We start from the raw sequence: 57671 nt of genomic DNA on the forward strand, positions 1-57671 counted from the left end.
TGCAAAAAACACCTCCAAGTTATATCCATATCTTACGACATGGTTTCATTTTCTTGAAGGTGTTTTAATTTGTCTCACGTTACGGGGTCAGTCCCGTTTCCGCCTAAAGCCCGTTGGGGCTTTTTTGTTTGCAAAAATGAGGAAAGTAGTAGGTTGTGATATGTAGCTGAAAACTACGCACTGAAATGGAATGAGACTTGTCGTTCGTGATGATGTTATCGACTGAGTAAGTATATTTCAAACCACGCACTCACATAGAGTGCGACTGGAGTTATCGGCTATACATGGATGGTACAAAAAAATTTCAATCCACGCACTCACATAGAGTGCGACCTACTAGGATAGTACATTACACCATGTTTGCCATATTTCAATCCACGCACTCACATAGAGTGCGACTGGTAAGTTTGAGAGAGAGTTTACACGATTGGAGATTTCAATCCACGCACTCACATAGAGTGCGACGTTACTACAATTGCCGTTGTGATTGTGGTACAGAATTTCAATCCACGCACTCACATAGAGTGCGACAGTACCACTTTTCAGCCCTTATAGGACAAGGGTTTTCAGGCCCAAAAGTGCGAAGGAGCTTTTAAAGCGTTTTAATTATGTTGAAAAATACTCAAAAAACCTGCAATCCCTTGTGGGACGCGAGGTGCGGAGGACCTGGGGTTTTCATGTGAGCTTGGGGTTCGCACCAAATGCTTTTTAAACATACGAATCTTTAATTTATTTTTCGCTCTTTTTTTATAATGATAGCAATAATTTATAATACTGTGAAGCTACTTTGTTAATATTCTAGGTTGACCCTGACGTTACGTCATACTATATAGTGAGAAAAGTAAGATAGTTTTTGACATAGGGGGTTATGAAATGAATATTAAATGTGTTCGATCAGATAAAATTTACAGTAAAATGATGCAAGCTCCAGCAGACCAAAAGGAAGATATTTATCGATATGAATTAATGGCGCCATTTGAGGAAAAATGGTCTTATTACAACATTCCTTTGAAGGCGAAGCAACCTAATGGTTATGATGTAATTATGGCTAGCAGGATGTTAGGTTTATTAGCACCAGAGCAATTGAATGACGATCAGCAGCAAAATATTGATTTACTTTCAGATGAGCAGCTTTGGCAACAATGCCAGCAAGCAATCCAGCGTTCGATTCAATGCTTTATCGATGCAGGGATTGATTTGCCCGTGCAAAATTATTTATACACGCTTGTGTTAGCTAACCCAGAAAGTCCGTATACGATCATGAATGAGGGGTACAGCGGGGATGGCGGGATACCGGGATATATTTTTGGTTCTCTTTTACCTAACAAATATACACTAGAAAGAATACCTGTAGCGTTAGCGCACGAGTGTAATCATAATATTCGTTTTCAGTTCGAAAAGTGGAGAAATGACATTTCATTAGCTGAAATGATGGTGAACGAAGGATTGGCAGAAAATTTCGCAGTTTCACTTTTTGGTGAAAAGATGGTGGGGCCATGGGTAAGTAAAACAGAGGTGGATGTGCTTCATAAAAAGATTAAGCCTGTCATCAAGCAGGGGCTACATGTAACGGGTTTAGATGGCATAACCTCGTATTTGTATGGAGATGAGATGGCGAAGCTACAAGGGTATGAACCAGTTGGCCTACCTTATTGTGCAGGATATGCTTGTGGTTATCATATGATAAAACACTATTTGAACAAGACAGGAAAAAATATTGTCAAAGCCACTTTAATTCCAGCAGATCAAATTTTAAAAGAGATCGAGGATTTTTGGGATGAATAAACAAAATTTAATGAGCGTCAATGAGGTGGCAAAAGAAACAGGCATCACGATACGTACTTTGCATTATTATGACAAAATCGGCTTGTTATGTCCGTCAATATTATCTGAAGCCAATTATCGCTATTATTCCAAACAGGATTTAGACAAGCTCCAACAGATTTTATTTTATAAAGAAGTTGGTTTTGAGTTAAAAGATATAAAAAGCATGATGGATGCACCTGCATATAGCAAGGAACAGGCATTAAAAAGGCACAAAAATTTATTGCTTCTAAAACGTAAACGATTAGACAATTTAATTGCATTAGTTGAACAAACGTTGAAGGGGGAAGACGTTATGAGCTTTCAGGCATTTAGTGAAGAAGAAATTATGAAGCTACAACAGGAATATTACAAGGAGGCAAAAGAACGCTGGCAACATACACCCGCATTTAAAGAGTATCATGAGAAACATCCTAATGGTGGTAATACTACTGGGTGGAAAACCTTTGATCTAGCGGCTCGAAAAATATTCGGTAATATTTTTACTTATATTGATGAAGCTCCAAGTCATCCTGATGTGCAAGCTGCTATTGATGAGTGGAGAAGTTTTATTACTGAAAATTACTATGATTGCAAAATTGAAATTTTCCGTGGTTTAGGGTTACTTTATGTGGAGGATGAACGCTTTGAAGCAACAATTAATAGCTATGGTGATGATAGACTAGCTCACTTTATTAGTGAGGCAATTGCAATTTATTGTGATGAAAAAGAGAAAATGAAGTAGACTTACAACATTATTTTAGTCCCATTGCTAGTTCGAAAAGTGCTCTTAAAGTCTTGCTGTATAGGACTTTTAAGAGTACTTTTTGGTATGGAATAAAATAGAAAATATGTTAGGTGAAAAGGCTTAGTGATGTGCTACTTACTACGTATTTTTCACTTTGTAAAAAAAATCACAATGTTTTCGATATGAAGTGTGATAAAGTATACCCTAGTTGTATAAAAAATCACAAAGGGGTAGAAAAAGTGAAAAAGTACATCATGGGCACTCTTTTAATTGGTCTAATTATGATTCTTGCAGTTGGATGCAGTAAAGGAGAAACTAGTAAAAAAGAGACAGAGACAGCAGGTAAATTTACAGCCGGTACTTATGAGGGAGTCTCTAAAGGACATGGCGGGGAAATCGTTGCTAAAGTAACGGTAAGCACTGATAAGATCGAGTCGATTGAAATTTCAGCTACTGGTGAAACTGGAACAATCGGGGATGGCGCAATAAACCAGTTGACAGAACAAATCATCGGCACACAAAGCTTGGCGGTTGACGCTGTAGCAGGTGCAAGTGAATCTAGTAATGGTATTCTTGAAGCAGTAACGAAAGCGTTAGAAAAAGCAGGCGCTGATATTACAGCATTAAAGGATCCTGCAAACAAATTAGTAGTTGAGCAAAAGAAACAAGAAGATATGAATGTAGATATCGTAGTTGTAGGTTCAGGCGGAGCAGGTTTATCTGCTGCGATTGAAGCTAAAGAAGCTGGAAAATCAGTTGTGATTTTAGAACAAATGCCGATTATTGGCGGAAATACGAATCGTGCAACAGGTGGACTTAATGCAGCTGAAACTACGATTCAAGCAGATAATGGGATTAAAGATTCAAAGAAAGTATTTTATGAAGATACGTTAAAGGGTGGTAAAGGGAAAAATGATCCAGCCTTGCTACAGACTTTAGTTGATAATGCACCTGATGCAATTTATTGGTTAAATGACATGGGAGCAGGCATTGCTCGTGTATCCTTGTCTGGTGGTGCAACTAATCCGAGAATTCACACACCAGCAGACGGTTCACCGATTGGACCGGTTGTTGTCGAAACTTTATCTAAAAAATTAAAAGAGCTTAAAGTTGATATTATGCTTCAAACTAAAGCAGTGAAGCTCATTACAGAAAATGGGGCTGTAACAGGTGTTGAGGCAGTAGATAAGAACAACAATTCATTTAAGGTAAATGCAAAAGCGGTTATTATGGCTACAGGTGGCTTTGGAGCTAACAGTGAAATGGTAGTAAAATACCGTCCTGAATTAAAGGGCTTCTCTACTACAAACCATTCGGGCGCTACTGGAACAGGTATTGCAATGGCAGAAGAAGCTGGAGCAGATTTGATGCAAATCGGAGAAATCCAAATTCACCCAACTACGGATCCTAAATCAGGTTATTTATTTACAGAAGGTCTACGTGGAGATGGCGCAATTTTAATTAATAAAGAAGCTAAACGTTTTACTAACGAATTGCTTACACGTGACGTTGTATCTCAAAATATTTTGAAACAAAGGGATAAAGTTGCTTATTTGATCACTAACCAAGCAATTGCAGATGATAATGCATCTCTAGCTGGCTACATTAAAGATGGTTACGCTAAAAAAGGTGATGATATTGCTAGTCTAGCAAAAGAATTGGGACTAGATGCAACTACTTTAGAAGCAACAATGAAGACATATAACCAATTTATTAAAGATGGCAAAGATACTGAATTTGAAAGAGTACATTTAACTCATTCTCTTGAACAAGGACCTTTTTATGCAATTGAAGTTACACCTGGTGTTCACCACACGATGGGTGGACTTAAGATTGATACAAAAACTCATGTTCTAAACAAAGAAGGAAAAGTTTTATCAGGACTTTATGCAGCTGGTGAAGTTGTTGGCGGCGTGCATGGAGGAAACCGCATTGGTGGTAATGCAGTAGCTGATATTATCGTTTTCGGACGTATTGCTGGACAAACTGCAGCAGCAGAATTGAAATAAGTTGTAGTAGATAGTAAAAAGGGTAATGCAATGAAAAAAGCTGGAGCAAGGGATTCCTTAGCTCCAGCTTTTTTGTGTTTAGATTTTCTGTTAGAAAGTGATGATTTAATCCAGGCATTCACACAGAGTGCGACAAGATTGGAGGATTAGACTATGCAATGGGCATTAATTTCAATCCACGCACTCACACAGAGTGCGACAGCGCCTCTTATCAGCCCTTACAGGACAAGGGTTTTCAGGCTCAAAAGTGCGAAGGAACTTTTAAAGCGCTTTAATTATAGCAAAAAAATGCTCAAAAAGCCACAAACCCTTGTGGGACAAGAGGTGCGGAGGACCCGGGGTTTTTATGTGAGCTTGGGGTTCGCACCAATTCAATTTATTGGATAACTATTTCACTAATAATCCTATTTTTAATTACAGTATTTATCGTATCAATTTGAGTGGAAAATATAAAACTTCTTTGTGTTTTTGTAGCACCTACTAATAATCAAACTTATGTTCCAAAATTTTCATGATAACGCTCTCTCAACATGCCATCACAATACCGATATATATCTCATACCTATTTCATAGGTCTAAGTAATCACGGGGGGATAATATGAGAAAAAAGAGAGGCTTTCAGAGGGTTGCTATTATTTTATCTGTTTTTGCTTTAATACTTAGTGGATGCATGAATTCAAAGGGGAGTGAGCAAGCAGAAAATAAAAAGAAAGAGAATGAGCAGATTGTGCTTAAAGTCGCTTGGTGGGGCAATGATGGCCGTAAGGAAAGAACACTTAAAGTAATTGATTTGTTCGAAAGCAAGTATCCTAACATAAAAATTGAACCAATCGAAGCTTCTAACAGTGACTACTGGATTTTACTTGCTTCCAAAGCAGCAGATCAGGATTTTCCTGATGTAATCCAAATGGACTACAAATATATTGATGGATACATAAAACGTAAGTTGATTATGCCACTGGATGATTTAGTGAAAGCAGGCAAGCTAAATATTTCAGATATGATTGACAGTTCTGTAGCATCTGCAACTTTTTACGATCACCTATATGGAATTTCTACGGGTGTCAATGCGCAATCGATGATGTACAACCCAGAAATTTTTGACCAGACAGGTGTAGCTGTGCCTCAGCCTAGCTATACGTATGAAGATTTGACTGCAACTGCAAAAGAACTCAAAGATAAAGTGGATAAAGATGATTTTTATCCCATCGGATCAGCGGGTTTAGATTTTGCTTATTACCTGAGACAAAATGGAGCCAACTTATATAATAAGGACGGAAATGCGCTTGGTTATGAGCAAGATGAGCTATTGTCTAAATTTTTCGAAATGGAAAAAATGCTAGTGGATGAAGGGCTGATGGTACCTCCTGATATTATCAACAAAATTTCCTCCGATAAAGATTCACTTATTGCGAATAAGCTTGCAGCTTTTCATAGTATTACAAGTAACAATGTCATTTCCTACAACAAATTTTCAGGCGTAGACATGCAGCTGTTGCCACTACCATCAATGCAAGGTGGTAAGGAGGCAAACTATGTGAAGCCGTCAATGTTTTTCTCAATATCAGCGTATACCGAACACGCAGAAGCGTCTGCCCAATTTATTGATTTCTTCTTTAATAATTTAGATGCCAATGACATTTTGTTAGGAGAACGTGGAGTTCCAGCTTCAGATAAAGTAAGCAAGCATATCCAGCAAAAGTTAGAGGATCGCGATAAAGTGCAATATGAGTATATGGAGTATGTTGAAAAGCACTCTAGTCCAATTGACCCGCCTGCCCCATTAATTTCAACTAATATTAATATTTTGTTCAATACGGTGAGAAACCAAATGTTAGATGGGCAAATTACACCAACGGAAGCAGCACAGAAATTTAGAGACGGTGCAAAAGAAATTTTTGCACAAAACAATGAATAGGGGAGGGAAATAAACAATGAAACTGAAACTAAAATTAACGATCGCAAAAAAACTATATGCAGGTTTCTTGTCTATTCTTCTCCTGCTGATTGTTATTGCTGGGCTTAATTATATTGAACTCAACTCAGCAAATGATATGTATCAGAAGTTATTGAAGGAACGCGCTCAAGTCGTGAGTCAAGTTAAAGATTTGAGTATCGCAATCAAAGAGGAAAACCTAACAATTACAAATTATTTATTAATGAACAAAGAAGAGGATTTAAAGGCATATCGAGAGGCAGTAAAAAAATATAATCAAGTGAGCAAAGAAATTCAGAGCAAAACGACAGATCGTAACGACTGGTTACTATTACAAGGACTCGATCTACTACAAGGAAATTATGTCAGTAATGCCGAAGCGATGATAGAGTTTAAGAAGCAAAATAAAGTGGAAGATTACATGCGTACAGCTCAAAACAATGATCCAATCATTGATAAATTTCTAGAAACAGCAGATCGTTATATAAAGCAGCAGGAAGAGTTACTAGTTAAAGAAACGCAGACGATCTCTAATAATATGGAAACAACTAAGCGGACGAGTATGTTTATATCTATTGGTGCTGTTTTGTTAGGTCTTGTTATTTCATTTTGGATTGCTAGATTGATTTCAAAACCAACGATCCAGATCACAAAAGCTGCGCAGCTTATTGCAAGTGGGGATCTTAGTAGTGAACCTATCCAAATTAAAAATAGGGATGAGCTTGGTGTGTTAGCCACTTCGTTTAATGCCATGTTAGTGACTTTACGCAGTCTTATTGAACAAGTGTCACAAAATGCCATGCAGGTTGCCGCTTCCTCCGAGCAGCTAACCGCTGGCGCAGAGCAAACCACCAAAGCAACGGAGCAGGTTGTCGAAATTATTGAACAGGTATCTGTTGGCGCTGAGAAGCAAATTACAGCAGTACAAGAAAGTGTTACATTTGTAGGAAATTTATCTGTGGAGGCTAATAATATTGCGGATACCGCTTCGCAAGTCGCTGAAAAATCTCTTTTAGCCGCCCAAAATGCAGCAGAGGGTCGTGTTTCAATACAGACAGTAGTAGAGCAAATGGGAAATATTCAAAGCACAGTTGGACAAATTTCTGAAGAAGTGGGTGGCTTAGGGGCTCGATCCGAAGAAATTGGGAAAATCGTAGATGTTATTGCAGGCATTTCAAAGCAAACGAATCTACTAGCGCTAAATGCTGCGATTGAAGCAGCGCGGGCAGGAGAAGCAGGGCGTGGTTTTGCAGTCGTATCCAATGAAGTACGTAGATTAGCGGAGCAGTCTGCGGAATCAAGCAGCCAAATTTATGAGCTCATTCGTTCCATTCAGACAGATACCGAACGTACCATTGAATCGGTACAGACAGGTACAGAAGTCGTGAAGGCAGGAATTGTAGCTGTCACTGAAGCAGGACAAGCCTTTACAGGGATTCAGGATGCAGTAGATGCTGTAAATTATCAAATTCAAACGGTATCTGAAGCTTCTCAGCACATGTCAAATGCTACACAATTGTTAGCAGAATCCCTGCAAGGGGTTGCCGCTGTTGCACAAGAGACATCAACAGGTGCAATTAGTGTCTCCGCCGCGACACAGGAGCAGCTTGCGACGATGGAAGAGATCAATTCTTCTTCACAGGCGCTTGCCGTAATGGCAGAGGATTTGCTTGGATCTGTGAGGGACATTAAGCTTTAGTTAAATAGAATTTACTTCTTTATAACTTATAGCCGAGCCTAAGCTATTATTCGAAATTCTAATCAGTTTTTCGGATGAATAGTTTAGGCTACTTTTTGACTTTAATTCCTACTTGACTAAGTGGAATAATTGGAATATAGTATAAAAAAGTTTGAACGGCTAGATAAGATTTTAGATTAATTACAGAAAAATATATATCAAAAAAAGGGAGGGCTCAACCTATGAGTAAATTAAATAATGACGTTTATCAAGCATTAGCTAATCAATTAATAGAGGTTCGCAGAAATCTACATAGAGAGCCGGAATTAGCAAATGAAGAGTTTAAAACGACGCAAAAAATTAGGGAATGGCTAACCAATGCCAATATTCACATTCTTGATTTACCTTTAAAAACGGGACTTATCGCAGAAATAGGGCAAGGTACTGGGCCAATTGTAGCGATTCGTTGTGATATCGACGCGCTTCCAATAGAGGAGCAGACGGGATTACCTTTTGCCTCAGAAATCGCTGGAAAAATGCATGCGTGTGGACATGATTTTCATACGGCAACGATTTTAGGTGCGGCTTTATTGTTAAAAGAGCGTGAAAGTGAATTAATTGGAAAAGTCAGAGTGTTGTTCCAACCCGCCGAAGAGACAGGACATGGCGCACGAAGTGTTCTAGACTCAGGTGGACTTGCAGATGTAAATGCCATCTTTGGTATTCATAATTCACCATTTTTAAATACTGGTGTTTTTGGAACAAGATCAGGCGCTTTAACTGCGAGTGTAGATCGATTTGAAATTACGGTTACAGGAGTTGGCGCACATGCGGCGACACCAGAGCATGGGGTGGATGCGATTGTTACAGCGGCGCAGATCGTTACTGCACTACAAACCATTGTGAGCCGTCAAAATACTACAACAGAACCTTTGGTGCTAAGCGTAACTCGTATTAATGGTGGTTTTACATGGAATGTGTTACCCGAAAAGGTTGAATTAGAGGGAACGGTGCGAACTTATAATGAGGAGCTTCGTGCGCAAATTCCGATACAAATGACACGCATTATTGAAGGAATTGCAGCAGCAGCAGGAGCGCAGGCACAGCTACATTGGTATCCAGGTCCAGCAGCAACGATAAATGATGGCGAGTGGGCGGATTTTACGAAGGAGATTGCCACACAGTTTGGATATGAGGTGCTTGATATCCCACCACAAATGGGCGGGGAGGACTTCTCGTTTTATTTACAGCATATCCCAGGTGCTTTTGTTAATATTGGAGCTGGTCCAGCGCATGCATTACATCATCCTCGCTTTGATGTGGATGAAGCTGCGATTTTACCAGCCGCTAAATATTTTGCGCTATTAGCAGAGCAGGCGTTAGTGAAACTAAATAAAAATAACAACGGATTTTAAATGGGGGGGAATAGACATGATCGAATTAAAAAATGTGCATAAATCGTTCACTCGACAAGGGAAAACGATTGAGGCTTTGAAGGGAATTAGTTTAAAGGTTGAAAAGGGCGATATATTTGGAGTTATTGGTTATAGCGGGGCTGGCAAAAGCACATTAATTCGATTAGTCAACTATTTAGAAAGACCAACAAAAGGAGAGGTTTGGGTTGACGGTCATAATTTAGGTAATTATAGCGACAAGCAGCTACGCACAGCAAAAAAAAATATTGGTATGATTTTTCAGCATTTTAATTTGCTAGAGTCTAAAAAAGTGTTTGATAATGTAGCGATCCCCCTCGTTCTCCTTAAAAAAAATAAACAAGAAATTTCTAAGCGTGTGACAGAATTACTAGAATTCGTTGGATTAAGCGATAAAGCGGGCAGTTACCCAAGTGAACTATCGGGTGGACAAAAGCAACGTGTTGGTATTGCTAGAGCGCTTGCCTCAAACCCCTCTATTTTATTATGTGATGAAGCAACTTCAGCTTTAGATCCACAAACTACGCATTCTATTTTACAGCTATTAAAAAAAATTAATGCAGAATACAACATTACGGTGATGATCATTACACATGAAATGTCCGTGATCCAAGAGGTTTGCAATAAAGTTGCTGTGATGGAGGAAGGGCGAATTATTGAGCAAGGTAGTGTGTTAGAGGTATTTGGAAGCCCACAACATCAGACTACACAAAACTTTGTAAAAACAGTCATTCAGAACAGCATGACCCCTTCAGTACAAAAATTGATCCATGTCGGGCCTCAAAGCGTACTTTATAAGCTTAGTTTTGTAGGTGGGTCTGCATCACAGCCTATTTTATATGAAATGATTTCAGCATTTAGAATTAGATTTAATCTTCTATTTGCCAATATGACTGAAATCCAAGAGACGATTTTGGGTACAGCGATTATTCAATTTGATGGCGAGCCCGTAGAGATTAATAAGGCTGTGTCTTTCTTAATAAGTCATGGCGTTACAGTAGAGGAGGTGGAATCTGATGTTCTCAACCACAATCACCAGTCAGCAGTTTTTGCAGGCGTTTATTGAAACGGTTCAGATGGTTGGTATCTCGCTGTTTTTTGGCTCCTTGTTAGGGATTCCATTTGGCGTATTGCTTGTCATTACTCGTCCTGGTGGAGTTATAGAAAATAAGGTGATTTACAGCATACTTAATCCGATTATTAATATTGTTCGTTCCTTGCCATTTATTATTTTACTCGTGGCGATCGTTCCGTTTACTAGATTTGTCGTTCACACCTCTATCGGAACAAGCGCAGCGATTATACCGCTAATTATATACATTGCACCTTATATTGGACGCTTAGTTGAAAATTCATTATTAGAGGTCAGCCCAGGAATTGTAGAAGCGGCAGAATCGATGGGCGCGACTCCTTTCCAAGTCATTTGGTACTTTTTATTGCCAGAGGCAGTAGGATCATTAATTTTATCGTTAACGACAGCGACCATTGGACTTATCGGGGCAACCGCAATGGCAGGTACAGTAGGTGGTGGTGGTGTAGGAGACTTGGCGATTGTGTACGGTTACCAACGTTTTGACACGGTTGTAGTTATCGCTACTGTTATTATTTTAATTGTTTTAGTACAAGGCATTCAGTCGTTAGGGAATAAGTTAGCTAGAAAAATTCGTCGTTACTAAAGGCGACAAACACTATATAGACGCTGGATAGATGCTAAACATTATATTAACTAAGTTAACTAAGCTGATCGATGAAACTTGACTGATTTGTATTTTTGAGAGGAGCAGGGGGAAATGGGTGAGTGGAGTAAGCAAGAACGCTTTAAAGCCATATTGTCGGGAGAAAAGGCAGATCGTCCTATTGTCAGTGGTTGGCGCCATTTTATCGATCAAGAGCAGACTGCGGATGATTTAGCTAAAGCTACGATTTCTTTTACGAACCGATATGATTGGGACTTTGTAAAAATAAATCCAAGAGCCACTTACTTGGCAGAGGCTTGGGGAAATCAATACGATTTTGATCATTATGAGACAGTTTTCCCTAGACAAGTAACGACGGTGATTCCAACAGCAGCAAATCTCTGGGAGCTAGAAGTTAAAAAGGCAGAAGAAGCCCCTTCCTTAAAAGAGCATTTAGATGCAGTTAAGCAAATTCGGCAAGGACTTCCAGACACACCACTTATTCAAACGATATTTTCACCGTTGACGGTCTTGCTTTTTATTGTTGGTCGTTCTGCTTATGTGACAAAAACAGTGTTTGGCATTGAGCAGCCGATAACATTAGACTCCTTGTTTAAAGAGCATCGTGCTGCGGCACATCACGCATTGCATGTCATTTCGTTAACGTTAGCAGATTATGTGCAAAAATTACAGCAAGCAGGTTCTGATGGTTTATTTTACGCGGTGACGGGAACGGCTCACCCCAATTTGTTTGATAAAGCAAGCTTTGATGAGTTATCTAGGCCTTATGATTGTATCGTTTTAGAGGCTGCACGTTATGGAAAAAACATCCTTCATACGTGCGGTTCTTATGCACAACCTGAGAAATTTAATGATTATGTCATTGACGGAATCAGTTGGGATACGGTAGCAGAGGGGAACGCAGGGTTAGAAGCAAAGGTGAACGCGACGAAAGTTGGGGGCGTGGATCACGGGTTATTTGCAGTTAATGATATTAATCAGATTAAGCAGCAGGCAAGAGCAGCCTTAGGGATTATGAAGGACAAGCCGTTTATTCTTACTCCTAATTGTGCAATTCCAATAAATGTAACGGATGAAGCGCTGGAGCAATTTAAAAATACTATATTTGAATAGAGACAGAAAGTAGGATGGAAAAGATGGAGAAGACGAATAAAAGAAGCAACTTAAAAAAACTATTAGGCATATTATTGATTGGGATTTTAGCGTTGCTAACCGCTTGTGGGAATGGCGATGGTAGCGGTAAAGAAGCAGGTAACGGGGATAAAAAGAAAATCACAGTTGGTTTTGGTGTAGGTACGTATGAAGAGCAATTCCGCCAATCTATATTGCCAATCCTAGAGAAAAAGGGATACACGGTTGAGATTAAAACCTTTTCGCAAAATATGCAGGTAAACCCAGCGATGAAGGAAGGGGCGATTGATGCAAGCATATTCCAAAGTACTGCCTATATGGAGGCCATTAACAAGGAAATCAATGCAGATATGGTCGGGATTGCTTATGTACCTGGAGCGCCACAAGGTATTTATTCTGAAAATCATACTACGTTAGATGATGTCAAAGATGGGACTACCGTCGCTGTACCTAACGATCCAGTAAATCAAGAGCGCGCGCTTCGTATTTTGGAGGAATTAGGTTGGATCAAAATTAAGGACGGTGCTGGTGTCGCTGATTTTAACATTAACTCCATGGAGCCAGCCAAATATAAAATTGATATCAAAATATTGGACCCAGCTCAAATTTTAGTGTCACTTCAGGACGTAGATTATGGAATTATTAATGGTAATTTTATCGCTAGCTCAGGCAGAAAGATTACAGATGCTTTAAAAATTGAAAACACACCGATGCAGCACAGAATTATCGTATCCGTAAATAAAAAAGATGAAAATACCCAGTGGGCTAAAGATTTAAAAGCGGCTTATGAATCTAAGGAATTTGAGGAATACATTTTAGGCTTAGATAAATATAAAGGCTTCATTATGCCAGAAGCGTGGAAAAATAATTAATTAGGTACAAGCTTATTATGGCTCAATCTTGAAATTGGTTTTTGACGGCTAACCTAAACTAGCGAAGAGACAGAGCGATTCTGAAGATTGTCTCTTAAAATCAGATTCCATCCATAAATAGACTTAAATAAAAAGGAATATGATTTTAACAACAATTGCAAGAACGCTCTGGAGCGTAGCTACCAGACTCCTATCTTGTAAAGTACTAATTTCTAAATCGAGCCCTTATTATAAAGCTATTAAATCAGGGGAGTGGTTATTGTGAGCAAGCAAAGAATTCATTTTATAGGTGGCGGACAGATGGCGGAAGCGATCATTCGCGCAAGCATTGCCAATGGGACGTTAGCTGTGGAGCAAATTAGTGTCGCGGATATTAATGAGGCACGACTTCAATTATTGAACAGTAAATATGGAATTAAAACGGATGGGACGCAACAACAACATTTATCTAACGCAGATTTAATTGTCATTGCGGTACGACCCCAAGATGATTTAATTGCACTTGGACAACTTGTTCAGCAATTTGCCCCATCTAATGCGTCCATCTTATCCATTGTGGCGGGGGTAACACTTGAACAATTAGCTCAATACTTTGGGGCTAATCGTCCGATTATTCGGGTTATTCCAAATACACTCACAGATACAGGATACGGATATAGTGGTGTTACTTTAAATGCACATGCTACACGTGAACAGGTGGAATCCTTTTTACTCGGATTTGGTAAGGTGCAATATATAGATGAAGCGTTGCTAGATACTTTTACAGGGTTTGGTGTAGCAGGGCCGAACTATATTTATTATTTTCTTGAATCCTTTGTTGATGCAGGGGTGCTTGCAGGCTTACCTCGTGAACAAGCTTGGAAGCTAGCACTAGAAAACATGCTTGGTTCAGTAGCAATGCTACAGCAGACAGGACTACATCCAAGACAGTTGCTTGATATTAATAATTCTCCTGGAGGCGTTGGAATGCATGGCTTATACGAATTAAATCATAGTGATTTTGCGGCAGGACTACAAAGAAGTGTACTTGCTGCTGTGAAACGTACTACGGAATTAGGAGTGAAATAACGATGGCAACGATAAAATGGGATCATTTGGTGCATTACGTTAACGATTTGTCTAAATCGATTGAAGTGTTTGGGGAACATGGTCTGGCGGCCTTTAAGGGAGGTTCTCATAAGGATTGGGGAACCTATAACGCTTTGAGTTACTTTGGCTTAACCTATCTCGAATTTTTATGCATTGAAAATGAGGAGTTAGCTAAGGCGAGTGAACATAATATCGTTGTGAGAGATGCGGTAAAGACTTTACCCGAGCATGAGGAGTTAAGCAGAGTTGTGCTTCGTACAGATGATATCGACCAAGTAGCGGCTTCTCTTCATGCGGCAGGGTTATCAATATCTCCAATTCTCGATGGTAAGCGATTAGACAACGAAGGTAGATTAATAGAGTGGCGGATGATGACCATAGATGGCGACTTTGAGGGGTTAGTGTATCCGTTTATTATTCAGTGGAGTGGGACGGATGAAGAAAGATTGGAGAGACTCACTTCATCTGGCGTCATCAAGCCACATCCTGCGGGACAGGTAGAAATTAAACGCGCTGTGTTCCATGTCTCCAATCCTGCTGTTGTGGCTAACCATTGGGCTTCATTGTTTGGACTAGTCGCTACAGAGCTAGACAATAATACCTTTAGTTTGCAAATTGGTGATAAATCCTTTGTGTTTAAGCAAGGAGATGAAAATCAGTTCAAACAGGTTGTATTTGAAAGTGATGCGCCAACACTAAAAGGGAAAAGTATTGTGCTTGGTGAAGGGGAGTATGTTTTTAATTGAGGAAATGAACTAAGAACCCTAAATTGAATATGATAGTGTCGATGTCACTTGACTTGCTTAAAGGATTGAGTCCCTTGAGCAAGTTTTTTTATATTGTTGTTGGCACCCTTTGCTGATCCTATGGATATCCAGAAATAGAAAAATGATTTTTCTTTCGAGAAGACCATACAATGATTTTGGATGTTATAAAACTTACATTTTGGATTATAGTTATAAGATATGAACCATAATCATTAGCTTAAAGTCGCTATAATAAAAAACCAGTGAATTTTCACAATGAGTAAAAATCAAGTGAAATTCACTGGCTTTTCTTCTTCATGTGCCATTTTTTATGATCCGGAATAGTATTCCAAGTCAGTATTTAAGTCTGAAGATAGTGACATACATCTACTATCGATTGCGGATAGGAATACAAATATCCATTTGCACCTTATTGTTATGCTCTCACGCATGATCACGTTCATCGTAATACTCAAAATCACAGCGTTCCTCATCATATTCGAATTGGGAATTAGGAAGCCAATCTTCTAGAATCGTTTTCCAAAGGTCATGAATGGACTCTGTGTACTTTTCACTTTGAACCTGTGGTGTTGTAAATACAGCATATAAACCACCTGGCATTTCCTTTTTAAACATATCACTTTGGATTTTTGCCATATCTTCGTCGTTGTCCACACCAACGCCAAGAAAATAAGTAAACGCTCCTGTTGCTAGGTTCGTATCAAAACAAACGCTATACTCACAATGTTTAGATTTTGTAAAATTATCATGTAGCAGGGTGAGTGGGTTAGCATACTCCATGTTAATCGTATCCCAATAAGCTGGAATATCACTTGTTCGGGTTACATCAGGCATAATATGTTGGCTTATATATCCAACAATGATGAAAGCGTTCATATTAATAATTTGAGGTTGCAGCATATTTCCTCCTAATAAATGTTTTTTGGTTTCCGATAGTATAATTCTCTTCGGTAAAGTTGCTTTAGCATGAATGTGGTACAGGGAAGGGGGATATCCAAAGCATCGTTTAAACGCTTTAGTAAATCCAGCATGAGTTTCAAATCCATACTTCATAGCCACATCCACAATTTTTTTACCTCGACAAAGGTCATACAGAGCAAATTGCAGTTTTCTTCGAGTGACGTAAAACATGACGGACATCCCTGTTAAATTAGTGAACATTCTACTAAAATGATATACTGAAAAATTTGCTGCATTAGCGAGCTCAGTGATCGTTAATTTATCTGTAATCTGTTCATCTATAAGATCAATGGCTCGTTGTATTGCTTTTATTTGTTCCAAATCATCACCTCTGTTTCTCCCGTACGGTTAATTTTATTGTAGGGTTTAAACTTCGATTTATCTTATCCTGTGTTGCTCTATTCAACAGCTTATAAAATGTTTTATGTAAAAATATCATATGCATTAGTTCTTTTTAAAACAAGGCAAAGCGTATCTGCTTCCCCAGTAAATGGACTGCCACAAATATCATCGTATTTTCCATTTATCTGAAAACCAAAAGGAAGTACCTCACGGATAAGGGTATCCAGATCAAATACTGTGTTCCAGATTACATGGTTATGAACCTCATTTTTTGTAACTGTAATGGCTTGACTAGCTTTTATAGAATTATTCTCAAAATAGACTCGGCTTCAAGACAGAGATGTGGCTCTGCACTCCAAAAACCACCGTCTTGGTACATAGACCATAAGGAGGCGTCTTTCTTGCTTTGTTGAGTTTTGTTAGTGAAGACGTCAAAAATAAACTGACCTCCAGGTTTTAAAGCACAGAAAACTTTTGACAGCAAGGTTTGTCGTTCATTAAAAGTAAGTGCCCCATAATCGCAATAAATTAAAGTAATAGCATCAAAGGATTCAGTATCATCAAGCTCCAGATAGTTCTGATAAATATATTTGCTTTGTTGATCCTGCTCTTTTGCATAGGCGATAGAGCGTTTAGAAAAGTCTATTCCAGTTACGTCATATCCCTGAATAGAAAGGCGCTTAGTATATAATCCTGGACCACAACCAAGGTCAAGTATTTTGCTAGATGGGGGGATAATGCTTGTAAGCCAGTTTACTGATTCCTCAATATCACTATGTTTACGACTTGCTGCCTCCCAATGTGGATTGAGGTGAGCTTCAAGCATTTTAGCCGAGATATGATGGTCATCCCAAAAGGGATTTTTGCTTCGTTCCCAAAGTTTAGGTTTTTGAACAAATGAAAATAAAGGATCAAACATTTCTTTTATTCCTTTCTGTGATGAAACCTTTATTGATTAGTTATACAATTACATGTTAATCGTAGACACGCAAAGCTAACTGTAGCAAGATAAAAAATAATTTAGCTTGAACTGTCCTAGGGTTACTTAAAATATCCTAACGTACAAAGGAAAAATACTGCAAAATAGAAATGAAAACTAAACATAAAAAATAGACATAAAAAATAGACATAAAAAAGTAGTTAACCCTCTATGAATTAACTACAAATTACATATTAGTATTAGGCTTTGTATGAAATAGTCCTGCTACACAACACACAACCATTATAACAATAAAAGTAATGGTATTACTCGCCAATAAATTTATTCGCTAATTTATAAACCTGGTTTACCTCTTTTGAGGATAGATCCCATTGCTGTAGCTCCTTTGATACTAACTCTGGGTGTTTTTTACTTATATCTCTTAAAGCATTTCCGACCGACTTACGCATGTACAAACTTTCGTCTTCTCTATGAGCAGACAATAAATCTATGGCTACTTGTGGATTTTCTTTGAAATAGGGACGTCCTGTCCATATTCTTAGTCCCTCGGAAACCGCTCTACGTGTATTCGCAACATCACTGGCAAGCCAGTCCTTTATAACAGGTAATGCTGTCTCATACCCAATGAGTCTACAATAAATATCAAAGGCTTTCGCTAAGATCTCTTGCACTCTCCAGTTCTCATGACGACTAACCTCGTCTTTAAGGAAAGAAAAAGCGGGACTGTATTCAGTAGCCGCATATCCTAACAGATAAACACCAGCCTCTTGAACTTGGTAGTTACTTGACTTATACAGTTCTAGCCCTGTCTTGTAGCAATCTTCTAAAGAATGCGCATGATAAAATTGCTCAGCTTCTTTTTCTATTAGCTTAAAGCTGACCTTTTCCGCCAATAACTCCTCTAAATATAAAATATATTCGTTCATTTTTCCGCCTCCATTTGTACAAGCGACTCTACATTTATTTTAGTCCAGTTTGTTATTTTATTACAGCTAAATAATTAGAAGACTTAACAAAGTCGTAATAAACAATTCTTAGAAAGCAAACTATTAAGAAGGACGAGGGGGTATCTAATAACTTTAAGACACGACCTAGCTACCGATTGAAAAAAAAGGTCTGTTTGATATAATGAGTTAGATTATAAAAAGTTACGGGGTGCTTAAAATATGAAAGCCTATTTAGACTTATTACAGGACGTATTAGATAACGGTGTTGCAAAGGAAGACCGTACAGGCACAGGGACAATATCTGTGTTTGGTAGACAGCTTCGCTTTGATCTTAGCAAAGGATTTCCACTTGTGACGACGAAACGTATTCATTTAAAATCCGTAGTTCATGAATTGCTGTGGTTTTTAAAGGGTGAAACCAATATTGCTTATTTAAAAGAAAACGGTGTGCGTATTTGGGATGAATGGGCAGATGAAAATGGGGATTTAGGTCCAGTGTATGGCTCGCAATGGCGTGCATGGGAAAGTCCTAACGGTACAAAAATTGATCAGATTTCAAAGGTGATTGAAGCGATCAAAACAAATCCAGATTCTCGACGTCATATTGTGAGCGCATGGAACGTAGCAGAGGTCGATAATATGAAGCTACCTCCTTGTCATTTTGTGTTTCAATTTTATGTCGCAGGTGGCAAGCTATCCTGTATGTTAACGATGCGTTCCGTGGATACCTTCTTAGGCTTACCATTTAATATCGCTAGCTATTCACTACTTACACATATGGTTGCACAGCAATGTGGCCTTGAAGTAGGCGAGTTTATTTGGTCTGGCGGGGATGTACACATTTATTCCAATCATATGGAGCAGGTGCATACGCAATTAGCACGGGAACCGTTTGAATTACCGAAACTAGTCATTAAGCGTAAGCCAGATTCTATTTTTGACTATACGTACGATGATTTTGAGTTCGTGGATTATGAGCATCATCCAACAATTAAAGGGATTGTGGCTGTTTAATTAAGGCTCTATTTATAAATCAGTACTTGACAAGGACTGAGGACAGAAGCTACGTTCCAGAGAGTTCTTACGATCGTTGTTAAAATCAGTTCTTATAATGGAAATAAAGTTTATTGTGAGAAACTGATTTTAAAGACGCTCTTCAGAATCTCTCTGTCTCTTCGCTAGTTTGAGGTGGCTGTCAAGCACTGATTTCCAGATTTAACAACCTTAATTAATAGCTGAGGTATTGGAATTTAATTGGAAATATCAGAAAATTTATATATCTTATTTTTTACAAGGAAGGTGATGGGATGAGCTTAACACTCATTTGGGCGATGTCGCAAAATGGTGTGATCGGACGAGATAATGCTTTGCCGTGGCGACTACCTGCGGATTTAAAGTATTTTAAAGCGCAAACGATGGGCAAAAAGATGGTGATGGGTCGTAAAACATGGGAGTCAATGGGGAGCAAGCCGCTTCCAGGACGTGAAAGCCTTGTTCTTACAAACGATACCTCTTATGTTGCTGAGGGTGCAACAGTTTTGCATCACATTGACCAAGTATTAGCTTTAGCTAAAACTGAAGAGATCATGGTGATTGGTGGGGCTGGTTTATTTCAGCATTTAATTCCTTATGCGGACGTTTTGCTTGTGACGCTAATTAAGGAAGATGTACCTGGTGACGTTGTTTTTCCTGAAATCGATTGGAATCAATACAAGCTAGTGCAAGAAATCGCAGGTGTTCGTGACGAAAAAAACAACTATGATTATAGCTTTTTAACTTATCATCGTTTGTCGTAAAAATCGTAATAGTGCAAATTATTATGTTAATTATCCATTAATAACGTTTCCCCCTGATGCTAACATCAAGATACGACTAGCACAACGTTGCTAACTTTTAAATGATGATGCGGATGGGGGAACTAAAAATGTCAACACCAACAGGGTTTATGGAATATAAGCGTATACTTCCAAGTGACCGTAGCCCCTCTGAACGGGTACAGGACTGGGAGCAATTTCATAAATCAATGTCAGATGAAGAACTTAGACAGCAGGGGTCCCGTTGTATGGATTGCGGAACGCCTTATTGTCATATAGGCATAGATATGCACGGGGGAACAGCAGGTTGCCCACTTCACAATTTAATTCCTGAATGGAATAATTTAGTTTATCGTGGACTTTGGCGTGATGCATTGGATCGATTGCACAAAACAAACAACTTTCCAGAGTTTACAGGGAGTGTCTGTCCTGCACCATGTGAAGGCTCATGTACGGTAGGTTTAATCGGACAGCCGGTAACCATTAAAGCGATTGAGCATGCAATTGTAGATAAAGGCTTTGAGGAAGGCTGGATTGTACCCGAAGTTCCGGTGCATCGTACAGGACATAAGGTTGCTGTCGTTGGTTCAGGACCGGCAGGTTTAGCTTGTGCTGCACAGCTTAATAAAGCAGGTCATCACGTTACGGTGTATGAGCGTGCAGATCGTATCGGGGGGTTGCTGACGTACGGGATTCCATCAATGAAGCTAGATAAGGGCGTCGTCCAGCGTCGTGTAGATTTGTTAGCTAGAGAAGGAATTACATTCATAACAAATACGGAAATCGGCAAGGACATTACAGCTCAGCAGTTAACGGAGCAATATGATGCTGTAGTACTCTGTGGGGGCGCGACTAAGCCACGGAAGTTTGAGATAGAAGGCAGTCATTTACAAGGTGTACATTATGCGATGCCTTACTTAAATGGTACAATTAAGAGCTTTTTAGACTCAGGGCTTGAGGATGGGAATTATATCTCAGCGAAGGACAAGGACGTCATCGTTATTGGTGGCGGAGATACTGGCTCAGATTGTGTAGCCACAGCTCTTCGTCATGGTTGTAAAAGTGTAACTCAATTTGGTACGCACGAAAAAGCACCACTAGAGCGAGATCAAACGAATAACCCTTGGCCACAATTTCCTAATGTATACACACTAGATTATGCACATGAAGAGGCAAAGGCGATTTTTGGTGAAGATCCTCGCGAATTCTCGATCATGACAACCCGATTTGTTGGGGACGAAGAGGGAAATTTGAAGGAATTGCATACGGTGCAAATTAAACGTACTGTGGATGAGACAGGTCGCAAAATATATGCGCCAATCCCTGGCACAGAAAAGGTCTTTCCTGCACAAATGGCTCTGATTGCGATCGGATTTGATGGTCCTGAAAGCACCATGATTGATGAGCTTGAATTAGAGCAAGACCGTCGTGGCAATGTAAAAGCACGTTATGGCAAGTATAAAACGAATCAAGATAAAGTATTTTCTGCAGGCGACATGCGTAGAGGGCAAAGCTTGGTCGTATGGGCGATTCATGAAGGTCGTGAGGCAGCGCGCGAGGTAGACAAATTTTTGATGGGTTCATCATTGCTTCCATAATATGATATAATAGTGGTTAGCGGTTAAAGCTGCGCATTGTGCGTAGCTTTTTTTTAGCGAATATATTAGATTTTAAGGGGCGCTATATCAATGAAAACGCTCGTAATTGCCGAAAAACCGGATATGGGCAGAACAATTGCTGCTGTTATTGAGCCAAAGGCGAAAAACAACAGATCCTATTTGGAGGGGGAGCGCTATATCATTACATGGGCCATTGGTCATTTACTAGGATTAGCAGAGCCGGATGCTTATGATGTGAAATATAAGAAATGGAATTTTATGGACTTACCTATTTTACCAGAGCAATTTAAAATTGTACCTAATCCTAAAACAAAGGATCAGCTTCAAATTATTAAGGAAGTAGCCAAGCGCTGTGATGCAGTTGTGAATGCATGTGATGCGGGGCGTGAAGGTCAATACATATTTGCACTCATCCAGCAGCAATTAAAGCTGAATCAGCCTGTGAAAAGATTATGGATTTCAGATTTGACTGCAGAAAGTATTTCTATGGGCTTTGATAAGCTGCATGATAGCTCTGAGTTTGAAAATCTAACTCAAGCAGCTAGAGCAAGAAGTGAAGCAGATTGGCTGATTGGTATGAATGCCTCACGTGCTTTTACGACGAAGCATCGAACATTGCTGTCTGTAGGACGCGTACAGACGCCAGTGCTAGCATTAATTTATGATCGACAAAAGGAAATTGAAAGCTTTGATTCTCTTACATATTATGAGGTGAAAGCTAGCTTTAAGCAGGATGAACGACTTTATAGTGGAATGTGGCAAGGTGACCGTCTAACAGATAAGGATAAGGCTAATGGGATCGCGGACAAGGTCAGAGGGAAAGAGGGACGTATTACGTCCTACGAAGTAAAGGATACGAAGGAATATCCTTATAAGCTATATGATTTAACTTTATTACAGCGAGAGGCTAATGCGAAATACGGTTATTCTGCCAAAAAGACGTTAGACCTTGCCCAAGCCTTATATGAAAAACATAAGGTCATTAGTTATCCACGTACTAACTCCAACTATGTGACAGAACAAAATATTGACGGCATGCACAAGGTGTTCCAGATGCTAAGAGCAACAAGCTATCAGGAGCTTGTAAATGGTGGCAATGCCAAGCTAGTGCATGTCAATAATAAAGCCGTATGTAATCCAACAAAGGTTGAGGATCACCATGCGATATTGCCTACACTTCGTAAGCCAGGTACGTTAAGCAAGGAGGAACAACACATTTATGATCTTGTGGTGAGACGGTTTTTGTCCCATTTTTATCCTCCTGCTACGTATAAACAGCATACCGTTTTAACAGAGGTGGAGAAGGAGACCTTTAAAACGAATGTGAAGGAGCTTCTTTCACTTGGCTGGAAGGTGTGTCAGGTTGCAGAGGACAAAACGGCGAAGCGCAGCAAGAAAAAGGACGAGGACGAAGAAAGCGAAGAGCTTGTGGACAAGCCTTTTTCTGTGGAACTAAATGCACCTGTAAATTGCGTGGAAGCAGAAGCGAAGGAAAAAGCGACGCAACCTCCAAAATCATATACAGAGGGTACATTATTAAAAGCGATGGAAAGTGCAGGCAAGCAGCTTGAAAATGAGGAATTAAGAGATGCGATGAAGGAGGGGGGACTTGGAACCCCTGCGACAAGAGCTGCAACGATTGAACGTTTAAAAAATGTAGGTTACATTATGATGCAAGGCAAGCGGATTACAGTAACCCAAAAGGGACGCACTGCGATTGAGCTTATTCGCCATGCGGGAGTAGAGCTACTAACATCACCTGAAATGACTGGCCAATGGGAACGAAGATTACACCAAATCTCTAAAGGCGAAGCGGCGAGAGAAAAGTTTATGGAAAATGTGAAGCGATTTACAGTGTCCATCATCGAAAAAGTGCGTGTACAACCAAAGGCAGATGCCGCTTTATTTGAATCAAAGGATGAGAAAACGGGAGATAAAGCTAAGAAGGCAGTAAAGAGTGAAAAAGTTGAAAAAGCTGTGAGAACTACAGCTTCAAAAAGTGTAAAAGAAACTACAGATGCGAAAGCAAGCCTGCAACCTCTTGCTGACTGTCCAAGACAGGGATGTGGTGGGCAGTTGATCGAAGGAAAAAAAGGATACGGCTGCTTACATTACAAGCAAGGCTGTAAGTTTGTTATCTGGAAGCAGTTTGAAGGTAAGCAGATTTCAGTTTCGATGCTACAGTCTTTAATCTCTAAAGGTCAAACACAATTGTTAACGTTTAAAGCAGGGACAGGAGATGCAGAGGGAGACTACAAAGCACGAATTGTGCTAAAGGATGTACAGACTGGTGAGCTTGCGGTAGAGCGTGCAGAGGATTAATAGATTAGCAAGTATAACGATATTTTTATAGTATTGTTATACTTGCTTTTTTTAAACAAAAGAGGTGGTTTTTATTGAATACTGTTGTCATTTAGTTGAATATATTTGAAGAAATTTCACCATTAGAGTAGTAACGAATTGCTTTTCCTTTTTCTTGGGCATACTTAATCTCTCTTTTTGTGCTACTTCCAATGTAACCATTCACATCAATCACAAATATTTCATCAGAAATATCGATTTTTCTAAAATGGAGATTTCCAAGTAGTTCGGCTTGTTTATCAGTTATTTCAAACCCTTCACTTTGCTCAAAGAAAGCGAGGCTGATTACAATATTTCCTTGAAGTGTAAGGAATGCATTAGCCTGTTCGAATTGTTCCTTGAACTTTGTAGAGCCACATAAAGTTATTATTTTCATCATCATGTCCTCTTCTAAATTTCGTTAATGTTTTCCTTCCTTATCTAGGACTCCGTACCGCTCAAGCGCCTTCGTTGCAGCCTCAAGCAGCCGCTTTTTGAGATAATCTCCTTCTAGCACCCTTACCCGCTGTCCTAAAAAACGGATTCGGGACAACACAAATTCTTCTTCATTACTTGCATATTGGATTTCAATGGTATAGGTATGCACTTCTTCATCGTAATGCACCTTTTTTTCAAAATAAGAGAAAGCGTATAAAATTCTAGATAGTTCACCATTAAACATAGGATTAATTAAGATTTTTGCTTTAGTTTTATGCTTCTGAATGAACTGTTCTACATGATTCAAAATGCGGTTCAAGTCCTCAACCTCAACTTCCTGCGAGGTTAAATTTACAATTTTGTCCAAGCGTGTGGACATTAATCTACGATTTTTCATATGAAACCATAATAAAAACCATTGTCTTTTTACCATTGAAAATTCAAGCTTATAAGGGATACCGCTAATCTCCTCATGAATTCCCCCACGTTTAATTTCGTAAGATAACTTCATTCCTTGTTGATCCATAATCATTTTTCGTAGCGGGCGGAGAAGAGGATGATAAATCTCCCGTTCCTTACTTTGACCCTTTTGCATGAGATGAGTAGAGAGCTCCATTTGTTTATCGTTAGCTAATATAGTAGTTAATTTCTCTAAAGTAGCGTTATCAAAAGCACTTTTTGCCGCAGGATGAGCTAACATCATTTTTAACCAAGCTCGTTCCTGCGTAGTGACAATAAAAATACCAGATGAGTCTAGACTGTTCATGAGCTGGTAATTAAATACTTTTTCAAATGGATTCATCATTGTTTTTAGTTCCTTCGGTAGATATTGGTGTATATTGGCTCAAAACCAAAATTAGTGGTTGCTAACTTTAGGGGGAAAGCAGCTGCGGTGAAGAGGGTGGCTTTGACCCCTTCGCTATTTTTGCCTCCTCTCAACCACTAATTTCTAAGTTGAGTCCGTATTTCCTTATTGTAGCTCAATTGGGGAAATCGTGCATACGCATTTTAAAGAAATAGCTTTTGTAATACTTTTGCCATGTTCAGGGTTGGGAATTTAATGCAAAATAAGTACATAAGAAATGAGTTGGGAGCGAAAGAACATGGCAATTTTACAATTAAAATCAACTAATCCTGCATTCAGCTTTTTAATAAGAAAAAATCCACAATCAGGGATGCAGGTTCGTGCAGTTCGTAAAGGGCTAGCCTATGGCTGGTACAGTGATGAAGCAACCTACAATGTTTATTTTCGAGATGCGGATAATGAGGTTTCCTTTAAGCAGCACCAGCAAGAGGAATTTGAATATTTAAACGTATCCAGATACAACACGCCGCTATTTCCGCTTAATGCGTTTCATGAGTTTTTCTCTGCACCAACCAAAGCACAACATGAGCAAGATCAAGCAGGCTATACACATACGTTATGTATTAATCTAATTCATATTGAGCTACCTAAATATGTTATATTTTTTGAGCAACATATTACAGATGTTCAGTTCAAAATGGAGCATAAGGCGCATAAAAGCTATTCCTTAACACTAACGTCTCAAACTAGTTTATATGAGCTTCTCCATACTGCCAATGTACTTTGTCTATTTTTAGCAATGTTTGGTAATGAACATTTGGATGTGACGGACAGTATTTTAGATAAATATATTAAAAGTATTGGGATTATCGATGCTCCATTTTATATTCGTAGTTTATTTGTTCGTAATTTCTTAAATGGAAAAAATAGATTCCAAAAATATAAAGCAGTATTGGAGCAAACGAAATGGTACAACATTGATTTTGCTTATGGGGGTACTGCGCAACAACGCCGTAACTTCATTAGAGAACACTTACCTTTTAACAAGTCAATACTTGATGTTGGATGTGGAGAAGGCTTTTATGCGATTCCTTTTGCGGGAAAAATTGAAGACAGCTATTATGCGATTGATATCGACGAAACTTGTATCGAAACCGTAGCCCGTAAGGCAGAAAATAAAAATATAGATAATATAGCAACTTTCAGCTCATTAGATCAGTTTTTAGCGCAATATAACGGAGAGTTATGTGATGTGATTTTGACTGAGGTCATTGAGCATATGACGATGGAGCAAGCGACAGAGCTGATTATTCAATTATGTATTCATGTTAAATTTGAACAATTGATTATCACAACGCCGAATGCGGATTTTAACCCCTATTATGGGCTTACTGAGTTTAGACATGAGGATCACAAGTGGGAAATGGGGCAAGCGCAGTTTAAAGATTGGATACAAGAGTTACTGGGGCAGCTTGGATTCTTTTATGAGTATATTGAGATCGGTGATGCGGTAAATGGAATTCATACAACTCAAGGCGTCATTGTAAAAGGGAAGGAGGAGTAAATAATGCAAATTACATTCAATACACATACAATTATTATGCTTGTTGGACCTACGGAATGTGGAAAAACAACCTTTGCGAAGCAAATTTTAATTCCTCAGCTACAGGCGGGGCTCGCTTTTAATGATCCAACGGACGATACTGTTCAAAGCGCGATACAAGGCACGCTGCAAAGTACAGTGCAAAACACAGTTCAAAGTAATGTGCAATATATCTCGTCGGATGAAATCAGACAGGAGCTATTAGGCTACCAATATGATAAATACGATCAGGTTATGCTGGAGGCGAGCAGTTGTGCGTTTCATATGTTGTTTGAGAAGCTTAAGGCAGTGACTAGCTTTCCGATCAATGCTCAATTTGTAGTTGTAGATACAACTGGACTTGCAGAGGATTTTAGACAAAAGGTGAGTGCCATTGCGAAGCAAAACCATTACAACCTAGAAGTGGTATTGTTTGATTATCGGGATCGTAAGGATTATTATGCATCGGATCGTTCTAAAAAGGTTATTACAGCGCATCTTAACCGCATGCGTAAGGAAGTATTAGGGGCGTTAGCGCGTGAAGGTTATCATCAAATTCACAAGGTTCGTGCTAAAGACTTTATATTAGCCGATCTACCTAATCCAGCCTACACTGTAGAAATAGCTAATATTGAGTTATATCATCAAACCTTTTTGCCTAGTCAATATAACTATATTGTCATTGGGGATGTGCACGAGTGTCTATCATCTTTAATTTCCTTACTTGAACGCTATGGTTATGATGTTAAAGATGGGAAACTTGTGTCAAACGCACAGTTAGATAATACAAGATTAGTGCTTGTCGGGGATTGGATTGATAAAGGGAAAAATACAGCCGCAATCATTAACTTTTTGTACGATAATCAAGCATATTTTTACTTTGTACTTGGGAACCATGAGAACTTTGTATACAAATACTTGCGTGGTGAGCTAAAGGGAATAGATCAGGATTTGCTAAACTCCTACTTTGATTCGACAAAGGTACTGATGGAAGATGCACAGTTACGGGATAAGTTTAATCATTTATGTGAAATTGCGAAGCCGTTTTATACAAGTCAAGGCGGACAGCACGCTTCCTTTTATATTACCCATGCTCCATGTCAGAATAAGTATATTGGTAAGCTAGACAATGTGTCCTTGAAGCACCAGCGCAATTTTAGATTAGATCGAACTGAGTCGATTGAGGAGCAAATTAAATTTGTTGAGCATGAAGCTGTGAGTAATCATCCTTTTCATATTTTTGGTCATGTCGCTGCCAAGCATGCCTTCCGAGTGAAAAATAAAGTGCATGTGGATTCAGGTGCAGTACATGGTAATAAACTAACTGGAGTTGAAATTGCGCATAAGCCATTTTTTAAATCAGTATCCTGTGAAAATGGGGTAATGCAAAATGATGAGCTTCCTATCTTGTTTGCACGCGAAAATACTGGGGTAATGGTTCATGAGTTGGCAGAAGCCGATTTACGTAGATTGTCTTATTGTACACACAACCAAGTTAACTTTATTTCAGGCACGATGTCACCTGCAGATAAAAATGAAGAAACAGGGGAACTTGAATCGTTAGAGCGAGGATTAGATTACTTTAAACATCGTGGCGTGGGAAAGGTAGTGCTCCAACCCAAATATATGGGTTCTCGGTGTAATATTTACTTGAATCGTGAGCTTGAAGCCTGTTATGCAATTAGTCGGAACGGATATAAAATAAAAGGGGTAGACCTCACTTCGATTTATACTTCATTCTTAAATAAATTTGGTAGCTATATGAATGAAAATCAGATTACAGTGATGGTGCTGGATGGTGAACTACTGCCTTGGCGTGTGATGGGTGCAGGCTTAATTGATCGCCAATTTAAAGTGATAGAGCAAGCCTTAGGAGACGAGTTAAGTTTTCTCGCTGAACATGGGTTTGATCATGAGCTTGGTAAGCTTATGAATCAGTTTGAGGCAAGTGGATTTAAGCAAGAGCAGTTTAAAGTGACAAAAGCTGAATTAAACGAAAAATATGGTTCAGCAGTCTATCAAACGTATAAGCATGTTGGTGAAATTATGGAAAGACATGTTCCTGTGACAGATCAACAGGAGGCATTTGAAGTGTATAAGCGGCAGCTTGAAATTTATGCTTCAGATGGTTCTGATGATTCTAATGTAGAAATTAACTATAAACCATTTTCAATCTTAAAGTTTATTTATGAGAATGGAAATGAGTCTATACCAGACTGGGCAACATCTCAAATTTATTCCTTTTTGTCTGAGGATGAATTTCTAGTGCTAGATTTAGAAGACGAAGGTAGTTATTCAGTAGCAAGGGAATACTTCAATACGCTCACGACAACGAAGCAGATGGAAGGCGTGGTCATTAAGCCAGAATATGTAACAGATAACGTTGTACCTTATATGAAGGTGCGAAATGAACAATATTTAAGCATTGTCTATGGTTATGATTATCGTTTCCCACACAAATACAAAAAACTGTTCAAGCAAAAAAATATTCAACGTAAATTAAAGACGTCTTTAAATGAGTATCGGTTAGGAAGGCAAATGCTAGGTGTAAAGTTAGCTGATATTACACCTGAAAATAAGGAGTATACAAATATTGCAGCAAATCTATTATTTGAAGTAGCAGCGGAAAAGGAAATCGATCCAAGGCTGTAGTATTAAAAGTCCTGAAAGTTGAGTAGCTCATCTTATCAGGACTTCTTCATTTAGTGATAATCCATTATTATATTATTTATGCCATTAATGAATCTCTAAATAATCTAAAAATGCGTCCCATGTACCATCATCTGCTGTTACGATCAACTCAACGACCTGATTCCCAGTGCCTGAGCTTACATTATTTATCGTATACACAGCAGGGTAACTATCTCCGTAGTAGAAGGTTCCCTTGTGCACGCCTCCAATTCTAAGATCAACCCGTGCCATATTGGAGTTGTTGGATGCCCCTCGGAGTGAAAAATTGTTCGTTCCACTAGTGAAATTATGAGTAAATCTTACAGAGTCATTATTAGCGTATAAGGCTACACCATTAAACGGAGAAGTAATATTCCCAGTATATTGGCCACTCTTAGTCATATTCTCTGCTTCAACCCTAACTACAGTGCCACCAGGATTTCCAGGGTTACCTGGGTTATCATCTGGCGCAACCGCTCTGCCCGTGGTAGGAGAGATCATACCGCTACAAAGTCCTTTGTTTTGCAAGTTTTGCGCGATTTGAGGAATGGCTTGAATGGTTGCGTTAAATTGTTCGTGTAATAAAATAACGTCACCATTGTTAAGTCGGTTAGCCGCAGCTACGATTTGTGCTGTGGAAGCGCCATTCCAATCCATAGAATCGACATTCCACAGTACTTCCTTCAGGCCATTTTGAGCTATAATATTTTTTACATTGTTATTTGTAGCGCCATAAGGTGGACGGAACAACTTAGGTGTCACGCCTGCGGAAGATTGAATCGTTTGTTGTGTACGTGTAATTTCAGAGGTGATTTGAGAGTTGTTTAATTTGGTCAGATCAGGATGTGTAAAGGAGTGATTGCCAATCCACATTCCAGCATCCTTTTGCTCCTTCACTAAACCAGGGTTATTTTGTGCATTTTGTCCAACGTTAAACAAAGTTGCTCGTAAGCCAGCTTGATTTAATGCAGTAAGTAACCTTCGAGTATGTTGTGGACTTGGGCCATCGTCAAAGGTTAGACCAACATATCCGTTTGTACATTTAAAGTCAGCTGCTTCAGCTTTTGGAGCTGGTGGAATAATGAACATAGAGCTAAGTAATGTAACGATTAAAGCACCTTTAAAAAGTTTACCTTTCAGCATCATAAAACCTCCCAATCATTTCTAATCTATTTTTTATCAAATCAATTTTGGAAGCAGCTCAGCCCCTTTCTATTAAAATAGAGCGCTTTCATAAAATGTTAGTAAGAAATATATGGAAGTCATTTCTATTATAGATAATATAAAAAATGTTATCAACTGGAATTATTACAAATATATCCTCTTTTTTTACTAAGCTTATTAAGTCTGTTCATAAAAGGTTTTGATTTCCTGCCATTCTTGAATTAAATCTTGCCGAAGTGATCTTGGCTCCAGCACCTCACAGCTAGATCCAAAGCTTCTTAACCAAGGCTTAATCTCAGTAATGCCATTCACCATAATTTCATAAATAAAACCCTCTTCATTTTCTTCCACAATTTCTCCCCATTGTCCTTGAAGAAGAACACGTTCCTTTACAAAATTAATTGGCGCACCAGTAGGAGTGTAAAAGAAGGCGCGCACCTTGACGGTTTTACCTGTATCGATAAGCCAACTATATTTCAAAGCGTCCTCTAATGACTGTAGCTTGTCTTCAAAATGCTTTTGTTCTGCCACATGTCCTTCTGTAATGCCAGTCATGCCTTCCATTCGAAATTTTCGAATGCCATCTCGATTGCTGCCAATCAAATACCATCTACCATACTGGTGATCATAAACGATTTTTAAAGGTAATGTTGTTTGTAAACTACCTGAAGAAGCTTTCTGAAATTGCGGATTACTATTTTGTGACGTGTAGCTAACTTCCTTTTTGGGTGAAAAATAAGTAAATGTAATATAACGATGAGAAGCAATCGCAGCTAGTAACGAAAATAAATGAGCTTCATCTAAAATTCTAGAGTAATAATGATATTTATATAAAAAGAGTTCATGCTGTTGATCAAACAAAGAGAGTTGCTTTTTTAAGCCATCACGCAATAAGTACCCTGGAACGGCGGGAACCTGCGTATTGGACATCACATCAATATAATCATATAAATCTAGTAGCTCCTCACTAGTAAGCGCTGTAACCAGCTCATTATTTAGCTTGTAACGAAAAGGGCGTTGTGTGCCAAGCTTCGCAATAACCCCAACGCTTTCTAAATATTTAAGGTCAGAACGAACCGTTTTTTCATCAGGCAAAGTGGAATCCTCTGTAGTCACACTTGTCGATAATTCTAATATTTCCATAACGGTACGTGGCCCCTCATTTAATGCTGCTAATATAAGAGACAAACGTACAATCTCACTTTGTTTAACTGACTTTGCCCTAAATAGTAGTAATAGCAAGGGATCGTGGGCATCGTAATAATTGTAGGCGATCGCTGAGTCAAAGCTTTGTTCTGATTTATTAGTTTCAGGCTGATAGCTAGTTTCAATCATATCCTTTAATCTACGTAACGTTTTATCTAAAGTATGTACAGAGATACCTAGTCTTTTCGCGTATTCAGTTCGGTTAAATGAGCCACTTGTTAATACGAGCATACGGAGCAATTGGATTTCCTTATCAAAGCTTTCTTTCGCCATATGTCTAACCTCGTTTCTGTGCTGTATATTTTTCTATTTTACCAGAAATGTTATAAAATTTGGATGTTGTAATACTTTTGCCATGTTCATGTGTGGGAATTTCCCTCATGATAGACTTATAAATGATTTTTTGTTGCTATAAGGATGTATTTAAGGAGGTTGTGAAAATGAAGGAGCAAATTTTACATAAGCTACAACAAATTGAGCAAGAAGAGCAGGTTCAAATTATATACGCATGTGAGTCAGGGAGTCGGGCATGGGGGTTCGAATCCCAAAATAGCGATTATGATGTGCGATTTATATATGTACGTCCTCTTGACGATTATTTAACAATTTTTGAGCAAAGAGATGTGATTGAGCGCCCCTTACATGATGAGCTGGATGTAAACGGTTGGGATATACGGAAGGCATTACAGCTATTACGCAAATCAAATCCGCCATTACTAGAATGGCTTCATTCACCTATTCAATATTTAAATCAGGAGCATCTGACAATTCCCCTGTACAATTTGGTATCTGATTTATTTTCAGCAAAATCAAGTATTTTTCATTATTTGCATATGGCAAAGGGAAACTATAGAGAGTATTTAAAAGGGGAGCAAGTTAAGCTTAAAAAATATTTTTATGTGCTGCGACCTATTTTGGCATGTGGATGGATTGAAAAGTATGATACGATTCCGCCTGTCCAATTTCAAACCCTTGTTGATGAGTTAATACCACAGGAGCATGAAATTTTTAATAGCGTTCAAGCTTTATTAGAGCAAAAGAAAAGTGGCGATGAGCTTGACCATGGTAAGCAAATTCCTGCCTTAAACTTATATTTAGAGGAGCGTATCAATTATTTCGAGCAGCTGGCCACGAGCATGAGCTCACAAGGCAACTCAGAAGCACAAACTAATTACTTAAAAGAGAAAAATGATTCTACTAAACGTCTAGATGAAGTGTTTAAAGCGATTGTCTACAATCAATAAAAATAAATTATAGAAATCGTAGAAGAAAATGAGCATGTCCATGATCACACATAAGTGTAATGAAAAGAGGGGTTAAATGAAATATTTAACGAAGGAATGGTATATGCAAAGTCAGCAAATGGGGTTACACACAGGTAAAAAGGTTCACAAAAAAGTGGGGCAATTTAGCGAAGCGTTATTTTTACACCTTTATAAGGAGAAAGAGAAGCGTTTTATTGAGGATCAGCTCGAATTTTACAATTATGACCCGAGAAGATACTTAACGGATACTATTCCTGTAGAGGTGTGGCTTGAAGGGAAAGAGAAAACCCAAAATATCGATGAAATCATTGCTAAGATGAGCTTAGAGGAGCGGACTAGATTTGAACAGCAGGTTGCTGAATTTGATGCAAGGCCTCCTTTTGATGAAATAGAATGGAAGGAGAAGTTCCAAGAAAGCCTTCAGTGGAATTGCGAACATTATCGTGTTAAACTTCCTGCGCCTATTTTACATAAGATTGCGGATATTAGGGTTTTTGCTCTAGGTTATTGCACGAAAGAGGTTTTAAAGCTATTAAGTAAGTATAGTGAACAAAGCGAAAAAAATACGAATGATGTCTTAGAGCAGTTTCGGAAGGCACAAAGTCAAGAAGTAATACCGGAAGAGCTTCATAAGAAATTTAATTTTCACGATTGTCTTGTAAAAGAATTGAAGTTTGAAACTAATCCTGTAGATACTAATGCTAATGACGCTAACATTCAGACTGAATCTAATCCTGATCTAATCCTCTACTTAGATACAAGTGGGGGCTTTACGCTAAATAACAAAATTACTTTTGTTGAGTCGAAAATAATTTTGCAACAAGAGCAAATTGTAAATCATGCATGGCTATACAGTGAATTGTACTGCGTGGATGGTGGTTATGAGGTTCATGTGCTGTTTGAAGGGATGAGTATGGCAGAGCTGATTTTACGTTGTCGTGATATTATTATAGAGCAAGAATAAAAAATAAAAGAGATTAAAAGAATAGGATAAAATCATATCTTGTTCAGAAATAATATTTTCCGTGTAAAAAAAAGTAAAAAAATAATGAAATAGAGTACCTATTTTTCCATATATATGATATTCTTATGGTGAAATAGGTTATTTTTCCCTTTATGAAAAAGTTTTCCTGCTAGTATCGTAATTTCTTTTCCTAATTTAATAGAAAGGAGTGAGAGTTTAGGTATAATTTGGGAACACAATCTTTTCATAATTTTAAACATTAAACATTATATTCTAAAACTCAATATGTTAAATCTCTTAATTTAAAATGGAGGAATGGATATGCTAGCTAAGCTTAAAAAATATGGGATGTTAGCTCTTGTTGCTGCGTTGTTAACGACTGTTGGTTTAACAGGCTGGACGGCTCCAGTATCTGCGGCGAATGCGAATCAAGTTGTGTATGAGATGGGGGCAGGGTGGAATTTAGGAAATTCCTTAGAAGCATCTGTAAATGGTACCCCTAGTGAAACGGCTTGGAACAACCCAACAATCACGAAGGACTTAATTAAAAAGGTGAAGGCTTCAGGCTTTAAAACAATCCGGATTCCTGTATCTTATCTAAGTAAAATTGGAAGCGCTCCCAATTATACAATTGATAGTGCTTGGCTTGATCGTATTAGAACGGTAGTTGATTATGCTCATAGTGAAGGCTTATATGTCATCATTAATATTCATGGAGATGGCTTCAATTCTGTGCAAGGGAGCTGGCTACTCGTAAATGGCTGGAACCAAAATGAAATTAAAGCGAAGTTTGAAAAGGTATGGCAACAAATTGCAAATAAATTTAAAGGCTATAGTGAACGCCTTATTTTTGAATCGATGAATGAAGTATTTGATGGTCAATATGGTAATCCGAATCCATCATATTACGCTAACCTCAACGCGTATAATCAGATTTTTGTAGATACAGTAAGAAAAACAGGTGGAAATAACGGTTCAAGATGGTTGCTTGTCCCTGGTTGGAATACGAATATTGACTTTACCGCTGGTAACTATGGTTTTGTGGTGCCAAGTGATAACTTTAGATCCACGAGTATTCCTAGTAATGAAAAAAGAATTATGATTTCTGCACACTACTACTCTCCATGGGATTTTGCGGGTGAAGAAAATGGAAACATTACACAATGGGGTGCAACAGCTACCAACCCTGCCAAAAAATCAAACTGGGGACAAGAGGACTACTTAAACTCCCAGTTTAAAATGATGTATGATAAATTTGGTGTCCAAGGTTATCCTGTCGTGATCGGTGAATTTGGCTCTGTAGATAAAACCTCACATGATTCAAACAATAATAAGTACAGAGAAGCGTATGCCAAAGCAGTCACCGCAACAGCTAAAAAATATAAATTTGTTCCAGTGTATTGGGATAACGGATTTAATGGCCAATATGGCTTTGCCTTGTTTAATCGCTACAATAATACAGTGACACAGCAAGGCATTATTAATGCAATTATGCAGGGAATTCAGTGAAATAAAATTGAACCCAAGTTTATTATGCTATAAACGTTCCTCAATCTGAGGGGCGTTTTTTTGTTAGTGCTCTTCCATGAGAGCGCTTTTTTACTTTTTCATACTTTTCACAAGGTTTACGAAAAATATGGCTTGGACTATAATCATTAAGTCTAGATTTTCAAAAATACAGGCAAAATAGGCTTAAAGTGAAAAGAGGTGCTTCAGGATGGCAGCTATCGAGGTCCAGGATTTACGGAAAACATTTAAGGTTCAAAAAAATAGAGAAGGCTTAAAGGGTGCTTTTCAAGATTTATTTAAGCGACAATATCGTGAAGTACCTGCAGTGAAGGATATTACCTTCCAAATCCCTGAAGGGGAAATCTGTGGATATATCGGTGAAAATGGGGCGGGCAAATCAACAACAATTAAAATGCTGACGGGGATTTTAGTACCGACATCAGGCTTTTTAAAGGTTGGCGGATACGTTCCTTTTCAAGAACGAGAAAAGTTTGTTCAGCATATCGGTGTTGTGTTTGGACAACGTAGTCAGTTATGGTGGGATATCGGTGTCATCGAGTCGTTTGAGCTATTACGCAAAGTATATCGTGTGCCACAGGCAGCGTACAAGAAGCGCTTGGATGAACTGGTGGAGCGATTACAGTTACAAGATTTGCTTCATCGTCCTGTACGTAAATTAAGTTTAGGGCAACGGATGCGCTGTGAGCTTGTAGCGGCTTTACTTCATAATCCATCAATCGTCTTTTTGGACGAACCAACGATTGGACTTGATATCGTCGTGAAATCTGAAATTCGTGAATTTCTGAAGGATATGAATCGAGAGCATGGCACAACCATATTGCTAACAACACATGATCTACAAGATATCGAAGCACTTTGCTCGCGTGTCATTATGCTGGATGATGGTCAAATCATTTATGATGGTGGCTTGGATGAATTAAAGGCCCGTTGGGGAACCGGGCGTGAGGTTATTTTCCAATTTGGTACTGGGACAAAAATTGACCGTTTGAAATCATGGACGACTGGACTAGACGTGACATGGTCTGCTGAAAATGAACTTGGAGCAAAGGTATTTATTCCACTTGAAATTAACGTGTCAGAGGTGTTAAGCCGTGTTGTCGGACAAGCTGACATTACAGATATTAAAATTATTGAGACAAATACGGATGAAATTGTGCGAAGTATTTATAGCTCAGGTTCGGCTGAGAAGCCAGAGACCAAGTCATCTGAACAACATGAGGAGTTAGCTGCACATGTTTAAAGAAAGTCAAATGAGCGCTTATGTTGATTTTATAAGAATTCGGTTTTTGACCATGCTTGCTTACCGTGTTAATTATTATACAGGGATTTTAATTTATACGCTGAATATTGGGGTTTATTATTTCACATGGAAAGCGATTTATGGTGGTGGAGGAGAGCTAGGGGGCTTTAGCGCATCACAAATGACGACCTATATTGCCGTTTCATGGATGGCAAGAGCATTTTACTTTAACAATTTAGATCGTGAGATTTCAAATGATATTCGTGATGGGAGCATTGCGATCCAGTTTATTCGTCCTTACAATTATTTGCTTGTTAAAATGATGCAAGGCTTTGGCGAAGGGCTATTTCGTTTCTTGTTGTTTATGATTCCTGGTATGCTGATCGCGATTTTATTATTTCCAGTGACATTGCCCACCTCATGGGTTGCGTGGATAGGTTTTTTGGTGATGTTGTTTTTTAGCTTTTTAATTAATTCTCAAATTAATATGATTACAGGTCTTATGTCATTTTTTGTGGAAAATAATGAAGGATTTATGCGTATGAAACGGGTTGTGGTGGATTTGTTTTCTGGATTAATCATTCCAATTAGCTTGTTTCCAGAATGGTTGTCTAAGCTACTCTCATTTTTGCCCTTTCAAGCGATCACATACCTTCCAGGCTCTGTATTTACGGGTCGGATTGAAGGCGTGGGTATATGGAACGTGTTAGGTATTCAAGTTGTGTGGTTTATCGTTCTATTGCTACCTATGGTGTTGTTGTACCACGCTTCAAGACGACGTGTATTTGTGCAAGGAGGTTAAAAAATAGTGTATTATTTAGGCCTAATCAATGAATATCTTAAAAATTATATGAAATCTCGTTTAACATACCGTGCTGATTTTTGGGTTGAGGTCATTTCAGATTTGATGTTCCAGGTGACGAATTTGATTTTTATTTTTGTCATCTTTATGCATACAAATAGCTTAGGTGGCTGGAGTCAAAATGAGGTTATCTTTGTATATGGGTTTTTTATGCTTCCTTATGGTGTGTTTAGCTGCTTTGTGAACTTATGGGGCTTTAGTGAGCGTTACATTGTAAAAGGGGAAATGGACCGAATCATGACAAGACCAGCCCACAATTTATTTCAAATCTTTCTTGAAAATGTAGACCCTCCTGCATTAATGGGCTCGATTGTTGGTATTGTCATTATGATCGTTAGTGGCGCACAGCTTGATCTCGTGTGGCCTTGGTGGAGCATTCCAGCAATTATTATTCTTACGTTAAGTGCTGTAGCCATTTACACAGGGATTTATACGATTTTGACATCGATTTCTTTTTACTCTGATGCCCCAACGGGGATTTTACCCCTTATGTATAACATTCAAGGTTATGGGCGTTATCCAGTTACGATTTACAATCGAGCGATTCAAGTGTTATTAACATGGATTATCCCATTTGCATTTGTAGGGGTCTACCCTGCCTCTTTATTTTTGCAAAAGGAAGGGTTGTCCCAGATGGCATTCCTAACCCCGGTCGTAGGAATTGTCTTTTTTACGATTGGGATCATTGCTTGGAATCAAGGTGTGAAGCGGTACCGCGGAGCAGGTTCATAAAACACGTTAATAAGGTGAGCAGGACATTTCGTCCGCTCACCTTTTTTATCTTGTAAATCAAGGCTAGTGAAAATGAATTATGAAGTCGCCGTCATCATCTTGTTTTTCTTCCAATTTCCAAATACGTAATATAAGGTATTCATAATTGCAGCAAACAAGAAGGACGTTGGGAAGCTCCACCAAATCGCATCAAATCCATAATGACTACTTAAATATTCGGCAAATGGATTACGAATAAATAGTAGGGAGAAGGTGGTGATTAACAATGGAATCATCACGACACCAGACGAGCGGACAACCCCTGCAACGATGTTGAAGATACCAAATAAAATAAACGACCACAAAGTAATCATGTTAATATGTGCCGCAAGCTCAATCGCTTTCCCTTCAGCAGGGAGGAAAATAGATAATACAGGGCGATTGAAAAATAAAATTAAGGCAGAAGCAAAACCAGTGAACAGGATATTGAAGATGACGCCTGTGATTGTAATTTTATGAATCCGATCCCATCGACCAGCTCCGATATTTTGAGCAGCCATTGACGTGATTGCTCCACCAATTGCCATTGCAGGCATCTGAACGTAACCAGATAATTGATTAGATATGCCAAATGCAGCCGTAGCTTCTGAGCCATAGGAATTTACGATATGAATTAAAAGTAAGTTACTTAATGACACAACGACCATTTGTAATCCCATCGGTACACCCTTGTTGACTAACGTACGGATAATTTTCCAATTGATTCGTAATAGATGTAGTTCGGTTTTTTGAATACGTAAAAAGTATTCTTTACGATATAAATAAATAATTAACAGTGTTAACGAAGTGCATTGTGCAATAAAGGTCGCGACTGATGAACCAGCAATGCCCATTTCAGGGAATGGTCCAATTCCTTTAATAAGTAATGGGTTAAGAATAATATCGATAATTGCTGAAATAAGCATGAAGTAAAATGGGGTTTTAGAGTCGCCTGAACCTCTAAGCACAGCCATAACTAGGTTATATCCAAACATAAAGGGAATTCCCGCAAATAAGATACGAGTATATGAAATCGCCATTTCCTGTGCGTCTAATGGAGTATTCATTAGCTCCAAAATAGTTGGCGTGAATAACAATCCGATTACACCAATGATTAACGACAGGCCAATAAAAAACACAACGCTTGTACCTACAACCTTTTTCGCCTCATCGATTTTTTTGGCGCCTAAATTTTGTCCAATTAAAATAACTGCTGCCATGGAGGTTCCAAATACAGCACTAAGCAAGAACATCATAATAATCCCTGCATTGGACGTTGCTGCGAGTGCGGTTTCGCCTAACAATTTCCCAACCCAGATCGAGTTGATGGAGTTATTCAGTGCTTGAAGAATGTTCCCAAATAGTAACGGTAAAGAAAAGTAAAATAACGTTTTGGCAATTGGACCTTCTGTTAATGTAGGTTTGCTACCTTGTTGTTTTATTTGATTACTCATGTGTACCACCTTTTGATATGTAAATTGTGAAAAAGAACTGCCAAGAAGGCTTGGCAGTCATTAAGGAAATCAACTAAGAAAATTAATTTTGTTGTGTTTTTGCAAAAGATGTATTGTGGAATATGATGTCGGGAACTTCTTGAAGTGAGTTTACAGTATACATTGTGCCACGAGTTGGAGGTTGCAATTCAATGACATTATATGCCCATTCATCAGGCAAATTAATATAAATTGTGTTTAATCCTGCCGTTAACGCAGGCATAATATCTGTACGTAAGCTGTTGCCAATCATCCAAGTATGATTGCGATTAAAGTGTCTCGATGACAAAATTCCTTCTAATGCTTCGATATTTTTATGCTTTCGGATATAAATCCGATCTTGAAAAAATTGAGCCAACTTCATTTGCTCGATTTTCCGGCTTTGAATGACAGCTTCCCCACCAGTGTACAAAAAAAGCTCATGCCCCTGATTTTGCAACGAGGTAAGCGTATCTACCATCCCAGGGTAAGCTTCAACGGGTTGCTCATACACACTCATGCCAAGCAACATTAACTCATCCTCATATTGTGGCACTATAGGCTGATTTAATTCCTTACAAAAATAATGATAAGTTTCAATTAATGAATTTGGAAAATGAATGCTGGTAAAACCAACAATGTGCACGCCAGCTACATCAATCTCAATTTGCTTAGAACGCACCTCTGCTTTAGTTAACCGGGAAGCTGGGAGCCACGTAATCATTTTTTCAGAAAATTGCTCCAAAATCATTTCAAAATAACGATTGCAATATACAAGTGTATCATCTAAGTCAAATAAAATTTGTTGTGCGTATTTCAAAAAGCTCACTCCTTGCTACAAACGAATATATGATTCTAAGAAGATAGGTAATTCTGCTACACCATCTGGGCGAATGCTAAATTTCTCGTCATCTTGCCCAAGAAGGTGGGTACGTAATAGCCCTGCTACACGCAAAATAAGTAGCTGATGTAATAATTCATCTCTGGTGATTCCAAGTGCTGTAACAATTTCATGCATTGATTTAGGTCCAAGTGCGACATAACGTAATAAACGAAGATATTCCGCTTTAGATATCGCTCTTGTTAAACGAAGCAATGAAATTGGAGGCTCATCCTCATCACACTGAGGTAAATCGATCGGATACTGGATAAACAATAAATTTTCATAAAAATAATAAGTATTAAGTGGTCTAAGATGAATAGTGGGGAGCAGGATAACCTTATCAATATGTTGCTCTGGTTCAAGCACAAGTCCACCTGAAGCATACTCAATTAACATATCCATATCCATTTTATTAGCTAATATTAATTTTTCAGCGGCATCTTCCATTAGTAGGGGGACATATTGATCCTCTACTGTAGTGAAGTAGCTTTCGTACCATACACGTAGTAATGGGGTATATTTTTCCTTAATACGTATCATATCCTCTATTTTAACATGAGGAACAAGCGAGGAGATACAATCAGCGAGCTCAGTCGCCTCTTGCATATTAAGAAAATCAAGAAACTCAGGGATCCCTGCTTCAGCTTCGCGTGTAATTGCTAATGCGTATAGATGATCGTAATCTGTAAATGGAAGTAATTTAGCCGCTTCAAAGTCAGCATGATGCTCAGAACTTATCATTTGATGTGCATCTTCAATCCACTGAGAACCAACATCTAAATTATTAACCCATTTTTGTGTTGTATATATTAAAAAGCTGCTAATCAATTCATAAACAGGCGATACATCAATCTTTAATTGATAGGTCATGAGTTTAGCACTCCTTCACTTGATTACTTAGCATACCATTTTATTATCTCTTGTTAGGTGTCGCCTTGTCCACTATAATGTGTATAGGAATGTATAACTGTACCAATTCAGCGAAAAGTCGTCACAGTTTGTTGACGATTTTCTTTGTTTTGTAACGATGCAAGAGGGAGTATTTTGAACATGTCTGCAATAGATCGACCAAGCTCTACCTTTTTTACACCTTTTAAAATTTTAATTATAGTCATTATTATGTCTGGACTAAGTCAAGGCATGTTACTTCCATTACTATCAATTATGATGGAAAAGCAGGGAGTTCCTGCATCAGTAAATGGGCTACACGCAGCAGCATTATACGTAGGTTCCTTTGCAATGTCTATTATAGCAGAACGAATACTAGGAATAACTGGCTTCAAAAAGCTGATGGCGGGTGGTTTAGTTTTTGTTATATTTGCGATGCCTCTCTTTTTATGGGTGACAGATATGCGATGGTGGATATTGCTACGTATTTTAGTTGGAATTGGCGACAGTGCGATTCATTTTGCCTCACAGCTATGGATGTTAATTATAACACCTGCGGAGCAGCGTGGAAGAAATATTTCATTATATGGTATGTCGTATGGACTTGGCTTTAGCATTGGGCCTTTAGGGATTCGGCTAATGTTTTTAGGTGACTGGGTTCCCTTTGTGGTTGTTATTTTGTTGTTTTTACTTTCGTTTCTTATTGTAATGAGGTTTATGCCAGAGGTTTACCCAGAAAAAGTAAAACAAGGAGACCATGAATTTAAGCCCAAACGTAGCTATTTACAAATATATAAGCTTGCTTGGTTTGCGTTATTACCTTCATTATTATACGGTTATATGGAGGCCGCAATGAACAGCAATTTTCCTATTTACGGACTTCGGATCGGATTTACTTCAAATGAAATTGCAACCTTGCTTCCTTTCTTCGGTTTAGGTGGTTTGATTCTTCAGCTCCCTCTGGGATATTTAAGCGATCGATATGGTCGGAAGCCGATTTTGATGTTGGCTGGTTTTGGCGGAGGTATTTTATTCCTCATTGTTCCGTTTGTTGGTAATCATCTTATAGCTACCTTATTGTTGTTTGTAGGTGCAGGTGGTCTTGTTGGTTCCTTTTTCTCGCTTGGCTTAGCTTATGCCGCTGATATTTTACCTAAGCATATGCTGCCAATTGCTAACGTAATTGCTTCGTTTCATTTTAGTATAGGTAGTATTATTGGGCCAAATGTAAGTGGTTATGTGATGCAGGCTGGAAATGCAGGACTGTTATTTGTATTTTTAGGAATTAGTTATTTGATTTTTACATTTTCAGGTGTTCTCTTCAAGCAAAAGCAACAACAAACAACGTAAATTATACGTTAAATGTTAAAATGGTGTAATCGTTTTTAATCACTTTTTAGGTATAATCAATGGGATGAGCCTACGTATTTGACTTCATGATAGGAAAGCTGGAGCTGGAGAGGCGAAAAGGAGATAATACGGAAATGATAAAAGTAACTCATTTGAAGCAATCTGTTTATGATGAACATGAGCAAAATAAAAAAACGATCCTCAATAATATTACAACACAATTTGAGCAAGGTGAATTTGTAGGACTTATCGGAGCGAGTGGGAGTGGGAAAAGTACATTTTTGCGCTCCATTGCCTTACAGCTTAAATGGGATGCTGGAGATTTAGAGTGGGATGGTAAAAAAGTAATTTCTGGTGGGGGAAAAGCCTCCCGAAAATATCGCTCCCAAGCAGCATACCTAGAGCAAAATCCTTCATTAAATAAAGATAAAACTGCGTTAAAAAATGTACTTATCGGACAAGCAGGACAAACATCTTGGCTAAGAAGATTAACAGGTATGATTCGTTCTGATGATTATATGGGTGCAATGGATGAGCTTGAGAAATTTGGCTTGCTAGATAAAGCTCATCTTAAGGCTGGTGTTCTAAGTGGTGGGGAGCTACAACGTGTAGCCATTTGCAGGGCACTTGTCCATGGTGCTACATTTATGGCAGCGGATGAACCCGTACTAGGACTTGATCCAAAAACGGCTGAAAAGGTTATACTTACATTAAAGAAGCTATGTGAGGAGCAAAATAAAATTATTGTAACTGCATTACCTATAGATTTAGCACAGCGGTATTGTCACCGCGTGATTGGCATTGCAGATGGTACAATTACATTTGATGTGGCAGGTCGTAGACTAACTGCAGAGGAGAAGAGGTCGGTTCACTTGTTATGAGAAATAAAAAAAGAACAAAAAAAGGGATCAATCTGATGTGGCTCAGCTTCGTCCTCATCTTGCTTAGTGGCTGTAGCATCATAACAGACCCTAAGCTGTTGATGCGTGAGCCTTCATTATCTTCAGATAAATCTACTTTGCTGAGTGTTATTAACAATGAGATCAGAAGTGAGATGAAGGGCGCCACGATTGTCAGGCCGCGTAACTCCAATGATGTAAGCTCGATTCGGGTTGCGGATCTTAATCAGGATGGGGTTAAGGAAGCGATTGTTTTTTATGAAACACCTGAGGAGGTTGTACGTCTCCATGGTTTAATATTAAGTAATGTTAATGATCAATGGAAAGTACAAACGAAGTTTGACATTGAGGGGCAAATTCTTGAATCTTTTGAACTTCGGGATATGACTGGCAATGGTCATATTAATATTATCGTGGGATACTCTGGTGAAAATAATGAGGCGCAAAAGGGATTAACGGTATATTCGTATACAGGTAGCAAGGTGGAAACGCTAGTCTCACTGCCTTACAATTATTATATGATTGATGATCTCAATCACGATGGCAAAGCGGATTTAACGATTGTAACACTACGTAAGCAGCAATATGCGATTATTACTACGTATCAATATAACAACAATTTATTTCAAGAGTTAGACCATATTCAACTCGATGATCATATTCAAGAATACTACAACATTGTTCATGGTAATGTAACACCTAAAACGCGTGGTATTATTCTTGACGCAGCATTAGGAGCCAAAGACGCATATTCACATATTATTATTATGCGTGATGGGAAGCTCGTTGATTTGGTTAACCAGGATTATACGTACAAAGCAGTTCCTATTTTAAGTGGTGATGTTAACGATGATGGGATTTTAGAAATAGGAAGACCGGAAAGGCCAAAAGGTTGGGAGTACATTTCATACGATGAAATACCTTGGTTGTACTCTTATTACCAGTGGGATGATGAAAAAGGATTAAAGTTTGTGATGCAGCAATATATGGATTCTGCAGGTCGTTTTTATTTTAATTTCCCTACTGAATGGTATGGGAATGTTACAATTGATACAAAAAACTCAGACAAAAATCGTTATATTCGTTTTATACGAATTGACAATAGTGAAACATTAGCTGAAATTCGATTTTTCTCGCGCTCAGAATGGGAGCAAAACAAGGATGAATGGGAGCTACTAGATAGTGATAAAGATAAAATGATCGGTTTTCGCAGCCATACTGACTTAAAATTCGATAAAAGCGAAAAAGAAATAAAGCGTTAAAAAAATGGGAGAAAGAGGGCGATATACTTGAGCAAAGTATTAATATTAGAAGATGAAGAGTCAATTCGTAGTTTTATTGTCATCAATTTAAAGCGAAACGGCTTCGAAGTATTAGAAGCAGGGGATGGGCATGATGCTTTGAATCAATTACAACGTGTACCTGACATTGATATTGCATTACTTGATGTAATGGTTCCAGGCATCGATGGTTTTGAAGTATGTCGACGCATACGTGAAACCAACGAACGTTTAGGTATTATATTTTTAACTGCGAAAGTACAGGAGCAAGATAAGGTTTACGCATTGTCTGTAGGTGCAGATGATCACATCAGTAAGCCGTTTAGCCCGACAGAATTAATTGCTCGTATTCAATCCTTGCTACGTAGAGTAAATGTATATCGTGAAAGTAATGCGAAAGTATCGTTTAGCTCTGGACCGTTCACATTAGATTTGATATCTAAACAATTTAAAAAAAATGGACAGCCTGTAGAGCTAACCCCAACAGAATTTTCGCTTATTCAGTTTTTCCTAGAAAAAGAAAATACACCACTCAGTCGCGATCTATTACTAGATCATGTGTGGGGGAAAGAATATATGGGCGATCCTAAAATTGTAGATGTAAATATCCGCCGCTTGCGTCAAAAAATTGAGGACAACCCATCTGAACCCGCCTTCCTGCAAACTGTATGGGGACATGGCTATAAATGGAAGGGCGAAGATCAATGATCAAAAAGGGGATTGGTCGGCAAATTGTTCTCCACTATGTCATCGTTGTATTTGTGACCTTGTTTTTAGTGGGAGGCATTTTTACCGTATCCATTCGAGCTTATTATTACGATACTATTTATGATCATATCTCCAATCCTTCTTCAAGATTAGCGAATGATTATGAAAATTACTTTAAAGCTTATGCTGAAAATGATCCTAATTATTTTACTGAAATGTTGCGCTTTCTTGCTATTCCTAATACAGAGCTAACTGTACTTAATCGTAAAGGCGAAGTGAGAGCAAGCAGTACTCAGTTTCAAAGTGACAAGCCAATTCAAACAAGTGATGTGACTGGTGCTTTATCAGGTAATCTTGGGAGCAAGTGGATTGGTAGACAATCGGGTACTGGAGAGCTAGTAATGGCAGTTTCAACACCACTAAGGCTAAAGGGTGAAGATCGTTATATCATTAGATATGTTACCTCCTTGGAACTCGTTAATAAGCGCTTATTGAATTTAACCTTTATTTCTATTGGAATTTGTGGTGCAGTGTTAGCTTTGGTTACATTGTTTAGTGTTGGTTTAGCGAACTCCATTGTAAAGCCAATTAATAATATTAGGGCTGTCTCTGCTGAAATGGCGAGAGGAAAATTTGATACGAGAATTAAAGGCGATTATAAGTATGAATTAGGAGAGCTAGCCACAACATTAAATTATATGGCTGAAGAGATTGTCCGTAGTAATCAAATTAAAGATGATTTTATTTCATCAATCTCGCATGAGCTTCGTACACCTCTAACTGGGATTAAAGGCTGGAGTGAAACCTTAACCTCTGGTGGCTTTGATCCCGAGGAAACGAAAATAGGAATGGGGATCATTGCAAAGGAAACCGATCGTCTCATTGGCCTAGTTGAAGAAATATTAGATTTCTCAAAGCTACAGCAAAATGAAATGAAGCTAGTAGTCGGTGAAGTCAATATGAAAGAGCTCTTGCAGGAAACGATGCTAAATGTATGGGCAAAAGCTGAGAAAAAACAAATCCAGCTTAAGCTGGATAATCAGTCTGAGAAGCCCGTGCTTGCTATTGGTGACGGTAATCGCTTAAAGCAGGTATTTCTAAACATCGTAGATAATGCTGTGAAATTTTCCAATGAAAACAGCTGGATCGATATCGTCATGAGCATTCAAAATGAAAATCAAGTGTTAGTTGAGGTTAGAGATAGTGGACTTGGTATTAGTGAAGAACATCTAAAGAAGGTAAAGGACCGCTTTTTCCAAGTAAATCACCAAGGTGGTGGTACTGGACTTGGTCTTGCGATTACACAACAAATTATTGATTTGCATCATGGGACAATGAACATTGCGAGTGAACTAGGTGTTGGTACGACAGTTTCTGTAACATTACCTCTGTTAGAGGGTGAAAGTGAGTCAGAACGTTTGTTAGCAGAGCAAAATAATTCAACAGAACAACAAGAACTGGATGAGAGAAAGGACTCTTAATCCAGTTCTTTTTTTAATTGTTAGTTACTATGATGATAATCCTCCTGCACGAAGACGAGCTGTTTGGTCGTATACATCCTGAAGGATTCGGGAAGGCTGTGGACGTAAAACCATTTTAGGGGATACCAGTTCGTTAGGACCAATCACTGTAATATCATTGGGATTCCCAGTTATAATTGTACCATCCTTAATGACAGCACCTTCACCGATGATGGCGTGCTCAATGGTGACATGTTTTCCAATTGTAACATTTGGCATAATTACACTTTCATTAATTATTGAGTTTCGTCCAACCTGTGTACCTCCAAAGATCACAGAACGTTGCACCTGACCATCCATATAACACCGATGGTGAATCATCGAATGATCCATTGTATTTAAGGGAAGCTTGAGTCTGTTAAACTCACCATAATCATGTTCCTTTGTAAACATAGGCCATTGCTCATTATGGAGATGCCATGGAAGTGATTCATCCAGCAAATCCATATGGGCTTCCCATAGGCTGTTAATTGTGCCTACATCACGCCAGTATCCATTAAATTCATAAGCATGGAGTGGCGCATCACTTGCAAGCATTTTAGGGATAATGTCTTTACCAAAATCATGACTTGAAAATACATCTTCAGCATCTAGCAACAAATGACTTTTTAAAAATTGCCAATCAAATAAATAAATACCCATCGAAGCCAAATTACTTTTGGGAAGCTGAGGTTTTTCTGTAAACTCCGTAATTCTGGCGCTACTGTCTGTAGACATAATACCAAAACGATGTGCTTCCTCCCACGGCACAAGCATAACGGAAATCGTAGCTGAAGCATTGTGACTAAGGTGAAACTCTAACATAGCTTGATAGTCCATATGGTAAATATGGTCGCCTGATAAAATGAGTACTTGTTCGGGTTCATGTTGATCAATATAAGCGATGTTTTTGAAAATGGCATCTGCCGTACCTGCGTACTCTTTTCCCTTAGTTTTATAGGAGGGGAGTAATGTAATGCCATTGTTATCACACCGTGGGAGCTTCCACGCGCTCCCTTCACCGATATGATGATGTAGAGATTCGGCTTCGTATTGGGTAAGTACGCCTATCGTATCGATACCTGAGTTCACGCAATTACTGAGAGGAAAATCAATAATCCGATAATGCCCACCAAAGGGGACCGCTGGTTTAGCTTGTTTTGAAGTGAGTGGTGATAAGCGTCTACCTTCTCCTCCAGCTAGCAACATGGCGATGCAATTTTTTTTACTCATGCTTGATTCCTCCCGTATGTTTATCATGTGTGCTCCATACATAAACTTAGATATAAATACCGTTGAAATTAAAAATATGGAAATTCTCAGAAAATATTACATATACTTTTTCAATCCTGTAATTTCTATACGTTTAACCTTTATTCCATCGCTGCGTGCAGGTGAAGCAGACATTATTTTAAAATAGGTGATCTTATGTCAAATAAAGATAAAGCCAAAATCATATCAGCAAGCGACATCAAGTTGTTCCATCAAGGCACGTTATACCTTTGCTACCGTAGCTTCGGCGCTCATTTTAGTATTGAAAATGGCGAGTCTGGTGTCAGGTTTACAGTATGGGCTCCACATGCAAAGCAGGTAGGTCTTGCCGCAGACTTTAATCATTGGTCCGGGGATAACGATGTATTATATAAGATACCCGATTCAGGAATTTGGAGTCGCTTTTTTCCTGGGATCACCGAAGGTATTTTTTACAAATACGATATCATTGGTGCGGAAGGCAAGCGGAGCCTCAAAGCAGATCCATTTGCTTTTTATGCAGAGGTAAGACCTGCAACAGCATCGATTGTTTATGAGCTTGCAGGTTATCGTTGGCAGGATCAGGCTTGGCGTAGAAAGGCGCGCATTCCTTACCAAAAACCACTTCATGTATATGAATTACATGCTGGAACATGGAGGCAGACAAGTGCAGGGGAACTATACAGCTATAGACAATTAGCAAAGGAGCTTATTCCTTATATTAAAAAGATGGGTTATACCCATATTGAGCTAATGCCGTTAACAGAGCATCCCTACGATGGATCTTGGGGTTATCAAACAACCGGTTATTTTGCACCAACAAGTCGATATGGTACACCTAAGGATTTAATGTATTTTGTGGATCAATGTCACAATCATGATATAGGTGTTATTTTGGATTGGGTTCCAAGTCATTTTACGAAGGATGAACATGGTCTTAGACAGTTTGATGGTACTGCTTTGTATGAATATAGTGATCCATTAAAGGCAGAAAAGCCCGGCTGGGGTACGTTGAGCTTTGATTTTAGTAAGCCAGAGGTAGTCTCCTTTTTAATTTCTAATGCGCTCTATTGGCTTAATTATTATCATTTTGATGGTTTACGCGTTGACGCAGTTACTAGTATGCTACGGCTTGATTTTGAGAAGAAAAGTGACGAATTTGAGCCGAATGAAGATGGGGAATTGGAAAATAAAGAAGCGATCGCTTTTTTGCAAAAATTAAATGAAGCTGTGCGCTCACATTGTCCTCATGCCATGATGATTGCTGAGGAATCAAGTGCTTGGGAAGGAGTAACCGCTCCTGTAGCCCAAGGTGGTCTGGGCTTTCACTATAAATGGAATATGGGATGGATGAACGATACGCTCAAGTATATAGAAACCCCTTTTGAAGAAAGAGCATTACAGCACCAGCTCCTAACTTTTCCTATTTGCTACGCCTATTCTGCTAATTATATATTACCTTTTTCACATGATGAGGTGGTACATGGCAAAAAATCATTACTGAACAAAATGCCTGGGGAATATGAACAAAAATTTGCTGGACTGCGTGTATTGCTTGGCTATTTAATGACGTTTCCTGGTAAAAAATTGTTATTTATGGGTGCGGAATTTGGCCAATTTATTGAGTGGAGAGAGGATGGCGAGCTTGACTGGTTTTTGCAGGAGCAATATGAAATGCATAACAAAATGGCTCTGTATAACCAAGCCCTTAATCAATTTTATTTAGCGGAGCGTGCATTGTGGGAAGTAGATCATAGCTTTGATGGTTACCAGTGGATTAATCCCCATGATGATACACAAAGTGTTATTTGTTATATGCGTAAAGGGAAAAAGGAAAAGGATAAAGTATTAATTGTTATTAATTTTCTACCAGTTGAGCGATTAAATTATCGAGTAGGTGTCACCATGCAAGGCCAATATGAGCTTGTTTTTAACAGTGATGATGTAAATTTTGGTGGAAAAGGCAACACTATAAATACCCAGCTAAAATCAGAGCTCGTCGCTTGGCATGAGCAAAAGCAAAGCATCGTGATGGATATTCCTGCGCTAAGTATTACGATTTGGAAAAGAAACACTGAAAAGTCGAGGAGGGGCAAAGGGTGAAAATTTTATTTGCGGCAGCAGAGGCTACACCATTTATAAAAACAGGGGGGCTGGCGGATGTCATTGGCGCCTTACCTAAGGTGTTATGTGAGAAGGGACATAATGTAAAAGTGATCATGCCTAAATACGCAAAAATACCAGCTCAATATAAAGCTCAAATGAGACATATTGGTCATACCGAGGTTAGTTTAGGATGGAGAAAACAATATGCAGGGATAGAGACTTTAGAGCTAGAGGGCGTGTCCTTTTATTTTATAGATAATGAATATTATTTTGGTCGCGATGAAGTGTATAGTTATCATGATGATGGAGAGCGTTTCTCATTTCTAAATAAAGCAATTTTAGAGGTTTTGCCCTTGATAGAATTTTATCCTGATGTATTGCATTGCCATGATTGGCATACAGCGATGGTCCCTTTACTGCTCCAAGAGCAATATCAAGGTCGGGAGAGCTATGCGGGCATTGCCACTGTGTTTACGATTCACAATTTATTATATCAAGGCATATATCCTCCTGAGATGCTAGGTGATGTCCTTGGCTTACCAGCACATTATATCCATCCAGAACGAATTGAATTTCAAGGAAATATTAGCTTTATGAAGGCAGGACTTAAGTATGCGGATCATGTTACCACCGTCAGTCCTACCTATGCCAATGAGATTAAAACTGCCTTTTACGGTTATGGTCTAGAAGGCGTATTACAATCCATCGATGACAGATTAACAGGGATTGTAAATGGAATTGATACCGCTCTGTATGATCCAAACCATGATGAGCTTATTGCAGTAAAGTATCAAAGAAGCCTTCAAAAACGGTCCCAAAATAAGACGAAATTTCAGCAAGAGGTTGGTTTGTATGTACAACCGGATGTCCCACTTATAGGTATGGTCACAAGACTTGTAGAGCCAAAGGGACTTGATTTAGTTACACGTGTATTGGATGAATGGCTAATACAGGATGGTGTTCAATTTGTAATACTTGGAACGGGAGATCCTCACTATGAGCGATGGTTTAGTGATGCTGCCCATCGTTTTCCAGGACAAATAGCCGCCATTATGCGGTTTGACGAAGGTTTATCCCATAGAGTATATGCTAGCAGTGATCTCTTTCTGATGCCGTCTAGATTTGAGCCTTGTGGGATTAGCCAATTGCTTGCATTACGTTATGGTAGCATTCCTGTTGTACGGGAAACAGGGGGATTAAACGATACTGTTCATAGCTATCAGGAGTATGAAGATCGTGGAAATGGATTCACATTTAAAAATTATAATGCTCACGATATGTTGTACACGTTACGGCGAGGGGTCAGCATGTATCGACATAACAAAGAAAAGTGGAACCTTCTTGTTCAGCGTGCATTAAGTGAAGATCATAGCTGGTCTAAGTCAGCGCAAGCGTATATTGATGTCTACAATGCTTCTATTCAACATCACCAGGTTCAAAATAAATAAAGCTGTAGAGAATGCTTTTTCTCTACAGCTTACGATATAAAATACGGTAACCATACGGTTCTAATGTTACATTTAGCTGATTTGGTTCACTGTGAAGCAGATCTTCACTAAGTGCATCACGCCAGTCATTAGTGAGCATAGGATGACTTAATGTAACCGTCTGGTCGGTATTATTGATCCAAACTGTAAAATGAAAGGTTTGATCAATCCGTTCATAGATAATACAAGGATCTCCCATCTCAGCTTTTAAAAAGGAAAAACGTCCATGCCTTAAAGCATCATGCTTTTTACGAAGTTTAATCATTAATTTATAAAAATCATAAAGCTCATGATCCTGTTGATCTGAACCCCAGATCATGCCCTTGCGGCAGTCCGGATCGCTTTCTCCTGTTAAGCCAATCTCATCTCCGTAAAAAATACAAGGTGTTCCAATGTAAGTAAACAAAAAGACTACACATAACTTCAGCTTACGCTTATCACCACCTACACTTGTTAATAAACGTGGTGTGTCGTGGCTACAGAGCATATTGAAAATAACCTCATTGGTTTGTTGCGGATAGCGCATAATTAAACCGCCCATTTCACAAGCAAATCGATATCCATCCATTCCGCCATTAAAAAATTGTAGTACTTTATTTGCAAAGGGATAATTCATCACAGAATCAAATTGATCGCCAAGCAGCCAATTTAACGAATCACTCCACACCTCACCAATAATGTAAGCCTCAGAATTAGCCTCCTTCACCACATGCCTAAAGTGTCGCCAAAAATGATGGTCTACCTCATTGGCAACATCCAGTCTCCACCCATCAATTTGCGCCTCTTTAATCCAGTATTGTGCAATATCTAATAAGTATTGCCGTACCTCTTCATTGGCTGTATTAAATTTAGGCATATAACCAAAAAATCCAAACGTATCATACGTTGGACGTCCGTCCTTAATTTGGGCTGGATATTCACGTATATGAAACCAATCCTTGTATTTCGATTGTTCCCCATACTTTAATACATCCTGAAAGGGAGGGAATTTTTCACTACAATGATTAAATACCGCGTCTAAAATAACTGCAATGTTACGGTCATGGCATGCTTTTACAAGTACTTTAAGTAATTCATTATTGCCAAAATGGGGGTCAACCTGCCTATAATCGATCGTATCGTATTTATGATTGGAATCAGACAAAAATAGTGGGGTAAAGTAGATCGCGTTGATTCCTAGGTCAACCAAATAATCTAAATGATCGATTACCCCCTGCAAATCTCCTCCCATAAAATTATGTCTATCAGGTATAGAATTCCAGCTTACGACATTCGCTGGATCATTCGAGGGATCTCCATTTGCAAAGCGATCAGGCATAATTTGATAAAAAATTGCTTTTTTTGCCCACTCAGGAACTTTAAATACATCAATTTCATGAATATATGAAAATTCAAAACATTGCTCTGGAGGATTCGGAGTTTCATGCTGGATGCCCGTATCCAATAAAAAGAGAGTCTCAGAACCAGCGCTCAAACTAAAGTAGTAGGACAACCGCTTATATTTTGGTGTAACAGCGGTTTCCCAATAATCAAACATGACATCATGTGCGATTTTTTCCAGGGGAATTTCAGTAAAGGTTCCAGCCCAATCATATTTATCTCCACTTAACACATTTACTTTTTCAACATCTAGATGCTTTGTTCTAACTCGTAAATGAATCGTATTTTCATTGTAGGCATAGGCCCACTTGTCTCGTGGAACATGATAAAAGGCTTCAAGCAACATAGGATCACCTCAAAAATTAAGTTAAATATTACAAAATGGAAACAATTTCATCTGCAATTGGTTACAAAAATGTGATATATTAAAACAGGCAAAACAAAAGGAGGACATCATGTTAAAACCTAAACTTTTAATTAAAAGTCTGAAGCCAATTGTTGCCTCAGTCACAGTGAGCTTGTTGCTACAAAGTGCACCTGTATATGCAGATACTGTACATACAACGGTAGAAGGAGATACTTATTATTTGCTATCGCAAAAGTATAATGTGAATGTGGACAAATTGATGAATACCAATCCCACAATTGAAGCAAACAATATTTACGCAGGGCTCTCTATCACGATTCCAGATGGTAAAGTAACACAATCTTCGAATAAGGATATTGAAATTTTAAATTCAAACACAGGCACACCTGAGCCATCCTTAAATGTTTTTGCAAACGAGAAGGTAGTTGAGGCTTGGGGTAAAACATTCAATTATTCAAGCACCATTGATATGAGAGCAACAGCATATTCTGCTGCAGCAAGTGAAAATGGCAAGTGGGGTGCTGTTGACTACTTTGGTAGCCCGTTAAAGCTAGGAACTATCGCAGTGGATCCTAAGGTGATTCCGATGGGAACTAAGGTACTAGTGACTGGCCATAGTCATCCTGGTTTACCTAAAAAGGCGTTTGTTGCTACAGCGACAGATCAAGGAAGCGCAATTAAAGGTAATCGCATCGACATTTTTATTCCGGGTAGTCAGGCAAGTGTAAGCACATTTGGATTTCAAGATGTTAAGCTTTATATTTTAGACTAATTCAGCAAACAGTTTCCTATTCAGTTAGGAAGCTGTTTTTTTATTACTGCTTTTGAGGTGTGCAATAGCTCTGGTAAGGTAACAAATTTATAACCACGTTTTTTAATCGCTTGCACAATTTCAGGTATTGCCTGTACTGTACCATCTAAAGTAGAGCTAGTTCCACCACCTGCATGTTGTAGCACAATCGCACCTGGGGAAATTCCCTTCATTATATTCTTCTTTACCTGTTGCTTATTCAGGCCTTTCCAATCTAATGAATCCACGTTCCAATTTACGACGCAATAACCATTTTTTTGAGCCCACTTCAATTGAGCTTCATTAATCTCACCATAAGGAGGACGGATCAGCTTAGGACGGTAACCAATAATATCTTCAATGATCTTTTCCGTTTTTTTTATTTCAACTTCGAATTGTTTGGCTGTGCGCCGTTTAAACTGAGGGTGTGTATAAGAATGGTTACCGATAATATGACCTTCTGCATGAATTCTACGAACTAAATCAGGATGTTTTTGAGCACGATGACCTACGATAAAAAAAGTAGCTTTAACCCCTTGTCGTTTTAATTGATCGAGAACCTTGGGGGTAAATCTAGAATCCGGAACATCATCAAAGGTTAAGGCAATTTGCTGAACATGCGGCCCTTGAAATTTAAATGTATCTGGGTATTTTTTTCTTAAATCTTTTAATTTTAAAGGTCGACTTGAAACAGGAATATCCTCCTGTTGATCTTCAATATTAACAATGGGGTTAGATGTCTGAACTAAATGATTAGAATTGCTAGTAGCATATACACATATAGGGCTTGTAATGAATAGGCACAACGCAAGCAAAATAGATGTCTTACATATCCGCATTGAAATAATCTCCTTTGAGTGATGTCTTAATGTTATGCCCTTTTTTTTGATTTTTATAATGAGTTTTGTTAACATTGTGAATTTATACGCTTTATTAGGTTCATTGTGCTATAATGTGATTAATATCACAGACTTAACGGGAGAAAAATTGCATCTTAATATGCAGTGTTTGGTTGCGATAGGAAGGGGAGAGAACATGGCAGAGGTTATCACAAACTTAGAAGTAGCACCTAGTGTGTTCCGAATGAGAGTAGCAGGTCAGTTTGCAGGTAAGATGGGGCAGTTTTATATGCTAAGAGCTTGGGATAACTATCCTGTATTGTCCAGGCCTTTAAGTATTTTTGATCTTGACGAAAATTATATTGAATTTTTATATTTGGCTGTAGGAGAAGGAACAAGCCTCTTTTCTAAACTAAAGCCAGGTGATCCAATCTCATTGGATGGACCATTTGGTAATGGTTTTCCTGAGGTGCATGAACAAGCTAAAGTTGCATTTATTGGTGGCGGAATTGGCATTGCGCCTTTTTATCATGCCCTTAGAAGCATTCCCCATGCTGATGTTTATCTTGGTTATAGTAAGGAAGGGTATATGATAGAGGAGTTTCAAGAAGCAACAACGGGGAAGGTTGAAGTTAATATCGGAGGTATTATATTAGATCAGGTAGATTTCTATGAATATGATTATATTTTCTCCTGTGGCCCTCATCCCATGCTTAGAGCTGTTCAGCAAAAGCAGCTACATACAAATAGTAAAGCAGATGTATATGTGTCCCTTGAAAATCGGATGGCCTGTGGGGTAGGTGCATGTCTAGTTTGCAGTGTTAAGTGTGTGGACAAGCGTAAAAAGGCATGTGCGGATGGCCCTGTTTTTCGTGCAGAGGAGGTGATCTTAGCATGATAGATTTGTCCTGTAATATCGCTGGAATTCAATTCAAAAATCCGATTATTATGGCTTCTGGTACGTTTGGCTTTGGCCAGGAATATGGCAAGTTGTATGATATTAATAAGCTTGGGGGCATATCTGGTAAAGGCTTAACGTTAAATGCTAAGCCAGGTAATGAAGGGATTAGAGTATATGAGACCCCTTCTGGGATGCTCAATAGTGTAGGATTAGAAAATCCTGGTGTTGAACGTTTTCTCCAAGAAGAATGTCCCGAATGGGAAAGTCTTGATCTTGTTCGGATTGCCAATCTTGGCGGAAATACGATCGAAGATTATGTGGAGGGTGCGAGATTAATTCACGAGGATAACCTAAAACGTGTTGCTTCTAATAAACAAGCTGTTGATATGATCGAATTAAACATATCGTGTCCAAATGTTAAAGCAGGTGGAATGGCGTACGGGATCAAAACGGAAGTAGCTAGAGAGGTTGTACGTAAAATACGTGAAACGATATCACTCCCATTAGTGATCAAGCTATCTCCAAATGCCGAAGACATTGTTGGTATGGCTGTCATGTGTCAGGAGGAAGGTGCAGATGGCGTGTCCCTAGTTAACACGTTTTCTGCCATGAAGATTGATATCAAGCAACGTCGTAGTGTGTTTGATAATACGTATGCAGGATTGTCAGGTCCTGCGATTAAGCCAATTGCACTTAGAATGGTACATCAAGTTTGTAAGGCTGTTACTATACCAGTGATGGGGATGGGCGGAATTACAAGTGCAACTGATATTATTGAATTTATAATGGCAGGTGCAGAGGTCATACAAGTTGGCACATATAATTTTATGAATCTGCATGCAGGCACACAATTACTTCAGGATCTTGAAGCATGGATGCAAGCTGAAAAAATTAGTTGCCTAGATGAAATTCGTGGAATTATTTAAGAAGAACTTATAGGGGGATGGTCATGATGACATTTCAAGATATT

Annotated in this window: 48 protein-coding genes and 1 CRISPR repeat array (1 of these 49 running past the window's edge); of the genes, 35 read left to right on the forward strand and 13 right to left on the reverse strand. The window is 38.6% G+C overall.

Annotated elements, in window-relative coordinates:
* Positions 1-234 precede the first annotated feature (234 nt).
* Positions 235-531: a CRISPR direct-repeat array (repeat unit 32 nt; unit sequence ATTTCAATCCACGCACTCACATAGAGTGCGAC).
* Between the two features lie 342 nt (positions 532-873).
* From J2Z32_RS02385 to J2Z32_RS02440, 12 genes are all read left to right on the forward strand, one after another.
* The gene (locus tag J2Z32_RS02385; RefSeq protein ID WP_210087568.1) at positions 874-1785 is read left to right on the forward strand and encodes a DUF2268 domain-containing putative Zn-dependent protease; all 912 of its coding nucleotides are present in this window, start codon (positions 874-876) and stop codon (positions 1783-1785) included.
* Positions 1778-2548 carry a MerR family transcriptional regulator gene (locus J2Z32_RS02390; protein WP_210087569.1) on the forward strand — a complete coding sequence of 257 codons (771 nt, stop codon included), beginning with the start codon at positions 1778-1780 and terminating at the stop codon, positions 2546-2548. Before J2Z32_RS02385 ends, J2Z32_RS02390 begins: the two co-directional genes overlap by 8 nt.
* 242 nt (positions 2549-2790) lie before the next feature.
* Positions 2791-4560: a flavocytochrome c gene (locus tag J2Z32_RS02395; protein ID WP_210087570.1), complete on the forward strand. Its 1770-nt coding sequence runs from the start codon at positions 2791-2793 to the stop codon at positions 4558-4560.
* A gap of 598 nt (positions 4561-5158) precedes the next feature.
* The gene (locus J2Z32_RS02400; RefSeq protein WP_210087571.1) at positions 5159-6478 is read left to right on the forward strand and encodes an ABC transporter substrate-binding protein; all 1320 of its coding nucleotides are present in this window, start codon (positions 5159-5161) and stop codon (positions 6476-6478) included.
* A 16-nt stretch (positions 6479-6494) separates the two neighbouring features.
* Entirely contained in the window at positions 6495-8195 is a 1701-nt protein-coding gene (locus tag J2Z32_RS02405; protein WP_210087572.1) for a methyl-accepting chemotaxis protein, read from the forward strand.
* Between the two features lie 221 nt (positions 8196-8416).
* Positions 8417-9589 (forward strand): amidohydrolase, encoded by a 1173-nt coding sequence (locus J2Z32_RS02410; protein ID WP_210087573.1) that lies wholly within the window; start codon positions 8417-8419, stop codon positions 9587-9589.
* Between the two features lie 16 nt (positions 9590-9605).
* Entirely contained in the window at positions 9606-10673 is a 1068-nt protein-coding gene (locus J2Z32_RS02415) for a methionine ABC transporter ATP-binding protein (RefSeq protein WP_210087574.1), read from the forward strand.
* Positions 10624-11283, forward strand: coding sequence for a methionine ABC transporter permease (locus J2Z32_RS02420; RefSeq protein ID WP_210087575.1), 660 nt, complete (start codon positions 10624-10626; stop codon positions 11281-11283). Before J2Z32_RS02415 ends, J2Z32_RS02420 begins: the two co-directional genes overlap by 50 nt.
* 114 nt (positions 11284-11397) lie before the next feature.
* On the forward strand, positions 11398-12417 hold the full coding sequence (locus tag J2Z32_RS02425; RefSeq protein ID WP_210087576.1) for a uroporphyrinogen decarboxylase family protein: 1020 nt from the start codon (positions 11398-11400) through the stop codon (positions 12415-12417).
* A gap of 23 nt (positions 12418-12440) precedes the next feature.
* Positions 12441-13307, forward strand: coding sequence for a MetQ/NlpA family ABC transporter substrate-binding protein (locus tag J2Z32_RS02430; RefSeq protein ID WP_210087577.1), 867 nt, complete (start codon positions 12441-12443; stop codon positions 13305-13307).
* A gap of 261 nt (positions 13308-13568) precedes the next feature.
* Complete coding sequence (gene proC, locus J2Z32_RS02435) at positions 13569-14375, forward strand: pyrroline-5-carboxylate reductase (protein WP_210087578.1); 807 nt, start codon at positions 13569-13571, stop codon at positions 14373-14375.
* Between the two features lie 2 nt (positions 14376-14377).
* Positions 14378-15142, forward strand: a complete 765-nt coding sequence (locus J2Z32_RS02440; protein ID WP_210087579.1) for a VOC family protein — start codon at positions 14378-14380, stop codon at positions 15140-15142.
* A gap of 444 nt (positions 15143-15586) precedes the next feature.
* Here J2Z32_RS02440 and J2Z32_RS02445 read toward each other — a convergent pair whose 3' ends face one another.
* The 3 genes from J2Z32_RS02445 to J2Z32_RS02455 form a co-directional block, all read right to left on the reverse strand.
* The gene (locus J2Z32_RS02445; protein ID WP_210087580.1) at positions 15587-16444 is read right to left on the reverse strand and encodes an AraC family transcriptional regulator; all 858 of its coding nucleotides are present in this window, start codon (positions 16442-16444) and stop codon (positions 15587-15589) included.
* Between the two features lie 319 nt (positions 16445-16763).
* Positions 16764-17384 (reverse strand): class I SAM-dependent methyltransferase, encoded by a 621-nt coding sequence (locus tag J2Z32_RS02450; protein WP_210087581.1) that lies wholly within the window; start codon positions 17382-17384, stop codon positions 16764-16766.
* A gap of 326 nt (positions 17385-17710) precedes the next feature.
* A complete protein-coding gene (locus J2Z32_RS02455; protein ID WP_210087582.1) occupies positions 17711-18331 on the reverse strand; it encodes a DNA alkylation repair protein in 621 nt (206 codons plus the stop codon).
* 240 nt (positions 18332-18571) lie between these two features.
* Here J2Z32_RS02455 and thyA point away from each other — a divergent pair, with 240 nt between their 5' ends.
* The 4 genes from thyA to J2Z32_RS02475 all read left to right on the forward strand — a co-directional run bounded on the left by thyA (position 18572) and on the right by J2Z32_RS02475 (position 24107).
* Positions 18572-19366, forward strand: a complete 795-nt coding sequence (gene thyA, locus J2Z32_RS02460; RefSeq protein ID WP_210087583.1) for a thymidylate synthase — start codon at positions 18572-18574, stop codon at positions 19364-19366.
* A 293-nt stretch (positions 19367-19659) separates the two neighbouring features.
* Positions 19660-20148: a dihydrofolate reductase gene (locus J2Z32_RS02465; RefSeq protein WP_210087584.1), complete on the forward strand. Its 489-nt coding sequence runs from the start codon at positions 19660-19662 to the stop codon at positions 20146-20148.
* A 128-nt stretch (positions 20149-20276) separates the two neighbouring features.
* Positions 20277-21764, forward strand: a complete 1488-nt coding sequence (locus J2Z32_RS02470) for a glutamate synthase subunit beta (protein WP_210087585.1) — start codon at positions 20277-20279, stop codon at positions 21762-21764.
* A gap of 90 nt (positions 21765-21854) precedes the next feature.
* Entirely contained in the window at positions 21855-24107 is a 2253-nt protein-coding gene (locus J2Z32_RS02475) for a type IA DNA topoisomerase (protein WP_210087586.1), read from the forward strand.
* 91 nt (positions 24108-24198) lie between these two features.
* Here the strand turns inward: J2Z32_RS02475 and J2Z32_RS02480 are convergent, their stop codons facing one another.
* Positions 24199-24522: a hypothetical protein gene (locus J2Z32_RS02480; RefSeq protein WP_210087587.1), complete on the reverse strand. Its 324-nt coding sequence runs from the start codon at positions 24520-24522 to the stop codon at positions 24199-24201.
* Between the two features lie 24 nt (positions 24523-24546).
* The gene (locus tag J2Z32_RS02485) at positions 24547-25365 is read right to left on the reverse strand and encodes a WYL domain-containing protein (RefSeq protein ID WP_210087588.1); all 819 of its coding nucleotides are present in this window, start codon (positions 25363-25365) and stop codon (positions 24547-24549) included.
* Positions 25366-25666: 301 nt separating this feature from the next.
* Between J2Z32_RS02485 and J2Z32_RS02490 the strand changes: the two genes are divergently transcribed.
* Positions 25667-26932, forward strand: a complete 1266-nt coding sequence (locus tag J2Z32_RS02490; RefSeq protein ID WP_210087589.1) for a class I SAM-dependent methyltransferase — start codon at positions 25667-25669, stop codon at positions 26930-26932.
* Between the two features lie 3 nt (positions 26933-26935).
* On the forward strand, positions 26936-29602 hold the full coding sequence (locus J2Z32_RS02495; protein ID WP_210087590.1) for a metallophosphoesterase: 2667 nt from the start codon (positions 26936-26938) through the stop codon (positions 29600-29602).
* Positions 29603-29686: 84 nt separating this feature from the next.
* Here the strand turns inward: J2Z32_RS02495 and J2Z32_RS02500 are convergent, their stop codons facing one another.
* Both J2Z32_RS02500 and J2Z32_RS02505 read right to left on the reverse strand, forming a co-directional pair.
* Positions 29687-30763, reverse strand: a complete 1077-nt coding sequence (locus J2Z32_RS02500) for a polysaccharide deacetylase family protein (protein WP_210087591.1) — start codon at positions 30761-30763, stop codon at positions 29687-29689.
* A 198-nt stretch (positions 30764-30961) separates the two neighbouring features.
* A complete protein-coding gene (locus J2Z32_RS02505; RefSeq protein ID WP_210087592.1) occupies positions 30962-32263 on the reverse strand; it encodes a helix-turn-helix transcriptional regulator in 1302 nt (433 codons plus the stop codon).
* 167 nt (positions 32264-32430) lie between these two features.
* Between J2Z32_RS02505 and J2Z32_RS02510 the strand changes: the two genes are divergently transcribed.
* From J2Z32_RS02510 to J2Z32_RS02535, 6 genes are all read left to right on the forward strand, one after another.
* Complete coding sequence (locus tag J2Z32_RS02510) at positions 32431-33234, forward strand: nucleotidyltransferase domain-containing protein (protein WP_245251112.1); 804 nt, start codon at positions 32431-32433, stop codon at positions 33232-33234.
* A 76-nt stretch (positions 33235-33310) separates the two neighbouring features.
* Entirely contained in the window at positions 33311-34219 is a 909-nt protein-coding gene (locus J2Z32_RS02515; protein WP_210087594.1) for a DUF4085 family protein, read from the forward strand.
* Positions 34220-34540: 321 nt separating this feature from the next.
* Positions 34541-35728 (forward strand): glycoside hydrolase family 5 protein, encoded by a 1188-nt coding sequence (locus J2Z32_RS02520; protein ID WP_210087595.1) that lies wholly within the window; start codon positions 34541-34543, stop codon positions 35726-35728.
* Positions 35729-35936: 208 nt separating this feature from the next.
* Complete coding sequence (locus J2Z32_RS02525) at positions 35937-36989, forward strand: ABC transporter ATP-binding protein (protein ID WP_210087596.1); 1053 nt, start codon at positions 35937-35939, stop codon at positions 36987-36989.
* A complete protein-coding gene (locus tag J2Z32_RS02530; RefSeq protein WP_245251113.1) occupies positions 36982-37791 on the forward strand; it encodes an ABC transporter permease in 810 nt (269 codons plus the stop codon). The genes J2Z32_RS02525 and J2Z32_RS02530 overlap by 8 nt, the downstream gene beginning before the upstream one ends.
* 3 nt (positions 37792-37794) lie before the next feature.
* A complete protein-coding gene (locus tag J2Z32_RS02535; protein ID WP_210087881.1) occupies positions 37795-38583 on the forward strand; it encodes an ABC transporter permease in 789 nt (262 codons plus the stop codon).
* Positions 38584-38660: 77 nt separating this feature from the next.
* On the opposite strand, the gene J2Z32_RS02540 is transcribed toward J2Z32_RS02535, so the two are convergent.
* The 3 genes from J2Z32_RS02540 to J2Z32_RS02550 form a co-directional block, all read right to left on the reverse strand.
* On the reverse strand, positions 38661-40055 hold the full coding sequence (locus tag J2Z32_RS02540; RefSeq protein WP_210087597.1) for an MATE family efflux transporter: 1395 nt from the start codon (positions 40053-40055) through the stop codon (positions 38661-38663).
* Between the two features lie 82 nt (positions 40056-40137).
* Positions 40138-40893, reverse strand: a complete 756-nt coding sequence (locus tag J2Z32_RS02545; RefSeq protein ID WP_245251115.1) for an HAD family hydrolase — start codon at positions 40891-40893, stop codon at positions 40138-40140.
* A gap of 15 nt (positions 40894-40908) precedes the next feature.
* The gene (locus J2Z32_RS02550; protein WP_210087599.1) at positions 40909-41826 is read right to left on the reverse strand and encodes an ArsR family transcriptional regulator; all 918 of its coding nucleotides are present in this window, start codon (positions 41824-41826) and stop codon (positions 40909-40911) included.
* 180 nt (positions 41827-42006) lie between these two features.
* Between J2Z32_RS02550 and J2Z32_RS02555 the strand changes: the two genes are divergently transcribed.
* The 5 genes from J2Z32_RS02555 (at position 42007) to J2Z32_RS02575 (ending at position 47562) form a co-directional block, all read left to right on the forward strand.
* Entirely contained in the window at positions 42007-43194 is a 1188-nt protein-coding gene (locus tag J2Z32_RS02555) for an MFS transporter (RefSeq protein WP_210087600.1), read from the forward strand.
* A gap of 134 nt (positions 43195-43328) precedes the next feature.
* A complete protein-coding gene (locus J2Z32_RS02560) occupies positions 43329-44075 on the forward strand; it encodes a phosphonate ABC transporter ATP-binding protein (RefSeq protein ID WP_210087601.1) in 747 nt (248 codons plus the stop codon).
* A complete protein-coding gene (locus J2Z32_RS02565; protein ID WP_210087602.1) occupies positions 44072-45355 on the forward strand; it encodes a hypothetical protein in 1284 nt (427 codons plus the stop codon). Before J2Z32_RS02560 ends, J2Z32_RS02565 begins: the two co-directional genes overlap by 4 nt.
* Positions 45356-45382: 27 nt before the next feature.
* Positions 45383-46081 (forward strand): response regulator transcription factor, encoded by a 699-nt coding sequence (locus J2Z32_RS02570; protein ID WP_210087603.1) that lies wholly within the window; start codon positions 45383-45385, stop codon positions 46079-46081.
* Complete coding sequence (locus J2Z32_RS02575) at positions 46078-47562, forward strand: sensor histidine kinase (protein WP_210087882.1); 1485 nt, start codon at positions 46078-46080, stop codon at positions 47560-47562. The genes J2Z32_RS02570 and J2Z32_RS02575 overlap by 4 nt, the downstream gene beginning before the upstream one ends.
* A 27-nt stretch (positions 47563-47589) precedes the next feature.
* Here the strand turns inward: J2Z32_RS02575 and J2Z32_RS02580 are convergent, their stop codons facing one another.
* Positions 47590-48813 carry a glucose-1-phosphate adenylyltransferase gene (locus tag J2Z32_RS02580; RefSeq protein WP_210087604.1) on the reverse strand — a complete coding sequence of 408 codons (1224 nt, stop codon included), beginning with the start codon at positions 48811-48813 and terminating at the stop codon, positions 47590-47592.
* 195 nt (positions 48814-49008) lie between these two features.
* Between J2Z32_RS02580 and glgB the strand changes: the two genes are divergently transcribed.
* Together glgB and glgA are read left to right on the forward strand one after the other, a co-directional pair.
* Positions 49009-50934: a 1,4-alpha-glucan branching protein GlgB gene (gene glgB, locus J2Z32_RS02585; protein ID WP_210087605.1), complete on the forward strand. Its 1926-nt coding sequence runs from the start codon at positions 49009-49011 to the stop codon at positions 50932-50934.
* Positions 50931-52385: a glycogen synthase GlgA gene (glgA, locus tag J2Z32_RS02590; RefSeq protein WP_210087606.1), complete on the forward strand. Its 1455-nt coding sequence runs from the start codon at positions 50931-50933 to the stop codon at positions 52383-52385. Before glgB ends, glgA begins: the two co-directional genes overlap by 4 nt.
* 22 nt (positions 52386-52407) lie before the next feature.
* Here glgA and J2Z32_RS02595 read toward each other — a convergent pair whose 3' ends face one another.
* A complete protein-coding gene (locus J2Z32_RS02595) occupies positions 52408-54150 on the reverse strand; it encodes an alpha-glycosidase (RefSeq protein WP_210087607.1) in 1743 nt (580 codons plus the stop codon).
* A gap of 109 nt (positions 54151-54259) precedes the next feature.
* Here J2Z32_RS02595 and J2Z32_RS02600 point away from each other — a divergent pair, with 109 nt between their 5' ends.
* Positions 54260-54943, forward strand: coding sequence for a 3D domain-containing protein (locus J2Z32_RS02600; RefSeq protein WP_210087608.1), 684 nt, complete (start codon positions 54260-54262; stop codon positions 54941-54943).
* A gap of 20 nt (positions 54944-54963) precedes the next feature.
* On the opposite strand, the gene J2Z32_RS02605 is transcribed toward J2Z32_RS02600, so the two are convergent.
* Positions 54964-55800, reverse strand: a complete 837-nt coding sequence (locus J2Z32_RS02605) for a polysaccharide deacetylase family protein (protein ID WP_210087609.1) — start codon at positions 55798-55800, stop codon at positions 54964-54966.
* A gap of 196 nt (positions 55801-55996) precedes the next feature.
* On the opposite strand from J2Z32_RS02605, the gene J2Z32_RS02610 reads away from it, so the two are divergent.
* The 3 genes in view from J2Z32_RS02610 to lpdD are tightly spaced (at most 23 nt apart) and all read left to right on the forward strand, a layout consistent with a single transcriptional unit that may run on beyond the window.
* Positions 55997-56698 carry a dihydroorotate dehydrogenase electron transfer subunit gene (locus J2Z32_RS02610; protein ID WP_210087610.1) on the forward strand — a complete coding sequence of 234 codons (702 nt, stop codon included), beginning with the start codon at positions 55997-55999 and terminating at the stop codon, positions 56696-56698.
* Positions 56695-57627 (forward strand): dihydroorotate dehydrogenase, encoded by a 933-nt coding sequence (locus tag J2Z32_RS02615; RefSeq protein WP_210087611.1) that lies wholly within the window; start codon positions 56695-56697, stop codon positions 57625-57627. Before J2Z32_RS02610 ends, J2Z32_RS02615 begins: the two co-directional genes overlap by 4 nt.
* A 23-nt stretch (positions 57628-57650) precedes the next feature.
* On the forward strand, positions 57651-57671 hold the 5' portion of the coding sequence (lpdD, locus tag J2Z32_RS02620) for a prenylated flavin chaperone LpdD (RefSeq protein WP_245251116.1). The gene runs 309 nt beyond the window's last position; only the first 21 of its 330 coding nucleotides appear in the window; its start codon is at positions 57651-57653; its stop codon lies off the right edge, out of view.

Source organism: Paenibacillus turicensis (genome assembly GCF_017873435.1).
Taxonomy (GTDB): Bacteria; Bacillota; Bacilli; order Paenibacillales; family Paenibacillaceae; genus Fontibacillus; species Fontibacillus turicensis.

What these genes read in the sequence shown, in the direction of transcription:
- J2Z32_RS02415 (WP_210087574.1), top strand. Translation starts at nt 9,606, where the DNA reads ATGATCGAATTAAAAAATGTGCATAAATCGTTCACTCGACAAGGGAAA.
- J2Z32_RS02565 (WP_210087602.1), top strand. Translation starts at nt 44,072, where the DNA reads ATGAGAAATAAAAAAAGAACAAAAAAAGGGATCAATCTGATGTGGCTC.
- J2Z32_RS02550 (WP_210087599.1), bottom strand. Translation starts at nt 41,826, where the DNA reads ATGACCTATCAATTAAAGATTGATGTATCGCCTGTTTATGAATTGATT.
- J2Z32_RS02560 (WP_210087601.1), top strand. Translation starts at nt 43,329, where the DNA reads ATGATAAAAGTAACTCATTTGAAGCAATCTGTTTATGATGAACATGAG.
- J2Z32_RS02450 (WP_210087581.1), bottom strand. Translation starts at nt 17,384, where the DNA reads ATGTTTGATCCTTTATTTTCATTTGTTCAAAAACCTAAACTTTGGGAA.
- J2Z32_RS02500 (WP_210087591.1), bottom strand. Translation starts at nt 30,763, where the DNA reads ATGCTGAAAGGTAAACTTTTTAAAGGTGCTTTAATCGTTACATTACTT.
- thyA (WP_210087583.1), top strand. Translation starts at nt 18,572, where the DNA reads ATGAAAGCCTATTTAGACTTATTACAGGACGTATTAGATAACGGTGTT.
- J2Z32_RS02555 (WP_210087600.1), top strand. Translation starts at nt 42,007, where the DNA reads ATGTCTGCAATAGATCGACCAAGCTCTACCTTTTTTACACCTTTTAAA.
- J2Z32_RS02615 (WP_210087611.1), top strand. Translation starts at nt 56,695, where the DNA reads ATGATAGATTTGTCCTGTAATATCGCTGGAATTCAATTCAAAAATCCG.
- J2Z32_RS02515 (WP_210087594.1), top strand. Translation starts at nt 33,311, where the DNA reads ATGAAATATTTAACGAAGGAATGGTATATGCAAAGTCAGCAAATGGGG.
- J2Z32_RS02405 (WP_210087572.1), top strand. Translation starts at nt 6,495, where the DNA reads ATGAAACTGAAACTAAAATTAACGATCGCAAAAAAACTATATGCAGGT.
- J2Z32_RS02455 (WP_210087582.1), bottom strand. Translation starts at nt 18,331, where the DNA reads ATGAACGAATATATTTTATATTTAGAGGAGTTATTGGCGGAAAAGGTC.
- J2Z32_RS02580 (WP_210087604.1), bottom strand. Translation starts at nt 48,813, where the DNA reads ATGAGTAAAAAAAATTGCATCGCCATGTTGCTAGCTGGAGGAGAAGGT.
- J2Z32_RS02465 (WP_210087584.1), top strand. Translation starts at nt 19,660, where the DNA reads ATGAGCTTAACACTCATTTGGGCGATGTCGCAAAATGGTGTGATCGGA.
- J2Z32_RS02595 (WP_210087607.1), bottom strand. Translation starts at nt 54,150, where the DNA reads ATGTTGCTTGAAGCCTTTTATCATGTTCCACGAGACAAGTGGGCCTAT.
- J2Z32_RS02600 (WP_210087608.1), top strand. Translation starts at nt 54,260, where the DNA reads ATGTTAAAACCTAAACTTTTAATTAAAAGTCTGAAGCCAATTGTTGCC.
- J2Z32_RS02505 (WP_210087592.1), bottom strand. Translation starts at nt 32,263, where the DNA reads ATGGCGAAAGAAAGCTTTGATAAGGAAATCCAATTGCTCCGTATGCTC.
- J2Z32_RS02495 (WP_210087590.1), top strand. Translation starts at nt 26,936, where the DNA reads ATGCAAATTACATTCAATACACATACAATTATTATGCTTGTTGGACCT.
- J2Z32_RS02475 (WP_210087586.1), top strand. Translation starts at nt 21,855, where the DNA reads ATGAAAACGCTCGTAATTGCCGAAAAACCGGATATGGGCAGAACAATT.
- J2Z32_RS02485 (WP_210087588.1), bottom strand. Translation starts at nt 25,365, where the DNA reads ATGAATCCATTTGAAAAAGTATTTAATTACCAGCTCATGAACAGTCTA.
- J2Z32_RS02575 (WP_210087882.1), top strand. Translation starts at nt 46,078, where the DNA reads ATGATCAAAAAGGGGATTGGTCGGCAAATTGTTCTCCACTATGTCATC.
- J2Z32_RS02390 (WP_210087569.1), top strand. Translation starts at nt 1,778, where the DNA reads ATGAATAAACAAAATTTAATGAGCGTCAATGAGGTGGCAAAAGAAACA.
- J2Z32_RS02610 (WP_210087610.1), top strand. Translation starts at nt 55,997, where the DNA reads ATGGCAGAGGTTATCACAAACTTAGAAGTAGCACCTAGTGTGTTCCGA.
- J2Z32_RS02440 (WP_210087579.1), top strand. Translation starts at nt 14,378, where the DNA reads ATGGCAACGATAAAATGGGATCATTTGGTGCATTACGTTAACGATTTG.
- J2Z32_RS02530 (WP_245251113.1), top strand. Translation starts at nt 36,982, where the DNA reads ATGTTTAAAGAAAGTCAAATGAGCGCTTATGTTGATTTTATAAGAATT.
- J2Z32_RS02430 (WP_210087577.1), top strand. Translation starts at nt 12,441, where the DNA reads ATGGAGAAGACGAATAAAAGAAGCAACTTAAAAAAACTATTAGGCATA.
- J2Z32_RS02400 (WP_210087571.1), top strand. Translation starts at nt 5,159, where the DNA reads ATGAGAAAAAAGAGAGGCTTTCAGAGGGTTGCTATTATTTTATCTGTT.
- J2Z32_RS02540 (WP_210087597.1), bottom strand. Translation starts at nt 40,055, where the DNA reads ATGAGTAATCAAATAAAACAACAAGGTAGCAAACCTACATTAACAGAA.
- J2Z32_RS02525 (WP_210087596.1), top strand. Translation starts at nt 35,937, where the DNA reads ATGGCAGCTATCGAGGTCCAGGATTTACGGAAAACATTTAAGGTTCAA.
- J2Z32_RS02480 (WP_210087587.1), bottom strand. Translation starts at nt 24,522, where the DNA reads ATGAAAATAATAACTTTATGTGGCTCTACAAAGTTCAAGGAACAATTC.
- J2Z32_RS02425 (WP_210087576.1), top strand. Translation starts at nt 11,398, where the DNA reads ATGGGTGAGTGGAGTAAGCAAGAACGCTTTAAAGCCATATTGTCGGGA.
- J2Z32_RS02605 (WP_210087609.1), bottom strand. Translation starts at nt 55,800, where the DNA reads ATGCGGATATGTAAGACATCTATTTTGCTTGCGTTGTGCCTATTCATT.
- J2Z32_RS02490 (WP_210087589.1), top strand. Translation starts at nt 25,667, where the DNA reads ATGGCAATTTTACAATTAAAATCAACTAATCCTGCATTCAGCTTTTTA.
- J2Z32_RS02470 (WP_210087585.1), top strand. Translation starts at nt 20,277, where the DNA reads ATGTCAACACCAACAGGGTTTATGGAATATAAGCGTATACTTCCAAGT.
- J2Z32_RS02510 (WP_245251112.1), top strand. Translation starts at nt 32,431, where the DNA reads ATGAAGGAGCAAATTTTACATAAGCTACAACAAATTGAGCAAGAAGAG.
- J2Z32_RS02520 (WP_210087595.1), top strand. Translation starts at nt 34,541, where the DNA reads ATGCTAGCTAAGCTTAAAAAATATGGGATGTTAGCTCTTGTTGCTGCG.
- J2Z32_RS02385 (WP_210087568.1), top strand. Translation starts at nt 874, where the DNA reads ATGAATATTAAATGTGTTCGATCAGATAAAATTTACAGTAAAATGATG.
- J2Z32_RS02420 (WP_210087575.1), top strand. Translation starts at nt 10,624, where the DNA reads ATGTTCTCAACCACAATCACCAGTCAGCAGTTTTTGCAGGCGTTTATT.
- J2Z32_RS02410 (WP_210087573.1), top strand. Translation starts at nt 8,417, where the DNA reads ATGAGTAAATTAAATAATGACGTTTATCAAGCATTAGCTAATCAATTA.
- glgB (WP_210087605.1), top strand. Translation starts at nt 49,009, where the DNA reads ATGTCAAATAAAGATAAAGCCAAAATCATATCAGCAAGCGACATCAAG.